The following is a 57,129-nucleotide window of genomic DNA, read 5'->3' as shown; positions in this document are numbered from 1 at the left end:
GCGCTTTCGCGCCTTTGATGAGGCTTACCAACAGAGGGAAAGGCGCGTAGTCGAATAGGCGAATGCGATCACGATAGAACGTGACGTTATCGACAGTCTCCATGTACCGGTTGGTCGCCTCCTTGATCATACGGAGCTCTTGCTCCGACTTCCAAGCCTGCGCGCCAACGATGACCAACGGTCCCTTTACCTTGCTCGCAAGGTACGCCTCGATGATGCGACCGATATTCTTCTTGGGCTCGATAGAACCGTAGAACAGGTAGTAGTCCTTGTAAGGAAGACCGAAAGCCCCCTCGACCTCGCGCTGCACGGCATCGTCAGACTTCAACGCGTATTTGTCGGGGATGTCGACAGACTGGAAGGTGTTCGTAATTTTGTCTTCGGGGCAACCTAGAAGATCGATGATGTCTCTTCTGGATGTCTCGGAGACGGTTACGATATGGTCGGCGGTGCGCACGATCTTTCGCATCAAATTGAAGTAATAGCGCTTCTTATCGAGGGTCGTGAACGGCAGCCTGAGTGGCACCAAGTCGTGGAGCGTATATATATTTTTTGCACCGGGAACGTAGATCGGCAGCGGGTAAGTCCAGTGCATGATGTCCGCATGCGAGATGCCGCGAACTTTCATCAACGCCTTATGAGCCTTGAAGTGGTTTTCCGCTGCAGTGAAGATCGAAGGGCCGTTCCAGATCTTATCGAAATAGGGCATCTTCGAGCGAAACTGCGTTGCGATGACCGCACCCGAGATGGGAACTTCCTTGGCGTAGATACCAAACGGCGCTCCAGTCACCGACTGGATTTCGCGCTTAAACTTCGTCCACCAAGTCGGATTTCCAACATTCGCGTCGAAGAAGGCAATTTCCTGGATCAAAGGATTTCGGCTGGGGGCACCGCGGGTGCCGTAGAGCACCTCGACGTTGTGGCCTAAGCTATGCACTTCGTAGCTAAGATTTCGGGCATAAGTTGCAATGCCTGTTCCCTTCTCGAGATCGAGATTAAAGCCATCGATGACAATAGTACGTGCCAATGCGCGCCTCATTTTTTTCAATACAATACGGACCAGAGCTCGTCGTTGACGGGCACAACTGCAGACTTTCAGACAAACTTCAGAACTAGTTGTTGAGCAACCTGTTCACACTCGATGCCTGCGCAATAGGCGATGCCGTGGTGCTGACCAGCGTTGCGAACTTTCGCACCTCAGCCAGAGACGAGTTCGCGATGTAGATAAGGTCATCCCTGTATATCTCAAATTCCTTGAGAAGGAAGAACCCACTAGGGTCTTGTAGATCAAACTGATAGATCACATTGACCTTGGTATCCGCAGGCACAGAAAGCGGCACGCCCGTCAGCCTTGCGACGAGCCCCGCGGGTTCCGTACGATAGACGAACACACCTTTGGCGTTCGCGCGCTGGTCGTCCAAGCCACCGACCTTCGCCAGAGCCTGATTCAAACGCAGCCGCGACTCGTCAAACTGGACAGAGGCATTCGCATTGGTCGCACCGAAAACCGTAAAGCTCCGCGGCTGACGAATGAGGGTGATCACGTCATTCGGTTGTACGTAGATATTCTCACGCGCGTCTGACACGAGCTGTTCCATCGCAATACTTTCGGTACGCGATCCGCGCGTAACCTGAACAGCAAGCTGATGAGCTTCCATTCTTGGGCCGCCCGATATGGAAATAATGTCAAGCAAACGCTCTCCGCGAGGAGAGAGCGGAACCCTACCGCTGGTCGCAACTTCACCCGTCACCGTTACGGTGTTCGATAGGTTTTTTGTGACACTCACGAGCACTTGTGGCTCAATGGCCTTACCTCGAAGTGCACCCTCAATTCTCAGACGGACTTGGTCAGGGGTCATTCCGACAACACGTACAGTTCCCGCGTAAGGTACAGTAATTGTGCCGGCCACCGAGACAGGCTGCTCAGGAATTTCAGCACTCGATCCGCCACCGCCGGAAAAAAGTCCGCCTTGAGCCGATTCCCATATGTGAATCACGACCGTATCACCAACCCCGATAGCGGACGAGTTGGCCTTGCGCGCCTGCCCGAAAATCGTCGAGAGGTTATCCAACGGACGGCTTTTCAAGATAGCCAACGTGCGGCTGGTTACATTCACGAGCGAATATGGGGCGTACTGCTCGGAGGCTTCACGCGAAATAGCACCGGCACTTGGTCCCGAACCTGGGATCATCGTGCATGCTGTAAGCGAGGAAGCGACAAGTAGGATACCGAAGGATCGAACCACTATCTTCGAAAGCATGCAACCTTCACTCACCGATTTACCTGCGAAAGCTATCAACCATTCATTGGCGTCAAACTCAAAGGCTTTATTACTCATTACACGCAGCCTAACTGTGGTTTGCATATGTCAGTTGACCCCACAATACAAATGAAAACGGTTTCCAATTCCCTACCGAAAACGGAAGCACACAGCTGAAGTGGCAGGAATGACACTTCGATGAAATGGGAACCCTGCGAGCTCGCAGCGAAGAACGCCACCACCAGTTGACGCATACGAAAGAGGAGGAGTATTCAGCGGGGCCCTGCCCTCCAGATCTGGAGACTAAGAGCTCGATGCGGCTTCTACTCGACGTTACCCGAACGATTGATCACATCTACAACTCCACTCCGACAGGTATCGACCGCGTCGAGCATGCATTTCTAGACTGGCTTCTCGGCGACGAGAAACCGGCGTCAATCGAGCCTCATTTCGTCATCACCGCCGCAAATATGCATTCGGCACTGAATGCCGACCAAATGCGCGATACACTTTCCACGGCTCGCCGCCTTACGATGTCGACAGAGCATCGTGAATCTCAATTCGAGGCGTTGCTGGACTTTCTAAGGCAGCCAGTTGCCATTAGTGATGAGAACTTCGGCGCAGCCCGGTTCCATGGGGGCACCGTGCGCCAGAAACCGACAAAGACCAGAATATATGCTACCTTCGCGAAAGCTCTGGCCAGGGGGCGGGCTAATTTCAAACGACTAGTTCGCGAAGCAAGCAACCACCAGACCGTTTATTTTCATACGTCGCATACTCAGCTCGAGCACGGCCACATGTATCGGTGGCTGGAAGCTCCGAACATCCGGTCAATGTTTTTCATTCACGACGTCATTCCTCTGGACTATCCCGAGTTCTGCAGCCCGCCGGCGCGCAAGAACCATATTGGCAGAATGCAAACTGTTGCCGACCGGGCGGACTGCATCATCGTCAATTCGGAATACACACGTCAGCGAGTGCTGCATTATCTGACACCCGATCGCTGGACTGCACAAAACATCTTCGTCTCCCAGTTGGGCGTCGATCTTCCTCAGATCGCATCGACGGAGGATGTTTTCACACCTGATACTCCCTACTTCGTCTGCCTTGGGACGATGGAAGGACGCAAGAACCTGGTTCATCTGCTCAATGTCTGGCGAAGGATTTTTGAAACAGCCGGGCCAGACCGAACGCCAAGACTGGTTTTCGTCGGAAAACGAGGCTGGGAGTGCGAAAATGTTTTCGACGTACTCGATCGTACCGCCGAACTTTCTCCGTATCTTGCAGAGGTTACCGGACTAAATGATGTCGAGCTGGTCAGACTGCTCAACGGTGCGTCAGGGATGGTGACGCCGTCATGGGTGGAAGGCTACAGCCTGCCGCCAGTCGAGGCGATCTGCCATGGGGTGCCGGTTATTGCATCCGACATTGATGCACACCGCGAGCTCATTGCGGGCTGCGCTCAGCTACTAGACCCGTCAGACGGCATCGCGTGGAAAGACGCAATTCTGGATGTCGCCTGGAGACCAGAAAAACGCGATGCCCTGAAGTTGAAAACAAAGGACTTCGTTCCTCGGTCATGGACAACATTCGTCGCGGACTGCGTACACTACGGAACCTGAGGAGGGCACTTCGATGCGTGAAACGAGCCAGTGGGTTCGGGTCACGCTTTTTGTCGTGTTAAGACCTTCCGCTACGGCAGCGGAAGGTCTGGTTTAAAGAACCCCGCATCAGATCCGGTGATCCCGAATTGACGCGAACACCATCCTTAGTATCCACCAACCAAGGATACTGAGAAGAATGATCTCAAACATCCTCATTGGCCGGTCAGGAAGCACAGGCTGCGGCGGCCTCTCCGGATTGACGACGTTGACGATGTAAAGCTTCTGATGCTCGGCCTGTAGCCGGGCATTCTGGAGCATTGAAACCGCGGCAGAATACTTCTGCTGCGCCAGCTGCTGATCAACCGACAACAGCTTGTACCTGTTGATCAAGGGCGCCAGCGCATTTGTCTTGCCGGTTAGGTTTCCCTGCTCGGCCTCGATCTGGCTTTTCAGAGCCTTGATGAGATTGATGCTTTCAGTAGCTCGCGGTCCATTTTTGATTGCGTCGTCGCCCAACGAGTTTCGCTTCGCCTGCTCGGAGGCCGCCTCACCGCGCAACTGCGTGATGATGCCACTCAAAGAAGCGACGTCGAGCGAGGGATCGATCGTCCCATTCTGCAACTGGAAATTCGTGATCGAGTCATTCGTACTGCGCATCTCAGCAGCCGCAGTCTGCACTTGCTCTTCAGCAAGTGTGATCATGTCTGTACGCGCACGGTTGTTGAACTCGTTCACCAGCTTTTCGCTGATCTCGGCGAGACCCTTGGCAATAATAATGACGGTATCGGCGTCATAGGCATAAGTCGTTAGGGTGATCTGACCCTGAATATCGTCGTAATAGACTTGAACGTGATCACGGTAATACTTGTATCGCTGTTCATAGGTCGCGTTCTTTGATAACCCGCCTAGAAAGTCTGCGCTACCCGACTGGAAACGAAAGCTGATATTTACATTCCGCTCGAGTTCGTCGAACGCGGCGCGAGAACGGATAAAGTTAACAACCGCGTAAGACTCGTCGATCGCGCGTTCAGCCGTTGTCGATGTCGAGGACCCCAAGCTCATCGCAGCAGAACCAGCCATTGCGGGCGTTGGATTGCGAATGGAGAAAATAGTGTCGACCTGATAGGAGTCCGCCGCAAATCCCCATAGGTAAATCGCACCGGCTATCACTGGCAGCGGAACAGCAATCAGATTTAAAATCTGAGATCTGCGTTTCCAGATCGTCGAAGGAAATTGCGGAAGCTGGTATACCCTAGCCTTTGGCTTGGGTTTCGGGAGGTCGGCAGGCCTCAAAAAAGGCCCATCCATGACTACTCTCTCAGCCCCCGCCATATTCAACTTCGACAACAATGCGTCGTCCCGTTGAACCGCGTCAACAGCCTCGTCGCTCTGGCCTTTTTTGATTTTCTTGTCCTCTCGGAACGATCCTTGCATCGGAATTCCTATTGGCTAACGACGGGAGTTAGTAGTCAGAGTTGGTTTCATTCGAGCGATCATCATCTTCGTCATCGTCAGCGGTCGCCTTCACCTTAAATGCCCTGATAGCATCGCCTCTATTCTTATAATCGACTAATGTGCCGTTGGACAGCACCATGCAGTCATCGCAAAGCTCCCGCACCACGCTGACATTTCGCGTTATTGCCACAAGTCCGCGCGATCCTCGCAAATCTTTCAGCCGCTGCATCGCCTTCAAACGAAAGGAAGCATTCCCGAGCATGATCGTATCATCCGCAACGAGAATGTCGAATGGCATGAAAAGGACCAGTGCCGTCGCCGCTCGATTCCCGATTTCGGAAGAAATTTCCGATAATGAACGATCAATCATCGTGGCCGGGATACTTGCGAAATCACGAGTCTCTTCCAACAGGTACCGAAAATCGCATTGATAAACCTGCGACAAAAACCGGATGTTTGCGCGTAGCGAAGCGGCATTGCTCAGGATCTGACGGGCGCCGATCGGCCAAGAGACGCGGAGCCCATGATGTATGTCGCCGACGTCGGGCCGCAAATTCCCGGTCAGCAGATTTGCGAAGGTCGTCTTCCCTGCTCCACGATCTGCGAGAATGCCGACATATCTGCCTTTTTCGAAAGTTGCGTTGATATCCTTGAGAACAAGCGTTTTCCGCGCACCCATACCAACATATTGAGAAACACCTGATAAAACGATCTGCGATCCGGATCGCGAGGCGTCGCTGTCATGGACGAGCCTAACGTTTCCGCGCCCCACCACGGCGGGAGTTGGGATCTCATCCTTGCGTGCAAACAGATTTTTAAAAAGCAAATCTGAATTCCAATCTAATATGGGTAACGACGCAAAAACAGGATTAGAGGTTCCTGTCCCTGTGAATTGCCGATCCATCGAAACCTGTCAGCCGCTGCACACCGTGTTTGCTCAGACATCCTCGCATGTGCGGAACATTTCAGCCTCTCTTCGCCAGCCAATCCGCCAGATCAATCCTGCCAGAATTCCCAGAATCGATCCGGCATATTCGCTACGTCGGGATAGTCGTCGCCATCAGCGTTCTGGGGCGGAACCACCTTGGTAATATCCTGGCACCCTGCCATGTACCACCGATGAGTTTCTCCGGTTTTAAGATCTGTCAGGACCTGACTGTACGCGCCATCAGTTTCAATATTTCCAAGCTTTATATTCGGCGTGGGCTGCGATGGCATAGAAAACGGTGCGTCGCAATATCCCATCTCGAAAGTGCGCTTGGCTAGTCCCGAGGCAGTGCCGCCGGTCTTCTTGTTCACGTAGTCGTCGCGCTTCCAGTTCTCCCATCGGGTCTGGCCAAACTCCCGAGTCCAGTAGGTGCGCTCCATCTGACGCCCCTTGCCTGGCGTTGTTCCGCTTTCGTCCGCTTGTGAATAGGGATGCGAGACGATCGTCTCAAGTGTCTGCCCCGAGCGATAACGGTATTCGCCCTTTGACCAAACGGCAAGCACGCGTGCTGGATAGCGATCTGGGCAAGGTGCCGACAGTGGAGGCAATCCATGGATATGGCTCGCTTTCTCAAGCAAGGTATAACCTGTTTGACCCAATGTACCGGAGGTGTTCCCGAAGAGCATCCAATTGTGGAAATAGCGTCGTGACGAATGCGGGTTTGCATCGCATTCAGGTGTTATACCACCCCGGACTGTGCCGCCGTTCTTGCCGCGGCTCCAGGCCCCCATGATAAATGTGTACTTGTCATCAAACCAGCGCACAGAGTAATAGGCCGGTATAGGATCCCGCTTCATATCTGGACATAGCGAATACGCCACCCGGACAGTTTTCATGATCCGCGTTACACCTGCATGGGTCAGGGGAATATTGTCGTTGACGACGAAGCGACCCGGACAACGCTTTATGTCCTGGTTCCAGGATGTTAGATGGTAGGGAATCCGATCCGATTGACGTATGTTTCTGTGACTGGTGCACTGCGGAGAGCCTGGCGCAACATTCGGCAGGGCCTTGTCTCCAGCATCGACACACACGTCCATTACCATGAAATCGTACATGTCGGAGTCGGCAGCAGGTTCGGCCTTGGCGGCGCTAATGGTCGACCCGCATAGCACGAAACACAATGCAGCAGCCGCCAGTCTGTTGCGCAACGAAATCAGTGCCCCGAAATCGGGTGGCACTTGATAATACCGCATTAGAACCCCCGTTCCTTTCATGACCATGTCGATCTTGCGGCTCTGCTCGCCCATCGCTAGGCCAACGACTGTTGAACGTCACAAGCGTCCAAAAGCGCGATTTCCTCAAATCTTTTCTCAGACATGCGAGGCGACTTGGACCTTTTGAAGACCGACGAAGTCTGGATCGGCATCAAACAGCACTTTTCCGGCGTGAGCGAGGCAGATACGTAACACATCCTCCTCCGGCAGTCGCGCATATCACGATTGAGATTCTCAAATGAGATACGGATGCTCAGCAGTTCACTGTGCAGACACGGAGCCGTTCCGGACCCAGAAAAAACGATACGATACTGCAAACGCACTGAGTATAAACTGGCTGGGGCGCCAGGATTCGAACCTGGGATGCCGGTACCAAAAACCGGAGCCTTACCGCTTGGCGACGCCCCAACAGGTCGGGGGCAAATCATTGCTGGCCCGGACCGGAAGTGGCCTTGCTCTAGCAAAGCTTTGCCGCCCTCTCAACGGCAAATTTCGGGATTGTCACGAATTAACGCGGGGTTTCGGGTTTACGCGCGTTGATCGGGTGTTAAACCTCGGGGAGATGACAACAAGCGCCCTTGGCGGCAGGACAGTTTTTGAGCATGCCGGAAGACCTTGATTTCGATCTGACCTTTTCGCCGTCCTACGGCGTGCCCGTGACGATCGCGGCAGGGGTGCAGCGGTTGACGGTGAACAATCCCTCGCCGTTTACCTTTCATGGCACCAACAGCTATATCGTCGGGACATCGTCGGTGGCCGTGATTGATCCGGGGCCGGAGGACGAGGCGCATTTTGAAGCCTTGATGGCGGCGCTTGAGGGGCGGCGTGTCAGCCATATCTTTGTCAGTCACACGCATCGCGACCACTCGCCGCTGGCACGGCGGCTGAAGGCGGCGACCGGCGCGTTGACGGTGGCGCAGGGGCCGCACCGGGCGTCCCGTTCCCTGCACGCGGGCGAGATCAATCCGCTCGCTGAAAGCGCTGATACCGATTTCGTGCCCGATATCGCGGCCGGTGATGGTGAGAGGATCGGCGGTGACGGGTGGGCGCTGACCGTCCTCCATACGCCCGGCCATACCGCCAACCACTGCGCCTTCGCGCTGGAAAATTCCGGCATCTTGTTTTCTGCCGACCACGTGATGGCCTGGGCGACGACGATCGTTGCGCCGCCGGATGGATCCATGGCGGATTTCATGGCGTCGGTCGAAAAGCTTCTGGCGCGCGGGGACGAAGACCGGATCTTCTTTCCAGGGCACGGCGGACCGGTGACGGAGCCCGCCTCTTTTCTGCGCGGCCTGCGGACGCACCGGCGGATGCGCGAGCGTGCGGTGCTGGAGCGGATCCGCGCCGGCGACCGGTTGATCCCGGATATGGTGACGGCGATCTATGCGCGGACGGATCCGCGGCTGCATGGTGCGGCCGCCCTTTCGGTGCTGGCGCATCTGGAAGACCTGATTGGCAAGGGACAGGTTGCAACCGACGGACCGCCATCGCTTTCAGGCATCTATACGCTGGCTTGACGGGCGCTTAGCCGCCGGTGATGCCGAGCAGTTCGGTATCGAGACGATCGAGGAAATCCTGGGCAATCTCAGCCCCGAGGCCGAGATCATGCGGGCCGAAGCGCGAGACGACGCGCAGATCGACGGAGGTCGTCTCGGCATCTTCACGCAACCGGATCACGATATCGAAGCGCAGGCCGAGCACCAGCGTGCGGGTCTCGCCCTGAAGCAGCACATCGCCGGCGGTGCCGATCGTCGGCTCGAGCGTGAGTTCAGGCCGGCGCAGCGGCACCGGCGCCACATCCGGCACCGGCGCCTGCTCGTCGCGGGGCGCGGCACGGGTGAGGATGTCGGGCTCCACCAGCTCCAGCCCCTCTGTCTTGACGATGCCGATCCGGGCGGACTGTAGCGCCTTCTGGACGCCTTCGTAGACGCGGTCGACGGCCCCTTCGTAACGTCGTCCGGTGAGGCGCGGATAGGCGGCAAACTGCGCGCGGCGCTCAGTGGGCGTGACCATCGGCGGGCGCTGCGGCAGGAAGCGCTGGTCGGCTGTCGGTTCGAAGACGAAGGCAGGCGGATCGGCAATATCGGTGGAGATGTCGTAAAGCGGCGGCAGCGTGAGATAGGACACGGTTCCCATCACCACGACGGCAAGCGGGACGGCTGCAAACACCAGCCCGTGTGCAGCAGCAACGCCTCCTCTTGCACCGACACTCCACAGCCGCGCGAGACCCAGCAGCGACAGCGGTACCGAGGCAGCCGCAATGGTTGCGGAACACAGAACAAGTGCCACGAAATCCGGCTCGTTCAGCGGCCCGAACCGATGCGCGACGGCTGAAACCACGAATAGAAGAAAAGCGCAGAAGCCGAGCCTGCGCCCGAAATAGGCGGCGCGGGAAACGGGCCGGACAAAGCGGACGGTCATTGTGTGAAAGCGGCTCCATGCAAAGTCTCGTTCCTTCTGTAGAACAGCGCGGCGGGGAATGGAATCCTTGCAGATTATTAGTCGCGGATCACCTGGCTTTCCGTCACCTTCCCAGATTGAGACAGGCGCACCACGAGCCATTCGGAGTCGATGGACAAGAAGCCGCGTTCATCGCCGAGGTGATAAACGAGATCATAGTCCGTAAACTTGGCTGTGGGTGGTGGCTGTCCGAGTTTCGCCAGGACCTCGCCACGGCTCAAGCCTTCCAATGCGCCTGTCACCACGAGCCAGTCGGCCATGCGGTGGCGTTTGGAGAAGAGGTCGTGCGGATCGTCATCTGCAGCGTGCCACCAAGCCTGCACAAAAGGAAATGGAACGCTGGTTATCATATAGAACGCGAATAGGGCGGCGATGATCGCCCATGCAACAATGCCTGCCTTCTTCATTCGGTCACACGAGTGCCGGACCAATCCAACCTCCACTGGTGACAGGCTTTGACATGTCTGGAGCATTGCGTCGTTATAGGTTTGGTGCCGAGTTGGGATCCGCGAAAGCGACATCTGGGTGCCGCAGCCATCATCTGGAGCCCGTCATGCGTTTTGCCCTTCTCGCCACACTGGCCGTCATCGGAACGGCACTCACTTCCTGCCAGACCATCACACCGGAGGAGCGGCGGGCGGCGGATCAGCAGACCTGCGCGCGCTTTGGGTTCCGTCCCGGGACCGATGCCATGGCGCGCTGCCTGCTCGATATCGAGCTCGACCGCCGCGCCGAGCGACGCGCATGGCGGGCGGAAAGCGATGCGATGATGGGACGCCCGCCGATCGTGGTGACGCGGCCGGTCTATCTCCACCGGCACTGATCAGTCAGCCCTTCGTCCGCTCGATCGCTGCCTGGGCGGCAGCCAACCTTGCGATGGGCACGCGGAAGGGGGAGCAGGAGACGTAGTCGAGATCGGCGTTTTCGCAGAAGCGGATCGAGGCCGGGTCGCCGCCGTGTTCCCCGCAAATGCCGAGTTTCAGGTCTGCCCTCGTCTTGCGGCCGCGCTCTGCTGCAAGCTGGATCAGTTCGCCGACGCCGTCGAAATCGAGCGAGATGAAGGGGTCGTGCTCGATAATGCCCTTGCGCTGATAGGTGGGAATGAAGGCCGCCGCGTCGTCGCGCGACATGCCGAAGGTGGTCTGGGTGAGGTCGTTGGTGCCGAAGGAGAAGAACTGCGCGGTTTCGGCGATCACATGGGCGCGCAGGGCGGCGCGCGGCAATTCGATCATCGTGCCCGCCAGATAGGCGATCGGCACGCCGGTTTCGCGGGCGACATCTTTCGCCACCGCATCGATGACGCCCTTCACGTAATCCAGTTCCTTGCGCAGGCTGACCAGCGGCACGAGGATTTCGAGTTCGACCGGCTCTCCGGTGGTCTTTCCGGCCTCTACAGCCGCCTCGAAGATTGCGCGTGCCTGCATTTCGGCGATTTCCGGGTAGGAGATGGCAAGCCGGCAGCCGCGGTGGCCGAGCATCGGGTTGAACTCGTGCAGCGCATCGATGCGTCTTGCGAGAAAGGCCGGCGGCATGCCCATGGCGCGGGCGACGTCGTCGATCTCGGCCTCGGTCTTGGGCAGGAATTCATGCAGCGGCGGATCGAGCAGGCGGATCGTGACCGGCAGGCCGTGCATGATTTCGAACAGTTCGGTGAAATCCGACCGCTGCATCGGCAGAAGTTTGTTAAGCGCTGCGCGACGGGCCTTCTCGGTTTCCGCCAGAATCATCTCGCGCATGATGTGGATGCGGTCGCCTTCGAAGAACATGTGCTCGGTGCGGCAGAGACCGATGCCCTCAGCGCCGAACGAGCGGGCGGCGCGGGCATCCTGCGGCGTATCGGCATTGGTGCGCACGGTCATGCGGCGGGTCTTGTCGGCCCAGGCCATCAGCTTGCCGAAATCGCCCGACAGCGCGGGCTGGGTCATGGGCACGGAGCCCTTCAGCACCTGGCCGGAGGATCCGTCGATGGTGATGACTTCGCCGCGCCGAAGGCTGACGCCGTTTGCGGCAAGAAGCACCTCGTTGCGCAGATCGACGCGCATGGAGCCGGCACCGACGACGCATGGAATGCCCATGCCGCGGGCAACGACGGCCGCATGGCTGGTCATGCCGCCGCGGGTGGTCAGGATCGCCTCGGCGGCGTTCATGCCGTGGATGTCTTCCGGACTGGTCTCGATGCGCACGAGGATGACCTTGCGGCCTTCCTTGTCGGCTTCGACAGCCTCCTCGGCTGTAAACACGATCTCGCCGGTGGCAGCACCCGGCGATGCGGGCAGGCCGGAGCCGATGACGTGGCGCTCGACGCGCGGATCGATGGTCGGGTGCAGCAGCTGGTCGAGCGAGGGCGGATCGATGCGGCAGACGGCCTGGCTTTCGGTGATGACGCCTTCCTCGACCATGTCGACGGCGACCTTCATGGCAGCACGGGTGGTGCGTTTGGCGTTGCGTGTCTGCAGCATCCATAATTTGCCGCGTTCGATGGTGAATTCCACATCCTGCATGTCGCAGTAATGGGCTTCGAGCCGGTCGCAGATGGTGCGGAACTCGGCGAATGCCTGGGGCATCAGCTTTTCCATCGACGGCTTGTCGGAACCGGAGGCAAGCCGGCCCTCCTCGGTGATCGATTGCGGCGTGCGGATGCCGGCGACCACATCCTCGCCCTGCGCATTGACCAGGAACTCGCCGTACAAGGCTTTCTCGCCGGTCGACGGATTGCGGGTGAAGGCAACGCCTGTGGCCGAGGTCGAGCCGAGATTGCCGAACACCATGGCCTGGACATTGACCGCGGTTCCCCATTCCTCGGGGATCCGGTGCAGCATGCGGAAGGTTTGCGCGCGCGGGTTCATCCAGCTTGCGAATACCGCGGCGATCGCCTTCCAGAGTTGCTCGTGCGGATCCTGCGGGAAGCCTGTTTCCAGTTCCTCGCTGATCAGCTGCTTGTAGAGCGAGACGATGTGCTGCCAGTCGGCGGCGCAAAGTTCGGTATCGTATTCGTGGCCCAGCCGCGCCTTCTCGTCTTCGAGGATTTCCTCGAAGATCTCGTGGTCGAGGCCCATCACCACGTCGGCATACATCTGGATAAAGCGGCGGTAACTGTCCCAGGCGAAGCGGGCATCGCCGGAATCTTCGGCCAGCGCCTGCACCGTATGGTCGTTAAGGCCGAGATTGAGGACGGTGTCCATCATGCCGGGCATGGAGGCCCTGGCGCCGGAGCGGACGGAAAGAAGCAGCGGCTGGATGCCTGCGCCGAAACGGCGGCCGGTGATTGCTTCCATGGCGGCGATGCCATCGAGGACTTCGGCCTTCAGACCGTCGGGCAGCATGCGGGCGTTTTCGAAATAATGGGTACAGGCATCGCAGACGATCGTCAGTCCGGGCGGCACCGGCAGGCCGAGGCTCGCCATTTCCGCGAGGTTTGCGCCCTTGCCTCCAAGACGGACGCTGTCACCAGCGCCTCCTTCCGCCTTGCCATCGCCGAAGCGATAGACCCATTTCGCCATTTCGCATCTCCACCCAGTCTTCTCAAGCATTTACAGCGTTTATGATCGTTTGGGAATTATGCGTCAGGATTATGTTGCAGCGCAGCAAAATCGGTGAGTTCTCATGCCTGACAGGAAAGTGACGTGCGCATGGGTTAGCGCGTCTCTATAACGCCGCCGGAACCTGCAGGGCCTTCGATGACCATCACGAGACGGAATGCTTTGAAACTGGCGGGTGTCGTGTCTGCGACGGCCGCCCTTAACGGCGCGCTGCTGGCGGAAGGAACGAGCGCGGCGATGGCTGCACCTGCCCTGCCCTTTGCCGTGACGACGCCTGTCCATGTGGATCAGGCGGCGCTTCGGGTGCGGGACCTCAAATCCATGACCGCGTACTACCAGGGCATGCTCGGGCTCGAGATCATCGAGCAGGATGATGTTTCCGGCGATCGCGTCGTGCTGGGTGCGGGGGGATCGCCGCTTCTGCATCTCGTCCGTTCGGCAGAGGCCGCCTTCGAGACGCCGGGTTCTGCCGGTCTGTTTCACATTGCCTACCTGATGCCGGACCGCGGCGATCTCGCCCGCTGGCTGGTGCATGTGGCGCAGCGGCAATTTCCGATCACAGGATTTGCCGATCACAGCGTCAGCGAGGCTGTCTATCTGACCGATCCCGAAGGAAACGGCGTCGAGGTGTACTGGGATCGGCCGCACGAAATGTGGACATGGGAGGGCGAGGTGGTGACGATGGGCACCAATGCGCTCGACGTGGACGATATCGTCGCCACTACCGACATCAACCGCGACACCTACACAAAAGCGCCCGCCAACCTCAGGATCGGTCATATCCATCTGCGGGTCGGCGAGATCGACAAGGCGCGGGCCTTCTATGGCGATCTGATCGGCCTGTCATCGACACGCGGCAACCGGGACGACTCGGGCTTCTTCTCGTCCGGCCATTACCATCACCACCTCGCCTTCAACACCTGGCAGAGCGCCGGTGCGGGAATGCGGGAAGAGACGCAAACCGGGCTCGACTGGTTCTCGCTGGAATTTGCAGAAAAGAGCGACCTGCTGGCGCTGAAGGACAAGCTGAAACAGGCGTCGGTCAGCTTCACGAGGGCTGTCGATCATATCGACATTCTCGACCCCTGGGGGACGAATGTGCGGCTGACGGGGCTGTAAAGACGCCTGCGGCGCGGATGTCGGAAAGAGATGAAAACGCTTTGCGGGGCCGGATCACATCGGCCCCGCAAAGCCTTCCGCACAGGACAGGAAAACCCGTGCGGGGGGTCTCTATATCGGCGGTACTTCGATGCTGAACTTGCGGCATCGAGGCACCACACGTCAATATGATTTTAGTTAAATTACACTACGCCGAGACGCTGATGTCCCATATGAGTAAATTGACGTAGGTAGAAATACGGAGGCCGCGACCGGTTGACCGGGAAAGCGCTGGCTCAGCTGGCTTCGCGCAGCAGTTCCGCCGTCTGCAGATCGACCGAGACCAGCTGCGATACACCCTGCTCCGCCATGGTCACACCGAACAGACGGTTCATGCGGGCCATGGTGATGGGGTTGTGGGTGATGATGATAAACCGCGTCTCGGTCGACGCCGCCATCTCGTCCATCAGGTTGCAGTAGCGCTCGACATTGTGGTCGTCGAGCGGTGCATCCACTTCGTCCAGCACGCAAATCGGTGCGGGATTGGTGAGGAAGACGGCAAAGATCAGCGCCATCGCCGTCAGTGCCTGCTCGCCACCGGACAGAAGCGTCATCGTCTGCGGCTTCTTGCCCGGCGGGCGGGCGAGGATTTCGAGGCCGGCTTCGAGCGGATCGTCGCTCTCGATCAGCTGCAGCTCTGCCGTGCCGCCATTGAAGAGATGCGTGAACAGCCGCTGGAACTGCTTGTTGACCACATCGAAGGCGGCCAGCATGCGTTCGCGGCCTTCGCGGTTGAGGCTCTGGATTGCGCCACGCAGTTTGCGGATGGCGTCGATGATGTCGTCGCGCTCGTGGATCAGCGCGGCGAGCTTGTCGGAAAGCTCCTTCTGCTCTTCCTCGGCGCGCAGGTTGACGGCACCGAGCCGCTCGCGCTCCATCTTGAGCCGGTCGACTTCCCGTTCGATCTCGCGGATGTCAGGCAGCGTGGCGCCGGGCGCGATGCCGGCAATGCGCATCACGTCATGCGGCTCCACATTGAGTGCCTCGCGGATGCGCAGCTCGCCCTCGTGGCGCTTTTCGGCGGCGGAGACCAGACGCTCTTCGGCACGGCCGCGCTTTTCGCGGGCTTCGGCGAGTTCCGACAAGGCCGTGGCGGCGATACGGTCGGTTTCGCGCTGGCGGGTTTCGGCCTCGACCAGCCGATCGGAGGCGGCCTTGCGGGCAGCTTCCGCCTTTTGCAATTCGTTGATCAGTGCCCGGCGGCGCTCGTCGAATTCTTCAGGCGCTGCTTCGAGATCGGCGATCTCGTCGCGCGCCTCTTCCTCACGCTGGCGCAGGCTGCCGATATGATCGGCGGCGCTGGCGATGCGGGAGACCCAGGCGGCGCGTTCCTGGGCGATCGCGGCAATGCGGCGCTTGCGCACCTCGATCTCGCGGCTCTGGCCCTCATACGCGGCGCGCGCTTCAGCAAGACGACCCCGATCGGTGGCGACGACGCTCTGCTGGTTCAACAGCTTGGCATCGATGGCGGAGAGATCCGGCGCATCCTCAAGCTCTATGCGGGCGTCTTCTTCCTGGACGCCGAGATCCTCGATCTGGCCGGTCAGCTGGTTGACCGCTTCCGCAACCACATCGCGGCGGCGCGTCAGATCGCCCGCAGCCCGTTCGGCGGCGGCAAGCGCATCGCGCGCATCGCTCAACTGCCGGGCGGCAAAGCGGCTGCGGTCTCGCGCTTCGGCGAGCCGCTTTTCCTCGATAGCGATGGCGCTGCCGGCCTGCGCCAGGGCATCCTCGGTTTCCGACAGGATATCGCGCGCCTCGTCGATCTCGCCTTCCAGTTCCGACAGACGGTTTTTCTGGGACAGGCGAAGGGCAGCCGCACCCGGCGCTTCGGACCCGGAAATATGACCATCCCAGCGGTAGACGGCGCCCTCTCGGGTCACAAGGCGCTGGCCGGGACGCAGCAGCGGCATCAGTCTTTCTGCGTCGCCTTGCGAGATCACGCCGATCTGCCCTAGCCGGCGCGCCAGTTCCGGCGGCGCCGTCACATAGGTCGACAAGGCTTGCGCACCCTCCGGCAGGCCGGGATCAGAGGCGCCGTCGCCATTGATCGACCAGTGGGCGGAGGCGGATGCATCGACAGGTGTTTCGAGATCATCGCCGAGGGCTGCACCGAGCGCTGCCTCATAGCCGCGATCGACGCGGATCATTTCGGCGACGGGCACGAAGCCGCCGGACAGGGCACCGGCGGCCAGCATGCGGGAAATCGTGCGCTTTTCGGTTTCGAGCGCGTTCAGCGCCGAGCGGGCAGATTCGACCGGGCCGCGGGCCATCAGTTCGTTCGAGCGGGCATGGGCGAGCCCGGATTCGACTTCTTCGGCCGCGATCGTCGCATCTTCGACGGCAATTTCGGCGGCTTCCACCGCATCCTGCCGCTCGGCCGGATCGTCAAGGCCATCAAGCTTTTGTCCGATCGCGTCGAGTTCGCCCGTCGCATCGGCCATCTGCCGGTCGAGGCGCTGGCGTCGTTCGGCGAGATCGCGGATCAGCCGGTCCAGCGCGTTGCGTCCGGCGGAAGCTTCGGCACGTTCGGCGGTCACCGCGGCAAACAGCTTTTCGCTGTCGGCAAGCGTTGCGGCAGCTGACTCGAAGTCCTCACGCAGGTCTTCGGCTTCCGCACCAGACTCCGCCAGCGTCTCAGTCAGCTCGGCTTCTTCGCCATCCAGCTTGTCGAGGAAAGCGGTGTTGTCGGCGGCAAGCTGTTCCTCGCGGCTTATGTCTTCGGCAAGCTGGGAGAGCCTTCGCGTCAGTTCGTCGCGACGGCGCAGCAGGCGGCCGGCTTCCTCCTCGAGCTGGCCGCGGGCGATCTGCAGGCGCTGCAGGGCGGCACCGGCCTTCGCCTCGTCCTCACGCAGTTCCGGCAATCGGAGGCTGGCAATGGCTTGTGCCTTTGCCGCTTCCATCTGCCCTTGCGCCTTTTCGGCGACGATATTGGTGGCCTGGTTGAGCGCGGTTTCGGCTTCCGCCTCCGCCTCGCGGGCCTGGACGAAGCGGATATGCAGAAGCATCGCCTCGCGGGCGCGGATATCGGCCGACAGCATGCGGAAACGGTTGGCCTGGCGGGCCTGGCGCTTCAGGCTTTCGATCTGGCTTTCCAGCTGGGCGACGACATCTTCGAGACGTTCGAGATTGGTTTCGGCGGCGCGCAGGCGAAGTTCGGCCTCATGGCGGCGCGAATGCAGGCCGGAAATGCCGGCGGCTTCTTCGAGAAGCTGGCGACGGGCCTGGGGCTTGGCATTGATCAGCTCGCCGATCCGCCCCTGCCCAACCATGGAGGGCGAGCGCGCGCCGGTCGAGGCATCCGCAAACAGCAGCTGCACATCCTTGGCGCGGGCTTCCTTGCCGTTGATGCGGTAGAGCGAGCCGTTCTCGCGCTCGATGCGGCGCGACACCTGGATCTCGTCGGCATCGTTGAAGGCAGCGGGCGCCGTATGATCGGAATTGTCGAGATAGAGGCCGACTTCGGCGCTGTTTCGGGCCGGACGGTTGCCCGAGCCCGAAAAGATCACGTCGTCCATGCCGGACGCGCGCATGTTCTTGTAGGAGTTTTCGCCCATCACCCAGCGCAGCGCTTCGACAAGGTTGGACTTGCCGCAGCCATTGGGGCCGACCACGCCGGTCAGCCCTCGCTCGATGATGAATTCCGTCGGCTCGACGAAGGACTTGAAGCCAACGACGCGCAGCTTGTTGAATTTCATGCTGCGCCCTTTCTCCCGCCGACGGGTCCCCTACCCGCCGGGGTGGCGATCTTACAGAAGGCTGTCGAAAAGCTTCGACATGGAGTCAACCGTCATATCTCCGGAGTATTTCTTGCCGTTGATCAGGAAGGTCGGCGTGGAATTGACGCCGAATTCCTCGTTGCCCCGCTTAACGACCGTATTAATGTCGTCGAGAAGCTTCTGGTTCGTCAAGCAGGCTTCGAAACTCTGCTGTGAGTAACCTGCAAGCTTGACCGACTGCAGGAGAGCGCCGCGCACATCCTTGTCGGCGGGTGCCGCCCAGGCGCGCTGCTGCTTGAACAGCATCGAAACCATCGGGTAATACTGCGCAGACGTTGCGAGTTCGGCCGGGTTCTGCGGGTTGCAGCGCGCCAGCATGAAGGCAGCGGTCGCGACCGGATCGAACGGGAATTCGCGGATGATGAAGCGAACCTTGCCAGTATCGATATAGTTCTTCTTGATCGTTTCGAACGTGGTGTTGTGGAAGTGTGCGCAATGCGGGCAGGTCATCGACATGTATTCGATGACCGTCACCTTGGCGTTTTCTTCGCCGAGCGCCATTTCCGGCAGGGTGCCAGGCTTCAGCGCCGCCGCCATATCCACATCGCCCTGCGATTCCGGAAGTGCCTGGGCAAAGGCGTCGGACATGCCGAGCGGCAGCGACAGGCAAAGCGCCGTGACCGCCACTCCGCCGAGAAGCGCGCGTCTGGTGATGGTCTTATCGTTCAACTGCATGGAACACCCGTGTTCGAGATTTGAAAAAGTTCGATATTCCGTATCGTGGCGACTTGGCCCCGACAAGCGGTGGAGTGTTAAATCCCTTCAAAGAATTGTGACGAAATGGGGTGAGAGGGGATAGTTCTGCTGATTGCTGCTGCTGATGTGAGTTTTCTCTACGACCAGTAGAGCAATTCTGGCGAAGCATATTCACCGCTGGAAAGAGTTATTTCAGCCCAAGGACTTGGGCTGGCTGGATTCCTGTGACGAGCACAGGAATGAGGGTGGCGAGATTGGGCCAGATCCCTTACTTGCGCTTCTGCTGGAGAACGGCGGTGCCGAGCCTGGCGACGGCTTTCTTGAGCGCTTCGCTTTCGATCCCTTCCATCATGCCCTCCAGCCGTTTCGCCGCATCGCCTTTGAGCGGCTGCAGTTTGCGCGGATGCTTGAACGTCTGCGATACCGCCTTCTGCACGATGCGGATCTGGCGCACGGCCGGAAAGCCGAAAAAGCCGTTGATGCGGGAAATCAATTCGCCCTGGGCATGGCCTAGAAACAGTGCGCGGGACCCTTCGCAGGCGATGGTGAGGACACCCGGCTGGTGGCCACCCTCGCTATAGCCGTCGTTATAGCGCGACCAGGCGATTTTTTCGGGGCGGGTACAGTCGGCGAAATCCTCGCCGGCGATCTCATCCCAGGAGCCGAGCAGCGCGGTGGATATGCCGGCGCGGCGGGCCAGCACCGGATCGATGATGCCGTTCGCCACTTCGGAGATCTGCAGCGCGCCTTTGCGGCGGAACGGAGGTTTCGGAGCATTCATCGCTGGATAACTGGCCGCCTGAGGTTGTGCCGTCCTTGATGCCGGCGCATTGACGCATACCTATAGGCCATTCCAGCGGCAAACGGCAAACGATGCTCCAGACGCTTCCCAAGACGACGAATTCGGCCGATGGCCCGACCCATGCGGAAAGGCTTCTCGCCTGGTACGACCGACACCACCGCGAGCTGCCCTGGCGGATCAGCCCGACGGCTGCCAAAGCCGGGATCCGGCCCGACCCCTATCGCATATGGCTGTCGGAAGTGATGTTGCAGCAGACGACAGTGCAGGCGGTCAAACCGTATTTCGCAAAGTTTCTCGAGCGCTGGCCGAAGGTGACCGATCTTGCCGCAGCCCCTTCCGACGACGTGATGGCGGCCTGGGCGGGGCTTGGCTACTATGCCCGCGCCCGCAACCTGAAGAAATGCGCCGAAGCGGTCGCAGCCGATCATGGCGGCGTGTTTCCCGATTCGGAAGATGGCCTGCGCGCCCTGCCCGGCATCGGCGATTATACATCGGCCGCCGTTGCCGCGATCGCCTTCAACCGGCAATCGGCTGTGATGGACGGCAATGTCGAGCGGGTGATCTCGCGTCTCTATGCGATCGATGCACCGCTGCCGGGTTCCAAGCCCACCATGAAGGCAAAGGTCGTGGAGCTGACGCCATCAGACCGGCCGGGCGATTTTGCCCAGGCGATGATGGATCTCGGCGCGACGATCTGCACCCCGAAACGTCCCGCCTGCGCGCTCTGTCCGTTCCGGGACGACTGTCTGGCCTTGGCCGGCGACGACCCTGAGCGGTTTCCGGTGAAGGCCGCAAAAAAGGAAAAGCCGGTTCGCCAAGGCGCTGCCTTCGTGGCGGTGACGCCCGATGGCGAGGTGCTGCTTCGAAAGCGCATCGAGACCGGGCTTTTAGGCGGCATGACGGAAGTGCCGACGACGGCCTGGACCGCGCGGCTCGACGGCGGCACGACGATCGATCACGCGCCGATCCCGTCTGCCGACTGGCAGGCCTGTGGTACGGTCATTCACGTCTTCACCCATTTCGAGCTGCGGCTTTCGATTTTTCGCGCGAAGGTGACCAAGGTGGCTGTGGACAATGGCTGGTGGGAACCGGTGGAGAGCCTGGAGAACCAGGCCTTGCCGACCGTCATGAAAAAAGCAATCGTCCAGGCTATACCACTCGCCTTCGCAAAAGCTCCAAACTGACAGCAGGAAACATCCTCTATGGCGGCCAAGATTGATCACATCGTTTTCGACATCGGCAAGGTTCTGATCCACTACGATCCCAACCTTCCCTTTAGCCGGATCATTCCCGACGAGACCGAACGCAAGTGGTTCTTCGACAACGTCTGCACCCACGAATGGAACCTGGAACAGGACCGCGGCCGCAACTGGCATGAGGCCGAAGCGCTGCTGCTTGAACAGCATCCGCAACAGGAAGCCAATATCCGGGCCTTTCGCCAGCACTGGCACGAAATGGTGCCGCATGCCTATGACGGCTCGGTTGCCATCTTCGAGAGCCTGATCGAGAACGGCCGCGACGTGACCATGCTCACCAACTTCGCCGCCGACACATTCGTCGAAGCCCGCCGGAAATTCCCGTTTCTCGACAAGCCGCGCGGCGTCACGGTGTCGGGCGAGATCGGCCTGATCAAGCCGGATGTGGCAATCTACGAAAAGCACGCCCGCGATTTCAGCCTCACCCCCGAAGCCTCGATCTTCATCGACGACAGCTATCCCAACGTCGAAGGCGCGCGGGCAGCGGGCTGGCACGCTGTGCATTTCACGGATCCGGAAACGCTGCGGAAGGCTTTGAGGGATCACGGTATCGAGGTGTGAGCGTTGGGGGTGGTAGCCGGTATGCTGACGATATAAGTTCCCGGCCCACCCACCTCGTTTTGCAATCGACCTCACGTTAACCCGGCACCCCTCATGGCAATTCCATTCGCTCCCGTCGGCATTGATCACATCGTTCTTCTGATCGACGACATGAAACGTGCGCTTACGTTCTACACGGATGTCCTGGGGTGCCGGCCTGGCTATTCCTATCCGGCACTGGGGATGGAGCAGGTCTGGTTCGGCTCGTCATTGATCGTCTTGTGGGATGTAACTCACCCGGGCGGAACGAAAGCAGCGCCTCCGGTGACCGGTGGGCGCAATGTCGATCATGTCTGTCTTGCGACCAGCCCTTTCGACCATGACGAACTGCGTACGCATCTCGATAAGCACGGGGTAGAGATCGTCCAGGAAGCGTTTCATGGCGGCGCCCGGGGCATGGGGCACTCGTTCTACATCCATGACCCGTTTGGCAATAAGATCGAGATCAAGGGGCCTGCAGAATACCCGGATGGACGGCAGGCAACCTAGCCGGGTGATCGGCGGACGGGCCGAAACATTCGAATTCGGAGGTGTTCAGGGTTACTCTGGTCAGAGCCTGCGTCGTTGCGGCCCCGAAATCAGTGCATTTGCCCCATAAAAAAGATGACGCCCGGAGCCTTCAAACTCCGGGCGTCACATGATCCTCTTCCGGGACTAGAGGTACAAAACCGGAAGAGGAAGCTCGCGAGCTGACATGGGATCTGGTCCCGGGACTGGTGGCTCAGTCCGCTTTTGGCAGGCCGTTGCGAATGATGGTGCGAAGGTCGTCGATCGGTTTCAGGACGCCGGCCTCCTCGTAGTGCCAGAAGGTCCAGCCGTTGCAGGCATCAAACCCCTGAACCTTGGCGCCGAGCCGGTGGATCGATCCGGCGTCTCCGTTCGAAGTCAGCGTGCCGTCGGCGCGGATGATGGCGCTGTGGCGGCGGCGGGCGTCGGTGAGGATCTGGCCAGGCTTGACGAGACCGCTTTCGACCAGTGAATTGAAGGCGACACGCGGTTCGGCGCGCTTGCCGGTCATGACCGTCAGTTCCGTCTTGCCGAGCGGTTCGACCGACGCGATGCGGGCGGATGCGGCGTCGATGTAATCCTGCTCGCGTTCGATGCCGACGAAATTGCGGCCGAGACGCTTGGCGACAGCACCCGTGGTGCCGGAACCGAAGAACGGGTCGAGCACGACATCGCCCGGCTTGGTGCAGGACATGATGATGCGGGCGAGCAGCGCTTCCGGCTTCTGGGTCGGATGAACCTTCTTGCCGTCGTCACCCTTCAGGCGTTCGCCGCCCGAGCAGATCGGAAACAGCCAGTCGGAGCGCATCTGCACGTCGTCGTTGGAGGCCTTCAAGGCTTCGTAGTTGAACGTGTAGCCCTTGGCCTTGGCATCGCGGCTCGCCCAGATCATCGTTTCGTGGGCGTTCTGGAACCGGCGGCCCTTGAAGTTCGGCATCGGGTTGGTCTTGCGCCAGACGATATCGTTGAGGAGCCAGAAATTGAGGTCCTGCATGATCGCGCCGACGCGGAAGATGTTGTGGTAGGAGCCGATCACCCAGATCGTGCCGTTCGGCTTCAGCACGCGGCGGCAGGCGAGCAGCCAGGCGCGGGTGAAGGCATCATAGACCTGGAAGGACGCGAACTGGTCCCAGTCGTCATCGACGGCATCGACCAGGCTCTGGTCGGGGCGATGCAGGGCGCCGCCGAGCTGCAGGTTGTATGGCGGATCGGCAAAGATCGCATCCACCGATTTATCCGGCAGCGCCTCGAGGGCTGCCACGCAATCGCCCTTGATGATGGAGTTCATCCAGGCGTGAGGACGGGCCTGTTTCTGGAGGTCGATCAAAGGAAGGACTGCGGCCATGAGACACTCGCTACGCTGTACTGGATACGAATTTACTGACTGTTATGGTTACTCATTTTGGTTACCAAAGACTGAAGCCGGTGGCCTGTTTCTGGAAAAAAGCAAAATGATGGAAGGAGGCGCGAAGATGCGCTAGGATACAACTCATGAGAAAAGCTGAGGCAATCGAGAAGTTGAAACGGCAGGCCGACGCGATCAGGGCGCTCGGCGCGACCTCGCTTTATCTGTTCGGCTCGGTTGCCCGCGACGAAGCGGGCCCAGACAGCGATCTGGACCTGTTTATCGACTATGATGAGAGCAAGAAGTTCTCTCTGCTCGATCTTGTCGGGATCAAGCTGTTTCTCGAGGATGAACTTGTCGCGCCTGTAGACGTCACGACGCGGGACAGCCTTCATCCGATCCTGAAAGATCGGATAGAACTTTCTGCAACACAGGTGTTCTGATGGACGAGGTCATCTGGGACGTCATTGCGCATGACCTGCCGCCGCTCAAAGCCGCGATGCGGGGGCTGCAGGAACGACTGAGCCGGTCGTAAAGGTCGCACCGCCCTTCCCGGCTCTTGCCTCATCCATTCCCATTTCCTATTCAGGCCGGAACCGGAACGGATAGGAGTGCCACCATGGAAAGCATCACCATTGCCCTGGTCCTGCTTCTCGCCGTGGTTCTGAGCGGCACGCTTGCAAGGCTTTCTCCGGTTGGCATTCCGCTGCCGCTGGTGCAGATCGCGCTCGGGGCCGCGATCGCCGGCGTGACGGGGTCTGCGGTGCAGCTCGATCCGGATTTTTTCTTCCTCTTGTTTCTGCCGCCGCTGCTGTTTCTCGATGGGTGGCGCATTCCCAAGGAAGGGTTGTTTCGCGACAAGGCGGTGATCCTGGAACTGGCGCTCGGGCTTGTCGTGTTCACGGTGATCCTGATCGGCTTTCTGGTCCACTGGATGATCCCGGCGATACCGCTTGCGGTCGCATTCGCGCTCGCCGCGATTCTCTCGCCAACCGATCCGATCGCGGTCTCGGCGATTGCCGCGCGGGTGCCGATCCCTGGGCGGCTGATGCATATTCTAGAAGGCGAATCGCTGCTCAACGATGCGTCCGGCCTTGTCTGCATGCAGTTTGCGGTGGCCGCCGTGCTGACCGGTGTGTTCTCGCTGGCCGATGCGGTCGGCACCTTCCTCTGGGTGGCGATCGGCGGCATCCTGATCGGTTTTGGCACCACATTCGTGGTCATGAAGGCGAAGTATTACGTGTCGCGCAAGCTGGGCGAGGAACCAGGCGCGCAGATCCTGATCAGCCTGCTCATTCCGTTCGGCGCCTATCTTCTGGCCGAGCACCTGCATTGCTCCGGCATTCTGGCAGCTGTTGCGGCGGGCATCACCATGAGCTTTGCCGAATTGCGCGGCCAGACGATGGCTGCCACACGCATGCGGCGCTACGCGGTGTGGGATACGGTGCAGTTTGCGCTGAACGGCATCATCTTCGTGCTGCTGGGCGAACAGATGCCGGGCATCGTCTCGGGCGCCGCCCGGATCGTCACCGAGACGGGTCACCTCCACCCGATCTGGCTGATCGCCTATGTGGCGGTGATTACCACCGCACTCGCGGCCCTGCGGTTCGCCTGGGTGTGGGTATCCTTGCGCTTTACCCTGTATCGCGCCGCGCGTCGCGGAGAGGCGATCCGCAAGCCGCACTGGCGGCTTCTGGCGGCCATGTCGCTTGCCGGCGTGCGCGGGGCGATCACGCTTGCGGGTATCCTCACCCTGCCGCTTGCCATGAACGACGGCACGTCGTTTCCGGCGCGCGATCTGGTGATATTTCTGGCAGCCGGCGTGATCATCCTGTCGCTGACGGCCGCCAGCATCGGCCTTCCCTATCTTCTCCAGAACCTCGAACTGCCGCCGGAGGATGATCACCTCCAGGAAGAGGATATTGCCCGGATTGCGGCGGCAGAGGCTGCGATCCGGATGATCGAGAAACTGCAGCACGCGATGAGCGAAGGCCGGACCGACGCCGATCTTTACGGCGAGGTCGGCACGCGGCTGATGGAACTCTACCGCCAGCGGATCGAGGGCCGTTCCAAGCTGGGGGACGAGGCAGAGCTGTTGCGCAAGATGGAGGAGGTCGACAAGCGGTTCAGGCTTGCGGCGCTGCGTGCCGAACGCGACGAGCTGTTTAGGCTCGGCCGCCGGCGCAAGATCTCCGAGGAAATCGCACGCAAGCTCGTTCGCGAGATCGATCTTGCCGAGGCGCGCTACGGTTTCTGAGGCGCGCCGTGTTGTCGCCGCTTTGCCGGTAGAGGAAATCGCCCTCCGCATTGTTTCCGGCGCTGCCCTCGTGTAGATCGCCCTCACCTTCTTTCATCAAAGAGTATCCATCATGAGCGGCTTCGACCTCATCATCTTCGATTGCGACGGCGTGCTCGTCGATTCCGAAATCATCGCGGCACAGGTCGAATCCCGGCTGCTGACGGAAGCGGGCTATCCGATCAGCGTCGAGGAAATGGGCGAGCGCTTCGCCGGCATGACCTGGAAGAACATTCTTCTGCAGGTCGAACAGGAAGCGGATATTCCGCTGTCGGCGTCGCTGCTCGACAAATCGGAAAAGCTGCTCGACCAGCGGCTGGAACGCAGCGTCAAGATCATCGACGGCGTCAAGTTCGCGCTGGCGCGGCTGACCACGCAGCGCTGCATCTGCTCGAATTCGTCGAGCCAGCGGCTGGACATGATGCTGACCAAGGTCGGCCTCAAGCCTTATTTCGAAAACCACATCTATTCCGCCAAGGACCTCGGTCCCGACCGCGTCAAGCCGAAGCCGGACATCTTTCTGCATGGGGCAAAGCAGTTCGGCGTTGAGCCTGACAGGTGCCTGGTGATCGAGGATTCCACCCATGGCGTCCATGGTGCACGCACGGCCGGCATGCGGGTGGTGGGCTTTACCGGCGCGTCGCATACCTATCCGAGCCATGCGGACCGGCTGACGGATGCCGGCGCCGAAACGGTGATTTCGCGGATGAGCGACCTGCCGGCGGTGATCGCCGCACTTGGTGAATGGGGCGGGATCTAATCTAGAACTGTACCGCGAGGCTGGCCTTGGCGGTATGGCTCGTCAGCGAATGGGCAAATTCGCCGGAATAGCTGAGCTTCAGCCGCGCGGATTTCGACACCTGCGCCGTGACGGAGGCTTCGACGACGGCCGTGTCGCGCGGCAGCGCCACGCCTTCCAGCATGAACGGACTGCCACCGCTTGCAAAGGCGAGCCGTGACGCGGGTGTCAGGCCGCCCACTGCGTGGCGCCAGCCGAGCATGCCTGAGACAGTGAGCGGCAGATCCTCGATCGGCATTTGCGCCGACCAGCGAAGGCCGAATGTGGAAAGGGCGATGTTGTCCGTTTCACCACTCCCCGTCAGAGCGGCCGCCCCGCCCTTCTCGCGAAAACCATCCGTGTCGAGATTGATATAGGCAAGGCTCGCGAAGGGCTGCAGTGTCACGGGACCTGCCGTCGTCTTCCAGGACAGGTCGGTAAACAGCTGGCGGGTGGCGCCTCTGTAATCGGCTTGAAGATCATCCGTGAACGTGCCGAAGTCGACGCTGCGCGACGTCGAGATGCGGTTTTCGGAATAGACGGCGCCGGATGTGAGGGCAACGTCTCCCCAGTTTGCGGCGGCGTAGACCCCGGCATGATAGCTTTCCCAGTCGGCCTCGCTGCCCGAGGAGGCATTGCTGTAGCCGAACAGACCGCCGAGCCGCCAGTGATCGGATGCCTGCCCGTCGAAGCCAGCTATCAATCCCGCCGCGTGGCTGTCGATGCCGGCCGCGTTGCCGTCGCTGCGCAGTTGACCCGTTGCGGCGACGCCGGTCGCCCAGAAGCTGGTCGCACCTTCGGCCGATGAGCGGATCGGGACTGCACCGTTCACCCGGTCGACGATTGCGTCCCGGACGAGCCGGCTGTCGCTCAAAAGCTGGGTTTTCAACGAGGCGTGGATCTCGCCGCCAAGCTGCGAGAAAGCATCGCGCGCGCCATCGGCGTTTTGCTGGAGAACGCCGAGGAAGACGTCGTTTGTCGTTCCGAGCGATTGGACTGCTGTCGCGGTTGCACGCGTATTGGCGGTGTTCGCCACGTCGGCGAAATCGACATCGTTGCGGTAAAGGCTCAGCGTCACGTCGTCGGCGCCATAGGCAAGGATGGGCGACAGGAAGGCGAGATCGGTGGTGACGTCGTCGAAGGCACCGGCGACGCTTTCGCCTGTGATGATCGTGTAGGTCGTAGCAGGTGAATAGGTGCCGCTACCTGCGAGGACCTCGACCGTGCCGCCTTCGATGCTGACCGAACCGGTGGCGGCCAAGCTGTCGGACGTGCCGTCCGCTTGCGTTTCCACCTGATAGGTCGAGCCGGCCTCGAAGGTGACGTCGCCGTTGACGGCGAGCGTTGCGATACCCGGGCCGGGCGACAGCGTGCCGCCTGACCTGACGGTAAGACCACCGATCTCCCCTGTGCCTGACAGCATGCCATCCGTGCCAATATCGATCGCGCCGCCGATCGTGCCGTCATTGACGAGCACTCCTCCTGTCACCGTCGCATCGCCGCTGATCTCGCCGGTGTTGGAAAAGCTGCCACCGGTGTTCGTAAGCGAGGCGATGGTGCCGTCGTTGGATGAGGTCCCGGCGTTTGTGACATCGCCGGCGGCCGCGCCTGAATTGTTGACGAAGCTGCCGGAAGCCGCGACATCCACGTCGGTGACGACGAAATTGTTGGTGACCGTGCCGCCTTTCACGGTGGTGCTTCCGGTGATTTCGCCGCCGTCGTTGTTGGTGAAGGTGCCGCCGGTATTGGTGAGCGAGGCGATCGTGCCGGTGTTCGAGGCGTTGCCGGCATTGGTGACGTCGCCGGCCGTGGCACCTGAATTGTTGACGAAGATCGCAGCCGCCGCGACATCGACCGTCGTCACCACGAAATTGTTGGTGAGCGTGCCGCCCTCGACTGCCGTTGCGCCTGAAATTGTGCCGTTGTTGGTGAAGCTGCCGCCGACATTCGCAAGCGACGCGACAGTGCCGGCATTGGAGGCCGTGCCCGCGTTGGTGACGGCTGCTGCCGACGCGCCGGAATTGTTGACGAAACTGGCTGACGCTGCGACATCGACGTCGGTGACGATGAAGTTGTTGGTGACGGTGCCGCCCGTGACGACTGTATCGCCGGTGACCGTGCCCCCATCGTTGTTGGTGAAGGATCCGCCGGTATTGGTGAGCGAGGCGATCGTGCCGGCGTTGGATGTGGTGCCCGCATTGGTGACGGCACCGGCCGTGGCGCCGGAATTGTTGACGAACCGGGCCGTCGCTTCGACATCGACATCGGTGACGACGAAATTATTGGTCATCTGCGCATCGCCGGACAGCGTCGTTTTGCCGTCGATTGTGCCGTCGTTGACGACTTCGCCACCCGAGGAGGCAAGGTCGCCCTTGAGCGTGCCCGAGTTTGAAAGAGAGCCTGATGACATCGTGACATCGGACGAGAGCGTGCCGCTTTGCGAGATCTCGATGCGGCCCATGTCGAACAGCGTCGTGCCGCCATCAGCTGTCAGATCCGCATCGACATGAAGCGTGCCGCCGGACACAGCGAGCGTATCGACGGCCGTGTCTGTTGCGACCGTCGGCGCGCCGGAGCCGATCGACGCTGCGTCCGATACGCCGGGGGCATCCGGTGCCGTCGTCCAGTTCGCGCCGTTTATGAAATTGTTGTCGGAGGCGCCGGTCCAGACCGATTGCGCCGATGCGCCACCGGGCGCAAGCGCTGCCAGCGTGACGATAGCGGTGCAAAGCCGCAGACGCCGCTTCGCGTCCGCCACGATAGCTGGAGCAATCATCCCAAACCCTGTCTCGAATGGTCGCGGGCGACGCGCCCTTGACGATCTTCACATACTGGGTACGGATTTATGGTTAACCGAAGATTAAACGGGCGCCGTCAGCGCCCGACCGGAGTGGCCGCAGGCTTAGCTGCGGCGTGCGGGCTTCTTGCCGGGTGCGCCATTGTCGAAACCGACGCGGACGCGGGTGAAGCGCGATGCGCCGCCCTGCGCGTTCGGGATCTGCACATCCGCCTTCTGGAAGATGAACTGCGTGCCGCCGGCCGGAAGATCGACCGGATAGGCGACCTTTTGCGAGTAGATCGTGTTGTCGCCATCGACGACCTCGACCAGGATTGGCAGGGTCACGCGGCCCGGCGCACCGACAGGTCCGTCGACGAGGCGGCCCTGGACGACGACATTGATGGTCATCGTCGTTTCGTTTGCCGTGCACTGACGCGTCGCGTCGGCCAGCGATGCCTGGTAGACGAGCTTCTGCGGATCATCCTGACCGCCGCGTGCGTATTCCTGGCGTATCGCCGTCTGTTCGCGCAGAACGACCTGCGGGCAATAGGCCTGCACCACCGCCGGGGTTTCAGCCTGTGCCGTCGGCGCAAGGCCACCCGCCGGAGAGGACGAGTTGCAGCCGGCGAGCGCCGTCAGGAGGGATACCGTTACGAGACCATGGGAAATCTTGCCAAACACAATACTCAACCTTGTTCCATCCCTTTTGACCGGCTTGCCGCGCCAAACATGCTCATGGCGTAACGCAGCGCCGTTTTCCAGTCTTTCACCGCAGATTTCAATCGTCTATACCAGCGGCGCGAATAAAAATCGATTGGGGATTATCGGTCGTGGACTACATTTCTACCCGGGGCGAAGCGCCCGCTCTCGGCTTTCGTGATGCACTGCTGGCCGGCCTTGCCCGCGACGGTGGTCTTTACCTGCCGCGCCACTGGCCGCAGCTGTCCAAGCGGGACATCCGCAATCTGCGCGGAAAGTCCTATGCGGAAGTGGCTTTCGAGATCCTCAAGCATTTTGTCGACGGGGAAATTCCGGACGACAAGCTGAAGACCATGATCAACGAGGCCTATGCGACCTTCCGTCATCCGGCGGTCGTACCGCTCGTGCAGACCGGCCCGAACGATTTCGTTCTCGAGCTTTTCCACGGCACGACGCTTGCCTTCAAGGATGTGGCGATGCAGCTGCTGGCGCGGCTGATGGATCATGTTCTGGCCGAGCGCGGCGAGCGCGCGACGATCGTCGGCGCGACATCGGGCGATACGGGCGGTGCGGCGATCGATGCCTTTGCCGGGCGCGACCGGACCGATATCTTCATCCTCTTTCCCGAAGGCAAGGTATCGCCGGTGCAGCAGCGCCAGATGACCTCGTCGACCGCATCCAACGTGCATGCGGTGGCGCTCAAGGGCAATTTCGACGACTGCCAGAACATCGTGAAAGAGATGTTCAACGATGTTGCCTTCCGCGACCGGGTGAAGCTTTCGGGCGTCAACTCGATCAACTGGGCCCGCATCATGGCGCAGGTGGTCTATTACTTTACAGCTGCTGTTTCGCTCGGCGGACCGGATCGCAAGGTATCGTTCACGGTGCCAACCGGCAATTTCGGCGATATTTTCGCGGGCTATGTGGCCAAGAAGATGGGCCTGCCGATCGACCGGCTGGTGATTGCCACCAATGACAACGACATTCTTGCCCGCACCCTGAAGACCGGGCGCTACGAGATGCAGGGCGTGATGGCGACCACGTCGCCGTCGATGGATATCCAGATCTCGTCGAATTTCGAGCGGCTTCTGTTTGAAGCCTATGGCCGCGATCCGAGCGCCGTGCGCTCATCCATGGAGAGCCTGAAGCAATCGGGTGCGTTCGAAATCAAGCCGGAAGCGCTGAAGGCGATCAAGCGCGAATTCCGCGCCGGCCGCGCCACGCAGGAGCAGGTTGCCGAGACAATCCGTGAGACGCTGGAAGCCACCGGATACCTGCTCGACCCGCATACGGCGACCGGTGTTTTCGTGGCTCAGAAGAACGCGCGACCCGGCAGCCCGATGGTGACATTGGCCACGGCGCACCCCGCCAAATTCCCGGCGGCGGTAAAATCCGCTTGCGGAATTGATCCGGCACTTCCATCATGGCTCGCTGATCTGATGCACAGGGAGGAGCGCTTCGATACGCTGGACGCCGAGCTGAAGGCCGTTGAAACATTCATCGGCGACCACGCACGGGCAAACTGAGCCAGTTATCGGCAGTGCCGGAAAGACGCGAAGACGTGAATATGAATGTTGAAATCACCCGGCTCCCCTCCGGGCTCACAGTCGTGACCGAGACCATGCCACACCTGGAGAGCGTCGCGCTCGGTGTGTGGATCAAGTCCGGAGCCCGCAACGAGACCGAGAACGAGCACGGCATCGCGCATCTTCTCGAGCACATGGCGTTCAAGGGCACAGCGAGGCGCAGTGCCCGCGATATCGCCGAGCAGATCGAGGATGTCGGCGGCGAACTCAATGCCGCGACTTCGACCGAAACCACATCCTATTACGCAAGGGTGCTCAAGGACCACGTGCCGCTCGCGGTCGATATCCTTGCCGATATCCTGACGGAATCGGAATTCGACGAGGAAGAGCTGCGCCGCGAAAAGCACGTCATCCTGCAGGAAATCGGCGCGGCCAACGACACGCCCGACGACGTGGTGTTCGACCGCTTTTCCGAAGTCGCCTATCGCGGCCAGACGATCGGGCGCGCCATTCTCGGCACGCCGGAGACGGTAAAAGGGTTCACGCCGCCGCAGATCCGCGGCTATCTCTCGCGCAATTATACGACCGACCGGATGTTCATCGTCGCGGCCGGCGCTGTCGACCACCAGGTGTTCTGCAAGCAGGTCGAGGAGCGGTTCGCCAGCCTGCCGACCATGCCGAGTGCGACGCCCGTTCTCGAGCCCGCCCATTATATCGGCGGCGACACCCGCGAAGACCGCGACCTGATGGATGCCCAGCTGCTGATCGGCTTCGAGGGCAAGGCCTATCACCAGCGGGACTTCTACTGCTCGCAGATTCTCGCCAACATCCTCGGCGGCGGCATGTCCTCGCGGCTGTTCCAGGAAGTGCGCGAGCGTCGGGGCCTTTGCTATTCGGTTTATGCATTCCATTGGGGCTTTTCCGATACGGGCATTTTCGGCGTCCATGCGGCGACCAACGGCGACGAGTTGCCGAACCTCGTGCCTGTCGTCGTCGAAGAGCTGCGCAAGGCGTCCGAGACGATCCATCAGGCGGAAATCGACCGGGCACGTGCGCAGATCCGTGCCCAGCTTCTGATGGGCCAGGAAAGCCCTGCCGCCCGCGCCGGCCAGATCGCCCGCCAGATGATGCTCTACGGCAAGCCGATCCCCAATGACGAGATGATGGAACGCCTGGAGGGGATCACCACCCAGCGGCTGACCGATCTTGCCGGACGTCTGTTCTTCGACACGGTGCCTACGCTTTCGGCGGTTGGGCCGATCGCACAACTGCCGTCGATGGAAGAGATCGCGGCGTCGCTTTCCTCACCAGGCGTGACAACCAAAAAGGCGGCCGGCTGATCAAGCCGCCTGCCCTGCCCGGAGCACACAAGCACCATGGCCAAGTCCGTGTTTCGGTTCCTATCGCGACATCCGGACACACCGGAGATCTCAGGCGAGCGCCACATCATGCGCCTGCCACTCTATGCCGACTACAAGGCCTGGATGACGCTGCGGTCGCAAAGCCGGGCGTTCCTGCAGCCGTGGGAGCCAACCTGGCGTCCTGACGAGCTGACGGAATCGGCGTTTCGCGCTCGCGTGGTGCGCGCCACCCAGGAACATGCGTCAGGCGTTGCCATGCCGATGCTGCTTTTCCGCCGCGACACGATGGAGCTTTTGGGGGGCCTGACGATCGGCCATATCCGCCGCGGCGCGTCGCAAAGCTGCATGGTCGGCTACTGGATGGGCGAGAAACATTCGGGCCAAGGCCATATGTTGGCCGCATTGGAGATGGCTATCCCCTACATCTACGGCGGACTTCAGTTGCACCGGATCGAGGCAGCCTGTATTCCGGACAATTGGAAAAGCATCCGGCTTCTCGAAAAGGCCGGATTCGAGCGGGAAGGTCTTTTGCGGAAATATCTCAAGATCAATGGTGAGTGGCGCGACCACGTGATTTTCTCCCGACTGCCAGAAGATGGTGAATTTGCGAAAATGCTGAACACATGATGCTGCGTCACATGAGTTTCTCGGCCATGCCGCGCCTGCCGTCGGTTCTTGGAATTGTTTCCGCTGTCTTGATGTTTCTTGCGGCGGCGACGTTTGCACAGGCGGCCGAGCCGGTGAAAATCTCGCGCGACGACACCGCGCTCGACCTGACCCGCACGACCGACATCTACGCCAACCAGGGCGAGGCCTTTCAGGTTTCCACGGCCGCTGCTGCCGACGGTATCCGTCGCCGCATCGAGGTGCGCGCATCTTCGCCGTCGCACCAGGGCGACTGGGCGGTGTTTGCGCTTTCCAACGTTTCCGAAGAGCAGCTGGAGCGGGTGATCGTCGCGCCGCATTTCCGGCTCGTAAATTCCAAGGTTTTCTGGCCGGATCTCGGCTCGCAGCGCATCATCTCGATCACGCCATCGGAAGGGTTTGCGCTCGACCGTATCGCCAGCCCCGATGCCGACGTGTTCCGCATCACGCTCAATCCGGGCGCCACGATCACCTTCGTCGCCGAGCTTTCGACGCCGGCGCTGCCGCAGATCTATCTCTGGCAACCGGATGCCTACAAGGATTCGGTCAACTCGTTCACGCTCTACAAGGGCATCGTGCTCGGCATTGCCGGTCTGCTTGCGGTGTTCCTGACCATTCTGTTCGTGGTCAAGGGAACATCCATGCTGCCGGCGGCGGCAGCCCTTGCCTGGGCGGTGCTTGCCTATATCTGCGTCGACTTCGGGTTTCTTGACAAGCTTATCAGCGTGACATCGTCCGACGAGCGAATATGGCGTGCCGCAGCCGAAGTGGCGCTTGCCTCGTCGCTCGTCATCTTTCTGTTCACCTATCTCAACCTCAACCGCTGGCACGTGCACCTTGGTTATGCGACGCTTGCCTGGGTGGCCGGCCTCGTGCTCCTCGGCGGTGTGGCAATCTACGATCCGTCTGTCGCATCGGGTATCGCGCGGCTTTCGTTTGCGCTGACCGGCACTGTTGGCATCCTCCTGATCGTCTATCTCGGCTTCAACCGCTATGACCGCGCCATCCTTCTGGTGCCGACATGGGCGCTGTTGCTGGTCTGGCTGTTCGGCGGATGTCTTACGGTGACGGGCCAGCTCGACAACGACATCGTGCAGCCGGCGCTTGGCGGCGGACTGGTTCTGATCGTGCTTCTGATCGGCTTTACCGTGATGCAGCACGCCTTTGCCGGCGGCGCCTACCAGCAGGGTCTCTTTTCCGATCTGGAGCGGCAGTCGCTGGCGCTGACCGGTTCGGGCGACACAGTTTGGGACTGGGATGTGGCGCGCGACCGCGTGGTGACCACGCCCGACATCTCGACGCGGCTCGGCCTCGAGCAAGGCTCCATGCACGGGCCGGTGCGCAACTGGCTGCCGCGGCTTCACCCCGATGACCGCGACCGGTTCCGCGCCACGCTGGACGTGCTTCTGGAACATCGCCGCGGCCGGTTGAACCACGAATTCCGGATTCGCGCAGAAGACGGGCATTTCCACTGGCTGCAGATCCGCGCACGGCCGGTGCTCGGCTCAAACGGCGAAATCATCCGCTGCGTCGGCACCGTCATCGATGTGACCGAGCAGAAGAACTCGATCGAGCGTCTGCTGCAGGACGCGATGCATGACAACCTGACCGGGTTGCCGAACCGCCAGGTGTTCCTCGACCGTCTGCAATCGGTACTGACGCTGGCACCCGGCGACGGGCATCTGCGCCCAACCGTCATGGCGATCGACATCGACCGCTACAAGCAGGTCAACGACTCGCTCGGAATTGCCGCGGGCGACAACATTCTGATCGCGCTGACGCGGCGCCTGCGTCGTCTCTTGAAGCCTCAAGACACGCTGGCACGGCTTGCCGGCGACCAGTTCGGCCTCATCCTTGTGTCCGAGCGGGACCCGGGCAAGGTCGCGGATTTTGCGGATGCGGTGTCCAAGGCAATCATGGTGCCGATCAACTTCGCCAACCGCGAGATCGTGCTCACCGCCTCGATCGGCCTAGCCTCCTGGGTAGATCAGCAGGAAAGCGCCCCGGGACTTCTCGCCGATGCGGAACTGGCGATGTACCGGGCCAAGCGAGCCGGCGGCAATCGCGTCGAACCGTTCCGTCCGGCATTCCGCTCGACCGGTACAGATCGTCTGCAGATCGAAACCGACCTTCGCCGCGCCATCGAGCGACGCGAACTGACACTCGCATACCAGCCGATCATCCGGCTTGTGGATGGCGAGATTGCCGGCTTCGAAGCGCTGATGCGTTGGGAACATCCCAAGCGCGGCAGCATTCCGCCCTCCGAATTCATTCCGATCGCCGAAATGTCGGACCTGATCGGACCTCTCGGCCTCTTTGCGATGGAACGGGCGGCCTCAGACCTCACGTCCTGGCAGGCACAAACCGGTTCGCTGCCGATCTTCGTATCCGTCAACGTCTCGAGTGCGCAGCTCCTGAACGCCGATCTCTACAATGACGTCCGGGCATTGCTGCAGAGGACGCAGGTGGCACCGGGGCAGCTCAAGCTGGAGCTGACGGAGTCGCTGATGATGGAGAACCCGGAGCAGGCGCGTCTTGTTCTGGCCAAGCTCAAAGAGACCGGCCTCAGCCTCGCGCTCGACGACTTCGGTACCGGATACTCTTCGCTCGGCTATCTCACGCAGTTCCCGTTCGACACGATCAAGCTCGACCAGTCGCTGGTGCGCGATGCAACCGACAAGCGCGCAGTGCTGCTGCGCTCGGTCATCGCCATGGCGCGGGCGCTCGAGATGGACGTGGTGGCTGAGGGCATCCAAACCGACGAAGACGCGGCAGAGCTTGCCAAGATGGGCTGCCATTTCGGACAGAGCTACCTGTTCGGCCCGCCGGCGACGACGGATGCGATTGGCCGACTCTTGAAAGAACGGTTTCCGCTGACGAAACGGGCTTGAGTTCCGACTTTCTCATCCTGCCCTTGTGGCGGGGATGAGGGAGACCGGCTATCGCTCTCGTCAACCAAGCCTCACCTGTGTTTCGAGCAGCCTGACAGGCCTGATGTCAGGCCCGTCCGCGTGCATAGAGCCTGATCACACAGCCGTTGCCATCGCAGCGCCGCTCATGGCTTCCCAAGTCGCGCCCGGATGCTGACGGCGGTTTTCCTGGATCATGTCGTGGATGAACTGCAGCTTGGTGGTGACCGCCGGGGCGAGGATGAACGGATAGAGATCCGGCACACCCATGGCCCTATGGATGCTGTTCAATGCCATGCTGAACGGAATCCACGCCCGAACGAGCTGCTCGGCGCTCGCTGCCTCGTAGGGCTGGAACGCAACTTCTGCCGCCAGTTCGCCGTGGCGTCTCGGATCGATCGACAGGCCGTAGGCGCGTGCCATTTCCAGCGTATCGACGATATGGATGTAGTGGGCGAAGGTCTCGGCGAAATCCTCCCACGGATGCGAGCTCGCATAGGTGCTGATGTACGACTGCTGCCAGCCAACCGGCGGGCCTTCTTCGTAGTTGCGGCGCAACGCGTCGGCATAATCCATCGTCTCGTCGCCGAACACGGCGCGGAATGCATCGGTCCTGCCGCCGTCGCGGATGAGCTTGTCCCAGATGTAGTGGCCGGTCTCGTGGCGGAAGTGGCCGAGCATCGTGCGATAGGGCTCGTTCATCGAGATGCGGATCTGCTCGCGCGTCGCGTCGTCGGCTTCGGCAGCGCGGATGGCGATCAGGCCGTCTTCGTGGCCGGTCATGGCGGGCTTCACCGTTCCATCCGGCTGGATCTCGTCGATCAGGAAATCGAAGACGAGGCCGCCCTGCGGATCTTCTTCGCGGTTGGTGCGCGGCAGGTTCCATTTCATCAGCGAATAGAACAGATGGCGCTGCGCCTGGCTGATGCGACGCCACTGGTCGAGCCCCTCCTCGGTCGAGGCGTCAGGCACCAGGCGGTTGTGCCGGCAAGCCGGGCAAAACGGGTTGGGGTCCTCGGCAACGACCGTCCAGTTGCAGATATCCAGGCTGCTGTTGGCACAGAGCCGCACCTTGCTGTCGAGGTCGCCGAACAGGTGCCAGGTCGGGTCCGCCACGGGAGCGTCGGGACCCGCAACCATTTCGTCCTGCTCCAGAGCCATGATGGCGAGCTTTTCCGGAACGAAAGCCAGTTTGTAACCGCAGTGGACGCAGTTGCGATTGTCGAAATAAACCGGTTGGCCGCAGTGATCGCAGTCGAAGAGGCGCATGGACAGATCCGCTAGACGAAGTGGAAGTTGGGGTGAACTGAATTCTGGATGATAAAAAACCTGCCCCGGTAGGACCGGAACAGGTTTCTGGATTTGGCGGATTCGGATCGCTTAGGCGCGATCAACGATGTCCTTGCCCGCTTCCTTGATCTTACCCTTGGCCTGCTGGGCTTCGCCCTTGGCTTCCTGGGCAGCGCCCTTGGCTTCCAGCTCGTGGTTGTCGGTCATGTCGCCGACAGCCTGCTTGACCTTACCGGAGACTTCATTGCCCATTCCGGAAATTTTATCGCTGGTGCTACCCATAGTGTTTCTCCTTGAGCTTAGCGGCATCGTTTTCGATGTCTTGCACTAAGAGAACTCCGAGCCTTGGCAGTTCGTTCCGGCATAGCTCAAGAATTTCAGAAATTCAGGCGTGGCCGGCGTCGGAGGACAGCATTGCGGGCGTCACGCCCATCGAGGCGAGCGCGCGCTCGTACTTGTCTTCCAGCGTCGTACCGAAGATCAGATCTTCGCTGGCCGGGCAGTTCAGCCAGCCGTTGCTGGAAATCTCCCGCTCCAACTGTCCTGCACCCCAGCCTGCGTAACCGAGCAGCATGGTGGCGCGTGATGGCCCCCTGCCGTCACAGATGGCGCGGATGATATCGAGCGTGGCGGTGAGCGAGATATCGTCGCTGACGGGAATGGAGGATTCGCTCGAGAAGTCGTCGGAATGCAGCACGAAGCCGCGACCGGTTTCCACCGGACCTCCAGACAGGATCGGGAACTCACGGCATTCGTGCGGGAGAGCGATGATCTCGTGCTCGTCCAAGAGCTTGAGGTGCCGCAACACTTCCGTGAAGGAAATTTCCTGGGCGCGGTTGATGATAAACCCCATGGCGCCGGCCGGAGAATGGGCGCAGACATAGATGACCGTGCGGGAGAAATTGGTATCCTGCATGCTCGGCATCGCAATCAGGAACTGTCCGTCAAGAAACCCGCGTTCGCGACCGCCCTTGCCGCCGTCGTCCTGAGCACCCGAGAGAAGCGAAAAAGCCATCATGCCTCCACCTGCAGCGCTTTGAAACCTATTCTAGCAAAACTGCGGCCGTTTGAAATGTCTGTACTGACTGTCTTTGAAGGCCGGGCTCGCCTGGTTGTGAGAGCGTGCCGTGGCTGCTGCTTCACAGCAGCGTTCCTGAAACATGGGGCACGAACCGCGGCGATCAACGGAAAATGATCCTGTTTTTCGAAAGCGCTGCTGGTTCGTTCAACATTTAACGGTTAATCCCTGAGCGATGAGGAGCCTGACCCCAATTCGAACCACAACCGCAAACCTGTTGCTTGGTGCTGCCATCTGCCTTGGATTGCAGACGGCGGCGGCCGATGCTCTGGCGGAAATGACGCCCTGGGCCACCAACGAGGGCGGCCGCATGCGGATCGTCACCATGCCTCCAGAGCCTGATGGAACCGTGCGCGGGGCTCTGCAGATCGAGCCGAAGGATGGCTGGATCACCTATTGGAAAGAGCCGGGTGAAGCGGGCATTCCGCCGCAACTGACATTTTCGCGCGAAAGCGGGATCACCTCCCAGACGATGTCCTATCCGGTTCCAAAGCTGATCACCAACGGTGACGTGACCGACATCGGCTATGATCGCGCCGTGGCATTTCCGTTTGCGCTGAAGCTCGACAAGCCGACCAAGGCGGGGCAAGCCTCACAGGTCTTGCCTTTGGGGGCAGCAAGCATCGACGTTTCCGCGTTTATCGGCATTTGCCGTAATATCTGCATACCCTTCCAGGCCGAATTCTCTCTGCCGATGAAAGCGGTCCGGGGCACGCCGGTGGAAGAGGCAATGATCCTCAACGCCGCCAGTGCCGCACTCCCCTCGCCTCCGGCCAACGATTTTGCCGTGACTGATTATGCGATGGTGAAGGGCGGAAAGGTTCTACGGCTGACGCTGCGGCTGCCGGACAGTGCGACCGCGCCGCCGCAGGTGGTGGTGACCGGTCCCGAGGGGCATGTGCTCTTCGAAAGCGTCGATGCGAAGCGGCAGGGTCATGCCTATACGCTGGATATGCCGGTGGGCAAATTGCCTGACAATTACGACATCAGCGGCAAACGGTGGGGCATTCTGGCGACCAGCGGCAGTCGGTCCATGGAGACGTCCATCGTTTTCGACTGAGACCCCTCCCGTCTTCGCTTGCCTCTTGCCGACCGCGACCTATAGTTCCGCCGAACGGCAAACTTCAAGCAAACAGGAGATCCCATGACCATCGCCATCGGTGAAAAACTACCCAGCGCCACCTTCAAGGAAAAGACTGCTGACGGCCCGGTCGAGATCTCGACGGACGCGCTGTTTGCCGGCAAGAAGGTCGTGCTGTTTGCGGTACCCGGCGCCTTCACGCCCACCTGCACGCTGAACCACCTGCCCGGCTATCTCGACAATCGCGACGCGCTGCTTGCCAAGGGCGTCGACGACATCGCCGTCGTTGCCGTCAACGACTGGCATGTAATGGGCGCCTGGGCACAGCAGACCGGCGGCATGGACAAGATCCATTTTCTGGCCGACTGGGACGGTGCCTTTACCAAGGCGATGGGCCTCGATGCCGATCTTTCCGCCGGCGGGCTTGGCGTGCGCTCCAAGCGCTACGCGATGCTGGTCGAGGACGGTGTGGTGAAGTCACTCGACATCGAGGAAAGCCCTGGCCAGGCGACCGTCTCGGGTGCCGACGCGATGCTGGAACGCCTCTAAGTCAATTAGTATTCCATGAGATCGTTTGAGGGGCTCATGCCCCTCATTCCCATTGCGAATGAGACGCTGCGAGGGGCTAGAGCCCGCCTCGAACCATTACACTGCCATATCGAAAACCATCAGGCCCGACACGCCGCCATCGGATGCGGCGACAATTCGTTCGGCGACGGTAATATGGTCGGGATGGACGAGATAGGCGTCACGGCTTTCCAGCGTGTCGAAGGTGACGATGAAGCCGTCGAGGAAGCCGCCGTTCAGGCCTTCCGATGAGGCGTTCGGGCCGGACTTCACATCAACAATGCCGGGAATGAGCGTTTTGAGGCCGTGAACGGCGTCGTAGATTTCCTGCTTCTCTGCCGGCTGCAATGCAGTCTTGAAACGCATGAAGACGCAATGAAGGATCATCGGTGGGTCCACCCTATGGCTGTTCTGTATGGCGCGAAATCGTCGTGGAGCCTGCTTCAACGCTATGCACGACGGGAAACCGCTTCGCACCTTTGCTGTAAACCACCCTCAAGAGCAACCGCTACTTTCTCTTGAAAGGCGCCATGCCGGTGCGGGCCAGTTCGTCGGCGCGTTCGTTTTCCGGATGGCCTGCATGGCCCTTGACCCAGTGCCATTTGACCTTGTGGCGCTGGTTGGCGACATCGAGCTGCTGCCACAACTCACCGTTCTTGACGGGCTTCTTATCGGCCGTCTTCCAGCCGTTTTTCTTCCAGCCGAAGATCCACTTGGAAATGCCGTCCATCACGTATTTGCTGTCGGTGTGGAGATCGACCTCGCACGTGTCCTTGAGCGCGTTGAGGGCGCTGATGGCCGCCATGAGTTCCATGCGGTTGTTGGTCGTTTCGGCCTCGCCGCCAGACAGTTCCTTGGTGGTTTCGCCGTAACGCAGGATGGCGCCCCAGCCACCCGGGCCGGGATTGCCGGAACAGGCGCCGTCGGTGAAAATGTCGACCTGTTTCATGATGTCAGTCCATAATCTGCAGCAGAGGAAATGCCGCGGTGGAACCGCAGCTTGCGGAGGTATTCGAGCGGATCCTTCTTGACCACCAGCGCGCCCTCGGGCGTCGTCAGCCAGTCATAGAGCCGGGTGAGGAAGAAGCGCAGGGCCGAGCCGCGGGCAAGCACCGGCAATGCGGCGATCTCCGCATCAGACAGTGGACGGACGCTGCGATATCCTTCCAGCATCGCCATACCCTTCTCAACGTTATAGCTGCCGTCCGCTTCGAAGCACCAGGCATTGAGGCAGATGGATACGTCGTAGGCGAGCAGGTCGTTGCAGGCGAAATAGAAGTCGATCAGCCCCGACAGTTCGTCGCCGAGGAAGAAGACGTTGTCCTGAAACAGATCCGCATGGATGACACCCGCCGGCAGATCCTTCGGCCAATGGGCGGCGAGAAATTCCAGTTCCGAGGTGATCTCGTCCTGCAGCCCCGTTTCGACCTCGTCGGCGCGGTCCGCGGATTTCTCCCACAGGACCTTCCAGCCATCGAGCGACAGCGCATTGGGGCGCTTGATCTTAAACCCCTCGCCGGCGAGATGCATCTGCGCCAGCGCCTTGCCGACCTCGCGGCAATGGCGGGCTTCCGGACGTCTCAACCACATCCCCTCGAGAAACGAGATGAGGGCGGCCGGCCGGGTGGAAAGTTCGCCTAGCAACTGCCCGTCGCGGCGTGGCAAAGGCAGCGGGCAGGACAGACCCCGATCGGCCAGGTGCTGCATCAGGCCCAGAAAGAACGGCAGGTCGGATTTCTCGACGCGTTTTTCATACAGCGTCAGGATCAGCGGATCACGTGTGGTGTGGAGCAGGAAATTCGAGTTCTCGACGCCCTCGGCAATGCCCTTGTAGGACGTGAGCTCCCCGACATCATATTCGGCCAGGAACCGGTTCAGGTCGATTTCGGTGATATCGGTATAGACGGCCAAGATTTCGTCCCGCTGATGATCGTTGCGCTGGATCTCTTCCTAGCGGCTTGGCCGGTGCTTCGCTAGAGCCGAAGGCGGTTCATCCAGCGGAGAGAGGGCGCTCGCCGTTGACCCAGGCCATGTCTTCGATGGTGAGGGGGACGGAGCGGAGTTCGCGGTTGACGAGGAAGTTTTCGGTTTCCTCGGCGGTGATCGCAAGCTCGATTTCGGCCGAAAACCGTTGCTTGAAGGCTTCGATGATTTCGTCGACGATGACTTCCGGGGCAGAGGCGCCGGCGGATAGGCCGAGCGTCTGGATCTGGCCGATCTCATCCCAGTTCAGCTCGGAGGCGCGCTGCACCAGGATCGAACGTCTGGCGCCGGCCCGCAGTGCGACTTCGACGAGACGCTTGGAGTTCGACGAGTTGGGTGCGCCCACCACGATGAAGAGATCGCAGCCGGGTGCTGCTTCCTTGACGGCTTCCTGGCGGTTGGTGGTGGCGTAGCAGATGCTGTCGGCTGCGGGTGCCGTCAGGTTCGGGAAGCGTTCCTGCAGCTTGGCGATGACACCGGCCGTATCATCCACTGACAGCGTCGTCTGGGTAACGTAACCGAGATTGTCAGGATCGGCGGGGATATAGGCTTCGGCATCGGCGATCGTGTCGACGAGCGAGACCGTGCCTTCCGGCAACTGGCCCATTGTGCCGATCACTTCCGGATGTCCAGCATGGCCGATCAGGACCACATGGCGGCCCAGCCGCTGGTGGCGCATCGCCTGCTTGTGGACTTTTGAGACGAGCGGGCATGTGGCATCGAGATAGAAAAGATTGCGGGCCTGGGCATCCTCGGGCACCGATTTCGGCACGCCATGAGCGGAAAATACCACCGGCTGTTGGCGATGCTCCGCCGGGATCTCATCCAGTTCCTCAACGAAGACGGCGCCCTTGGCTTCCAGTCCCTCGACGACATAGCGGTTGTGGACGATCTCGTGACGGACATAGACCGGCGCGCCATAGGCTTTCAGCGCCAGCACGACGATCTGGATTGCCCGATCGACGCCGGCGCAAAAGCCGCGCGGACCGCAGAGGCGGATCGTGAGAGCCGGTTTTGTGACCTGGATGTTCATGTCGCTTCCGTAAGCCGTTGCAGTCCCCATATAGGCGAGCCGGCTCCGCCACGCCAAGAAAAAAGTGACGGCTATGGCGTCGCAGGCTTGGCACGGCGCCACCATGCGCCGATGACGACCGCCACCAGTGCCGCTGCAAGCCCGTACCAGGTGAAGGCATATTGGAGGTGGCTGTTGGGGAGATCGAACTGGGTGACGCCGCCCTTCGGCCAGCCGCCGGGATTTTGAACCTGAGCATCCACATCGACAAAGAACGGCAGGGTTTTGGCCGGATCGAGACCTGATGACGACGCCATGACGTCGAGATCCTTCCAGAAGAAGATGTTCTTGGCGATATCGTTGTCGGGCACGATGGAGGATGGCTTTTGCGCCAGACGGCTGCGGGCATAACCGGTCAGCCGCTGCTCGCGCGTGACTTCGCCGGCCGTGCGCGTCGAGACCTCTTTCATCTCGTAGGGAATGAAGCCGCGATTGACGAGAAGGGCGCGACCATCGGAAAGGATCAGCGGGGTGTAGACGTAAAAACCGGTCTGGCCCTGAAACGTGGCGAAGAAATGCCGTTCTTTCGTGTGGTCGAACGTGCCTGAAAGCGCGACGCGGCGGTATTCGATATCGCCGCCATCCGCCGCGATCCGCTCGATGTCTGCCAGCGGTACGGGATCTGCGCTGCGCCGCTCGGCGATATCGGCGAGCAGGCCTTCCTTCCAGTGCAGCCGTTCCATCTGCCAGGTGCCGAGAGCAAGGAGGATGGCGAGCGAGGCCAGGATGAGGGTGATTGTGGCGATGGTGCGCACAAGACTGCGGGAGCGCCTTGAAGAGGCCGGCTGTCGCTCGGTCAACTGATGCATGCTAGACCAGCTCGATACGGAGATTGCGGCCGACAGCTGTCGCAGCACGGCGCAACGTCAGAAGGGTAACCGAGGGATTGTTCGGGTCGAGCAATCGATCAAGCTGCTGACGGCTGGAATTCATCCGCTCGGCCATGGCAGTCTTCGTGAGGCCTTCCTGTTGCATGGCCGCCCGTAACTGGTCGGCAATCACCTGTTTCAGGGCAATCGTCTCGGTTTCCTCCAGCAGGCCATCGGCTTCAAGGAAATCGTCGAAAGTCTGTGTCCTGTCGATATAGCCCTTTTGCTCCGTCATAGTTCCACATCCCGTTTTCGTGCCAGCGCGAGGTCAAGATCCTGAGCCGGTGTCTTCTGGGTCTTCTTTTCAAAGCCGTGGAGAAGGATCATCTCACCCTCGTGAATGAAAAAGATCACCCGTGCGATGCGCCCGCCGGAGAGGTTGGTCCGAACTTCCCACAGTCCATTTCCGAGAGAGCGGCAATAGGGCATGCCCAACGGCCAGCCAAACTCGACCCTTTGGATATCGATACCGATCTGCCGCCTGTCTTCTCTCGTGAGATCCATCAGCCAATCGCGCACCGGCCTGCGCCCGTGTGCGGTCGCGTAGAACCTTCCGACGATCTTTTTCGGCAAATCCGTCATCACGGCGCATTGTACCAATTTTGGTACACTTTCGCAACAAAAAAGGGCGGCATCGGCCGCCCTTCGAAGTGTCGTTTGTTCTCAATGCGCCAGCGGTGCGCCCCAGCCGCCCCAGATGTAGATGGAGAAGAACAGGAACAGCCAGACGACGTCGACGAAGTGCCAGTACCAGGCGGCTGCTTCGAAGCCGAAGTGTTTCTCCGAGGTGAAGCCGCCGTTCATGGCGCGTATGAGGCATACCAGCAGGAAGATGGTGCCGATCAGAACGTGGAAACCGTGGAAGCCGGTGGCCATGAAGAACGTGGCGCCATAGATCGAATTGGCGAATTCGAACGGGGCGTGGGCGTATTCGTAGACCTGCACTGCCGAAAAGAAGACGCCGAGTGCGACCGTCAGAGCCAGGCCCGTGACGAGACCCTTGCGGTCGTTGTGCAACAGCGCGTGGTGAGCCCAGGTGACGCAGGTGCCCGACAGCAGCAGGATGATCGTGTTATAGAGCGGCAGATGCCATGGATCGAGAACCTCGATGCCCTTTGGCGGCCATTGTCCGCCGAGAACCTGTGTTCTGGACGCCTGGATCGCCTCGTTGGCGTAAAGGCTGGCGTCAAAGAAGGCCCAGAACCAGGCGACGAAGAACATCACTTCCGACGCGATGAACATGATCATGCCATAGCGCAGATGCAGCGACACGACGCGCGTATGGGCGCCCGCATTACCTTCCTTGATCGTATCCGACCACCAGCCGATCATCACGTAGATGACGATCGCGAGGCCGATGAAGAAGACCCATGGCGTTGCCAGGTTCATGCCGAAAATGTGAAATTCCGAACCCTTCAGGTAGCGCATGTATCCGACGCCACCGAACGCCATGACGAAGGCGCCGATCGAGGCGAGAAGCGGCCAAGGGCTGGGGTCGATAATGTGATAATCGTGGTTCTTCTGGTGCGCTTCTGCCATGCCTGCCCCTCCCAAGGGTGCTTACCGCAAGTGTTCCACCCGCCAAGAACGGCGGGCCATTTTAAAGCTTACTGCCCTTATCCTGCACTTCATTCCGCAAGGCCGCAACCGGCTTCGGCGCCGGCTCCTTGCCCGGATAGAAGGTGTAGGACAGGGTAATGGTCTTGATGTTCTTCGTCTCGTTCGCCTTGACGATCTCGGGATCGACGAAGAAGACGACCGGCATATCGATCGTCTGGCCCGGCTGCAGGGTCTGCTCGGTGAAGCAGAAGCACTGGACCTTGTTGAAATAGACCGCCGCCTCCATGGGGGTGACGTTGAAGACCGCGGTTCCAGTCGTCGCCACCGGCGAACGGTTCTTCGCGGTAAACGACACCTGCCCGGTTTCGCCGATCTTAAGCTCCACAGGTTTCGAAGGCTTGAAATCCCAGTTCAGGCCGGGCGACACATTGGCGTCGAACGTGACCTTGATGGTCTTCTCGAGGATCGTATCGGAATATTGCTCGCTGCGCTGGGTGGTGCCGTTATAGCCGGTGACCTGACAGAAGAGGCGGTAGAGCGGAACGGACGCATAGGCGGCGCCCACCATGCAGGTGACGAACACAGCGCAGCCGGCAAAGATCGCGGCATTGCTGACCCGCTTTGCCTGACCATGGCCCGGCCGCTGGGCGTTGCCCTGACCATTCCCGTGAACCTCTCCTCCCATTTGCCTCCTCCTCAAGCGTTCTGGGTCAGTTGCCGACGCCGCCGACTTTGACCAGCGTCATCACGTAGAAAAGGACGACCAGTCCGGCGAGGACCAGTCCCAGCGCCACATTTCTGTTGCGGCGGGACTTTTTCTGGGCGTCGTTGAGCTTGACGGTGTCAATCATAGAAGGCTTCCGATCAGGGTCGCCACACCGGCTGCCGCGTGGTCGGCAAGCAGCGCGGAAAAGATGATGAAGAGATAAAAGATCGAGTAACCGAACATCTTGCGGGCCGGCACCATCCGCTCGTCGCCTTCAGGCATGCGCAGGACTGAGATGGAACAGGCAATGAAGATGAGCCCCAGCACGCCGGCAAATAGGCCGTAGCCGATGCTGGCAAGGCCGGTGAAGCTGGGTGCGACGCCGAGAACAGCCGTCAGAACCGCATAGGCGAACATCTGGATTTTGGTGGAACGCTCGCCGGCGACGTTCGGCATCATCGGCACGCCGACCGAGCCGTAATCGCGCATCTTGTAGAGCGCCAGCGCCCAGAAGTGGGCAGGCGTCCAGAGGAAGATGATGAGGAACAGGATGACGCTGTCGAGCGAAATGCCGCCGGTGACGCAGGCCCAGCCGATCATGGGCGGGAAGGCGCCGGAGGCACCGCCGATGACGATGTTCTGCGGCGTCGAGCGCTTCAGCCACATCGTATAGACGACGGCGTAAAAGAAGATGGTGAAGGCGAGCAGGCCGGCGGCCAGCCAGTTGACGGCAAGGCCGAGGATCGCCACCGAAAAGACCGACAGCGTCAGGCCGAAGGCAAGCGCTTCGCTCGGCCGCACGCGACCATCCGGGATGGGGCGCTTGGCGGTGCGGGTCATGACGGCATCGATATCGGCGTCGTACCACATGTTGAGCGCGCCGGACGCACCGGCGCCAACGGCGATACAGAGGACCGAGATTGCAGCGAGAACCGGATTGAGCGTGCCGGGCGCCAGAACGAGACCTGCGAACGCCGTGAAGACGACGAGCGACATGACCCGCGGCTTCAGAAGTTCGAAGAAATCGCGTGCGCCCGCTTCAGACAGGAACAGGCCTGCGTCATTGCCGAGAGCGTCGCGATCATCGATAACTGTCATGAGACCTAAAAACCTTGCATTTTCGGGGGACAGCGCGCTTCACACGCGATGTCCCTTGGTCGGAACGCTGCCTTTAGCGGATGCGCGGCAGCTGCTCCCACTGGTGGTAAGGCGGCGGCGAAGACAGCTGCCACTCGAGCGTCGTTGCACCTTCACCCCATGGATTGTCGCCGGCGACACGCTTCTTGGCGAAGGCTTCCCAGACGCCGAAGAGGAAGACCAGAACACCGGCGAAGGAGATGTAGGAACCGATCGAGGAGATGTAGTTCCAGCCCACGAAGGCATCCGGATAATCGATATAGCGACGCGGCATGCCGGCGAGACCGAGGAAATGCTGCGGGAAGAACACCAGGTTCACGCCCACGAACATCACCCAGAAATGCAGGTGTGCCACCTTCTCGCTATACATGTAGCCGAACATTTTCGGGAACCAGTAATACCAGCCGGCAAAGATTGCAAATACGGCGCCGAGCGACAGGACGTAGTGGAAGTGAGCCACCACGTAATAGGTGTCGTGCAGCGACCGGTCGAGGCCGGCATTGGCGAGCTGGACGCCGGTGACGCCGCCCACGGTAAACAGGAAGATGAAGCCGATCGCCCAGACCATCGGCGCCTTGAAGGTGATCGAGCCACCCCACATCGTCGCGATCCAGGAGAAGATCTTGATGCCGGTCGGCACCGCGATGACCATGGTTGCGAAGACGAAGTAGCGCTGCGCATCGAGCGACAGGCCGACCGTGTACATGTGGTGGGCCCAGACGATAAAGCCGACCGCGCCGATCGCCACCATCGCATAGGCCATGCCGAGATAGCCGAAGACCGGCTTTTTCGAGAAGGTCGAGATGATGTGGCTGACGATGCCGAAGCCGGGCAGGATCAGGATGTAGACTTCCGGGTGACCGAAGAACCAGAACAGGTGCTGGTAGAGGATCGGATCGCCGCCGCCTTCAGGCGAGAAGAACGTTGTTCCGAAGTTGCGGTCGGTCAGCGCCATGGTGATGGCACCGGCGAGAACCGGCAGAGACAGAAGCAGCAGGAAGGCAGTAACCAGAACGGCCCAGGCAAACAGGGGCATCTTGTGCAGTGTCATGCCCGGAGCGCGCATGTTGAGAATGGTGGTGATGAAGTTGATCGCACCGAGGATCGACGAGGCACCTGCAACGTGGAGTGCGAGGATCGCCAGATCGACGGCCGGACCCGGATGACCCGAGGTCGACAGCGGCGGATACATGGTCCAGCCGCCGCCCGCGCCGTATGCACCGGACGGGCCTTCGACGAACATCGACAGCATCAGAAGCAGGAAGGCCGGGATGATCAGCCAGAAGGAGATGTTGTTCAGGCGCGGGAAGGCCATGTCAGGCGCGCCGATCATGATCGGCACCATCCAGTTGGCAAAACCGCCGATCATCGCCGGCATGACCATGAAGAAGATCATGATCAGCGCGTGCGCGGTGGTGAACACATTGTACATGTGCTTGCCGCCATCGATCGCGGCATCGCCCTCAAAACCGTAGACCATGGCCGCCAGACCGTGGAAGATCTGGATGCCCGGTTCCTGCAGCTCCATGCGCATCGCAACCGACAGAAGGCCGCCGAGGACGCCCGCCATGATCGCGAAGATCAGATAGAGCGTACCGATATCCTTGTGGTTGGTCGAAAACAGCCAGCGGGCGGCAAAGCCCGGTGTGTGGGAATGATGATCGCCATGCGCATGCGCATCGTCGTGAGACGCGCGGGCATGGGCATCATGAGCATGGTCGTCATGGGCGTGAGCGCCATGGGGATCCGTATGAGTGGTATGTCCGGCCATTATCGTCAGCCTCCTGATTACTTCGCAGCGACGGCAATGCCGTCAGCGGGCTTGGCCGTGCCGGCATCGGCGACCAGTCCCTTATAGGCACCGGGAAGGTCGCTGGCGGCCTGGGCAAGCCAGGTGTTGTACTTTTCCTCGGAGACGACGTGGATGGCGATCGGCATATAGGCGTGATCCTTGCCGCAAAGCTCGGAACACTGGCCGTAATACATCCCCTCGCGATCGGCCTTGAACCAGGTCTCGTTGAGACGGCCGGGAACGGCATCGATCTTGACGCCGAAGGCCGGCATGGCGAAGGCGTGGATCACGTCGGACGGCGCTGCCGTCACCAGCATGCGTACCGTCTTGCCGACCGGAATGATCATTTCGTTGTCGACGGCGAGCAGCCGCGGATAGCGATCGATATCGGTCTTGCCGGCGGCAGCGCGATCCGGATCCTTCAGCATATAGCTGTCGAAGGCGACGGGCGTTTCGCCGGAACCCTCATATTCGTAGTTCCACTGCCACTGGGTGGCGGTGGCCTTGACCGTCATGTCCGCATCCGGAATTTCCAACTGTGCGTTCAGAAGGTTGAAGGACGGGATGGCGAGGAAGAACAGGATCAGCACCGGCGCCACGGTCCAGACGATCTCGATGACCGTGTTGTGGCTGGTGCGCGAAGCAACCGGATTGCGGCTGGCGCGGAACTTGACCGCAACCATGATCAGCAGCACCAGAACGAGCAATGTCACCGGCACGATGAACCAGAGCGTATAGTGCTCGAACCAGCGAATTTGGTGCATGATCGGTGACGCGGGCGCCTGCAAATCCATCTGCCATGGCCTCGGCTGGTCCGCATGGGCCAGCGAAGCCGTGAAAAGACAGATAAGCGACGCCATTGCGGCGTAAGCTCTCAACATAACGATAAACCCTCTCTCCCATGCGCCCGAGTCCCGCGATCGAACGGCATGCGGAATTCAAGCGCCTGGTTTGGTTCAATCACAGTTTGCGGGTCGTCGCAATATCTGCGCGGCATTGCTCATGCGGCATTTTGAACCTATCGGCATGCGGCGGAGTGCCTGCGCCGTCAGGAACATGCGGCATTGCTTGACCAGATGGCGCCGCACAGTCGCAAACCCCTCAAGTCCCATTTTCGCCGTACTCGGCTGAAAAGAGAGCGAGGCCTTTCATTTCGGCGTAGGACCGCCAAGAATAGTCACACTGATTCGTCCGTTTAGAGGTCTACATGGGTCGTCCCTACCGCCTTCGCGCCTGCCTTGCCTTGATGCTTGCGGGGGCCGTCGCATTACCCGCAGTCGCGCAGCAGCCGGGACCTCGGCCGACTCCCAATACCCCATCGGCACCGGCTCCTTCCGCGCCGGCTCCTGCCCCATCAGCCCCTGCCCCATCGACTGGTGCCGCACCGAAGACCGGGCAGAATGCACAGCAGGCGCCGCAAAGCCCTGCCCCCGGTTCTCCGGCACAGCCCGGCAACGTGAAGGAAAACCACGGCGCCTGGTCGATCATCTGCGACAAGCCGGCCGGTGCCTCCGTCGAGCAGTGCGCGATGATGCAGAACGTGATCGCCGAAGACCGCCCGGAAGTCGGCCTCTCGGTCGTCGTCCTCAAGACCGCCGACCGCAAGGCGCGCATCCTGCGCATCCTTGCCCCGCTCGGCGTTCTCCTGAAGGATGGCATGGAACTCTATGTCGACAGCAACAATATCGGCCGCGCCTATTTCACCCGCTGCTTCTCGGAAGGCTGCTATGTGGAAGTGGAAATCGACGACGAGCTGATGCGCATCCTTCGCGCCGGCAAGAATGCCGTGTTCGCGCTGCGTGAATCCGCTGACCAGGACCGCGTCGGCATTCCGATCGAGCTCAACGGTTTCGGCCCCGGCTACGACGCGCTTCCGTAAAGACGCTTGTTTCGGCGGATTGCCGGAACTACATCGGGCTCCAGATATCTCGACTTGGGCGCGCACGGATGCCGCCCCTCGGTCCCGAATGCACTGATGTGCGCAAGCGGAGCATAGAACAATGAACACCGACCTGATCTCCCTCTTCGATTGCGACGAGACGAAGCTGCGTTCTATCCTGAGCCAGGCGCTATCAGGCGCTGACGATGGCGAGCTCTATCTCGAGCATGCCCAGGCGGAATCGCTTTCCTTCGACAACGGTCGCCTGAAGGGTGGATCGTTCAACACCGATCAGGGTTTTGGCCTGCGTGCCGTTGCCGGCGAGGCTGTCGGGTATGCGCATGCGGGCGAGCTTTCGGCGTCCGCGCTTTCGCGTGCGTCGGATGCGGTTCGCGCCGTCACCGCCAACCATTCCGGCTCCTATGCCGCCGCACCCCAGCGCACAAATAAGAAATACTATGGCGACGAGAACCCGATCGGCTCTCCGAGCTTCGAGGCCAAGGCCAAGCTTCTGACCGAGATCGACGCCTATCTGCGCGCCAAGGATCCGAAGGTACGGCAGGTTTCGGCAAGCCTTGCTGCCAGCTGGCAGGTGGTCGACATTCTGCGCGCCGATGGACACCGGGTGCAGGACATCCGGCCGATGACGCGCATCAACATTTCGGTCGTCGTGGGTGACGGCGACCGCCAGGAATCGGGTTCGTTCGGCACCGGCGGCCGGATCGGCTTCGGCGATTTCGTCGCGACCGGCAACTGGCAGGCAGGCGCCGACGAGGCGCTTCGCCAGGCACTCGTCAATCTCGAGGCGATCGACGCACCGGCCGGCACGATGGATGTGGTGCTTGGCAATGGCTGGCCGGGCGTGATGCTGCACGAGGCTGTCGGCCACGGGCTGGAAGGCGATTTCAACCGCAAGAAGACATCCGCCTTTGCCGGCCTGATGGGCGAGATGGTGGCAGCCCCCGGCGTCACTGTCGTCGATGACGGCACGATCGACAACCGCCGCGGGTCGCTGACCGTCGACGACGAAGGCACGCCTTCGGCCTATAACGTCCTGATCGAGGACGGAAAGCTGGTTGGTTACATGCAGGACCGCCAGAATGCGCGGCTAATGGGTGTCGCACCAACCGGCAACGGCCGCCGCCAGGGCTATGCGCACATACCCATGCCCCGCATGACCAACACATTCATGTTGGGCGGCGACAAGTCCCCGCAAGAGATCATCGCATCGGTCAAGAAGGGCATCTATGCCGTCTCCTTCGGCGGCGGACAGGTAGATATCACCTCCGGCAAGTTCGTGTTCGGCTGCACCGAGGCCTACATGATCGAGAACGGCAAGATTGGCGCACCGGTCAAGGGTGCGATGCTGATCGGAAACGGTCCGGACGCGATGAAACGCATCTCGATGGTCGGCAACGACCTGAAGCTTGACACCGGCATCGGCAATTGCGGCAAGGGCGGCCAGTGGGTGCCAGTTGGCGTCGGCCAGCCGCATCTGCGGATGGATCAGGTCACGGTGGGCGGCACCAAGGCGTGACGCGGCACCGGTCCAACGCGCTGGTTCCCGAGCTCTCCGTCAGCGATTGGCGCAAAAGCTGCGATTTCTACTGCGAGCTGATCGGTTTCGATATCGTCTATGACCGTCCGGACGAAGGGTTTGCATTCCTGGCGCTTGGCCAGGCGCAACTGATGATCGACCAGATCGGTATCGGCCGAGATTTTGCTCTGCCCGACGGGGCGTCCCCCGCCTATCCGTTCGGTCGCGGCTTGAACCTGCAGATCGAGGTTCCATCCTCGGGAGCGATCCTGACGCGGCTGCAGGCAGCGGGCGTGCCCCTTCAGCTCGAACCGGAAGACAAGTGGTATCGCCGCGGCGATCATGAGGTCGGCAATCGGCAGTTCATTGTTGCCGACCCTGATGGATATCTGCTGCGGCTGTTCGAACATCTGGGAGAGCGGCCCCTGCCGCTCTGAACCCGTCGGCGTGACGGCTTGACACTTTCGGCCAAATCCCTGCAGTTGCCGGCTTTGTAACAGTGCAAGCCGATCCATGCCCTCCTCCACCCACATTGCCGACATGTTCAGCCTCTGGCTTCCCGGCCATTCGCCGGGTGAACTCGCCTTCGTGTTCTCAGCCGCCATGATCGCCGGCCTTGCCCGCGGGTTCTCGGGATTTGGTGGCGCCCTGATCTTCGTCCCGCTGGCAGGCACGGCGATCGGTCCGAAACTCGCGGCGGCGCTGCTGCTGGTTATCGATGGCGTGATGACGCTCGGGATGGTGCCGGACGGCTGGCGAAGGGCAAACCGGCGCGAGGTGTTCACGATGATGATGGGTGCCGTCGTCGGCGTGCCCGTCGGTGCGGCGGCGCTTGCACTGCTGCCCTCCGTCACCCTGCGCTGGATCATCTCGGTCGTCGTGTTGTGCCTTCTCGTGTTCCTGATCTCGGGCTGGCGCTACCACGGACGGCCTAAGGCGCCGCTGACCATCGGTGTCGGGGCGCTTGCCGGTCTTTTCGGCGGTGCGGCGCAGATGTCGGGACCGCCGATCGTTGCCTACTGGCTTGGCGGCGCGACGGCACCTGATGTCGTCAGGGCAAACCTCGTCCTCTATTTTGCGCTCGCCAGCGTCATCTCGTCCGTGTCGTATCTGATCGGCGGCATCCTGACGCTCGAGGTGCTGCTGATCGCGCTGATCGCCGGGCCGGGCTACGGGATCGGGCTCTATGCGGGATCGCGGCTGTTCGGACGCGCCAGCGAGGCGACGTTCCGGCGCATCTGCTTTTGCCTGATTGCATCCGCCGCGCTGATCGGCCTGCCGCTGTTTGACGGCATGATTCGCTAAAACAGGTCTTCAGCAACGCTTAACGGCTGACACGGTAGGTTGCATCTCGGGGTTGAACGGGCGTGGCGACGATGGTGAATTTGAAAGCAAAGTTGCCGGCGGCATGGATCCGTGGCCTGAAACGTCAGGTCACGACGACAGGTCTCGAGGCGTCGGCAGCACTCGCGCGGGCCGGCATGCTGGCAGGTGCGCGCGGTCGTGGTTCTATCTTCACGCTTCATCACGTGCGCCCCAAACAATCGCTCGCGTTCCAGCCGAGCGGTCATCTGGAGGTTACCCCGGAATTCCTGGCCGATGCGATCGAACGGCTCTCGGCGGATGGATATGCGTTCGTGCCGCTGGACGAAGTGCCGGAGCGGCTTGCCAATCCAACCGGCCAGCCGTTTGCAGCCTTCACGCTTGACGATGGCTATCGTAACAACGCCGAACATGCGCTGCCGGTGTTCGAGAGATACGGCGTGCCCTTCACCGTTTTCGTCGCCCGCGGCTTTGCGGAGCGGACCCATTCGATGTGGTGGGAGACAATGGCGGACCTGATAGGTCGCGAGCGGGAGCTGAGTTTCGATTTCGGCAATGGACCCGAGCGGATCGAGCTCGGCTGTGAAGAGCAGAAGTTCGACGCCTTCGACCGGTTTGCCGATCTCGTGTTTCGCGATGACGAGGCAAGTGCCGTCTCAAGGATGAATGCGCTTGTGCGGTGCCACGGTATCGACCCGTTGCAGATGACCGCCGACCTGACGATGGATCCGGCCGAGCTGCGCGAACTTTCGCGGCATAAGCTGGCAACGCTTGGCGCACACACAATCAGTCACCGCGCCGTCGGGCGGCTGTCGGAAGCGCAGGCGCGGGCCGAGATGGCGAGGTCTGCCGACTATGTGGAAGAACTGACCGGGATACGGCCGACCACGATCGCCTATCCCTACGGCACGCGGAAGGCGGTGGGCGAGCGCGACTACCGCATCGCCCGCGACCTCGGCTTTTCGGTCGCCGTCACGACCCAGCCGGGCACGATCTGCGAGAAATGGCTGACCCGGCTGACGGGTCTGCCGCGGATTTCGCTGAACGGCCATTACCAGCGGGCGCGCTATGTGTCGGCGCTCGCCTCGGGCATTCCCTTCAAGCTTGCGCGCTAGGCGCAAGCTCTGATCGGTCGCTCACGGATACATCCGCACCTTTTCCCAGGCACCGTCTGGCGTATCGCGGCGGAATTCGATCCGGTCATGCAGGCGGAACGGTCGATCGTGCCAGAACTCGATCGACACGGGACGGATGCGGAAACCGGACCAGTGCGGTGGCCGCGGTATCTCGCCGATCGCAAATTTCGCGGTGTATTCGGCCACGGATTTTTCCAGCGCGAAACGGCCTTCGAGCGGCCGTGACTGTTTCGAGGCCCAGGCGCCGATTCGGCTTCCGCGTGGCCGCGTTGCATAATAGGCATCCGCTTCGGCATCGCTGACGATCTCGACGGGGCCGCGCAGACGCACCTGACGTCTCTGCGACTTCCAGTGAAAGACCATCGCAGCCTTTTTCTGGCCGAGAATTTCCTCGCCCTTCTGGCTTTCGAAATTCGTATAGAATACAAACCCGTCCTCGTCGTAGCCCTTCAGCAGGACCATTCGCACATTGGGAAGCCCATGTTCATCGACGGTCGCAAGCGCGACGGCGTTCGGATCGTTGATCTCGCTGGATTCGGCATCCTTCAACCACGACCCAAATAAGGTGAAGGGTTCACTTTCCTGCGTGAAGTCACCGCTTGTTAACCCGTTTTCCGACATATTGACTAAAGTGCTCCCGATCTGATGAACATGCCCGAGACACTTGGCCGGACAGGATGCAAGGTGATTGTGATAGCAAATTCGATGTGCCGTACAAAGAGCCTGAATGGCGCCAGCCTGCGAATCATCGCGATCGTCGCACTGTGCGGTTCGCTTGGCAGCTGCACCAGCATGGATGTGTTCGGCGGCGCGGACAAGGTCGATCGTAGTATCTCGACGAGCAGCATTCCCAGCAAGCCAAAAGCGGGTGATCCGCAATCGGACGAAGCCACCGTGCGCAATGCCGTGACCTCGGCCGATCTCGCCAAGGTGGGTGCGAACCCCCTTCCCTGGGCAAATTCGGCGACCGGCAGTGCCGGTGTCGTCTCCTCGATCCACGAGGACCGGAGCGCCGGCCTACTCTGCCGCGCCTTCACCACCAGCCGCCATTCCTATGAAGGAATATCGCTGTTTTCCGGTCAGGCATGCAGGACCGAAACGGGCGACTGGTCGCTCACGGCATTTGACCGCCAGTAGTGTTAAGGACAGCACTGTGCTGTAAACGTTTTGTTTACCGTAACATGCATCGACCTTCTCTCCGTAACCTCTGATTCAGCAATTCCTCCATACGGTTACTGCCTGTGATCCGGCCAGCCTCGGGGCATGAGGAACCGAAGGCTGCCGCGAGAGTTGTTGAGTTACGGGGGGTCCGGAATTGGATACGCGACCCACCGCCCCAAGCTTTACGGGTGGTTTCAAAATGCGCGATCCCTACTCTATTCTCGGCGTCAATCGGAGCGCCAACGCTGACGAGATCAAATCGGCGTGGCGTTCGAAGGCAAAGACCATTCATCCC

At 60.8% G+C, this 57,129-nt stretch carries 54 protein-coding genes and 1 tRNA gene (2 of these 55 only partly in view); 23 read left to right on the top strand and 32 right to left on the bottom strand.

What is annotated here, in order from left to right; translation table 11 throughout:
* Together ASF70_RS10370 and ASF70_RS10365 are read right to left on the bottom strand one after the other, a co-directional pair.
* Positions 1-1,027, bottom strand: the 5' portion of a protein-coding gene (locus tag ASF70_RS10370) for a glycosyltransferase family 1 protein (protein WP_244474005.1). It extends 290 nt beyond the left edge of the window; 1,027 of the gene's 1,317 nt are visible here — the first part of the coding sequence; its start codon is at positions 1,025-1,027; its stop codon lies off the left edge, out of view.
* Positions 1,028-1,112: 85 nt separating this feature from the next.
* Complete coding sequence (locus tag ASF70_RS10365) at positions 1,113-2,339, bottom strand: polysaccharide biosynthesis/export family protein (RefSeq protein WP_162237967.1); 1,227 nt, start codon at positions 2,337-2,339, stop codon at positions 1,113-1,115.
* Between the two features lie 236 nt (positions 2,340-2,575).
* Here ASF70_RS10365 and ASF70_RS10360 point away from each other — a divergent pair, with 236 nt between their 5' ends.
* Complete coding sequence (locus ASF70_RS10360; protein WP_062579488.1) at positions 2,576-3,883, top strand: glycosyltransferase family 1 protein; 1,308 nt, start codon at positions 2,576-2,578, stop codon at positions 3,881-3,883.
* Positions 3,884-3,991: 108 nt separating this feature from the next.
* Here the strand turns inward: ASF70_RS10360 and ASF70_RS10355 are convergent, their stop codons facing one another.
* From ASF70_RS10355 to ASF70_RS10340, 4 genes are all read right to left on the bottom strand, one after another.
* Complete coding sequence (locus ASF70_RS10355) at positions 3,992-5,299, bottom strand: hypothetical protein (RefSeq protein WP_062579487.1); 1,308 nt, start codon at positions 5,297-5,299, stop codon at positions 3,992-3,994.
* Positions 5,300-5,327: 28 nt separating this feature from the next.
* Entirely contained in the window at positions 5,328-6,224 is an 897-nt protein-coding gene (locus ASF70_RS10350) for an ATP-binding cassette domain-containing protein (RefSeq protein WP_082471852.1), read from the bottom strand.
* A 92-nt stretch (positions 6,225-6,316) separates the two neighbouring features.
* Positions 6,317-7,558 carry a hypothetical protein gene (locus ASF70_RS10345; RefSeq protein ID WP_062579483.1) on the bottom strand — a complete coding sequence of 414 codons (1,242 nt, stop codon included), beginning with the start codon at positions 7,556-7,558 and terminating at the stop codon, positions 6,317-6,319.
* A 301-nt stretch (positions 7,559-7,859) separates the two neighbouring features.
* Positions 7,860-7,933: transfer RNA gene (locus ASF70_RS10340), tRNA-Gln, on the bottom strand.
* A gap of 194 nt (positions 7,934-8,127) precedes the next feature.
* On the opposite strand from ASF70_RS10340, the gene ASF70_RS10335 reads away from it, so the two are divergent.
* Positions 8,128-9,045 carry an MBL fold metallo-hydrolase gene (locus ASF70_RS10335; RefSeq protein ID WP_062579482.1) on the top strand — a complete coding sequence of 306 codons (918 nt, stop codon included), beginning with the start codon at positions 8,128-8,130 and terminating at the stop codon, positions 9,043-9,045.
* A gap of 7 nt (positions 9,046-9,052) precedes the next feature.
* On the opposite strand, the gene ASF70_RS10330 is transcribed toward ASF70_RS10335, so the two are convergent.
* Positions 9,053-9,949, bottom strand: a complete 897-nt coding sequence (locus tag ASF70_RS10330) for a DUF1499 domain-containing protein (RefSeq protein WP_062579480.1) — start codon at positions 9,947-9,949, stop codon at positions 9,053-9,055.
* 77 nt (positions 9,950-10,026) lie between these two features.
* A complete protein-coding gene (locus ASF70_RS10325) occupies positions 10,027-10,395 on the bottom strand; it encodes a hypothetical protein (RefSeq protein WP_062579477.1) in 369 nt (122 codons plus the stop codon).
* Between the two features lie 146 nt (positions 10,396-10,541).
* Here ASF70_RS10325 and ASF70_RS10320 point away from each other — a divergent pair, with 146 nt between their 5' ends.
* The gene (locus tag ASF70_RS10320; RefSeq protein ID WP_062579475.1) at positions 10,542-10,811 is read left to right on the top strand and encodes a hypothetical protein; all 270 of its coding nucleotides are present in this window, start codon (positions 10,542-10,544) and stop codon (positions 10,809-10,811) included.
* A gap of 4 nt (positions 10,812-10,815) precedes the next feature.
* Here the strand turns inward: ASF70_RS10320 and ppdK are convergent, their stop codons facing one another.
* Complete coding sequence (gene ppdK / locus ASF70_RS10315) at positions 10,816-13,488, bottom strand: pyruvate, phosphate dikinase (protein ID WP_062579473.1); 2,673 nt, start codon at positions 13,486-13,488, stop codon at positions 10,816-10,818.
* 177 nt (positions 13,489-13,665) lie between these two features.
* Here ppdK and ASF70_RS10310 point away from each other — a divergent pair, with 177 nt between their 5' ends.
* A complete protein-coding gene (locus ASF70_RS10310) occupies positions 13,666-14,646 on the top strand; it encodes a VOC family protein (RefSeq protein WP_062579471.1) in 981 nt (326 codons plus the stop codon).
* A 275-nt stretch (positions 14,647-14,921) separates the two neighbouring features.
* Here the strand turns inward: ASF70_RS10310 and smc are convergent, their stop codons facing one another.
* The 3 genes from smc to ASF70_RS10295 all read right to left on the bottom strand — a co-directional run bounded on the left by smc (position 14,922) and on the right by ASF70_RS10295 (position 19,941).
* Complete coding sequence (gene smc / locus ASF70_RS10305) at positions 14,922-18,383, bottom strand: chromosome segregation protein SMC (protein ID WP_062579469.1); 3,462 nt, start codon at positions 18,381-18,383, stop codon at positions 14,922-14,924.
* A 51-nt stretch (positions 18,384-18,434) separates the two neighbouring features.
* On the bottom strand, positions 18,435-19,139 hold the full coding sequence (locus tag ASF70_RS10300) for a DsbA family protein (protein WP_062453601.1): 705 nt from the start codon (positions 19,137-19,139) through the stop codon (positions 18,435-18,437).
* Positions 19,140-19,428: 289 nt separating this feature from the next.
* Entirely contained in the window at positions 19,429-19,941 is a 513-nt protein-coding gene (locus tag ASF70_RS10295; RefSeq protein ID WP_062579467.1) for a DUF721 domain-containing protein, read from the bottom strand.
* A gap of 92 nt (positions 19,942-20,033) precedes the next feature.
* Between ASF70_RS10295 and mutY the strand changes: the two genes are divergently transcribed.
* The 3 genes from mutY (at position 20,034) to ASF70_RS10280 (ending at position 22,307) form a co-directional block, all read left to right on the top strand.
* A complete protein-coding gene (gene mutY, locus ASF70_RS10290) occupies positions 20,034-21,146 on the top strand; it encodes an A/G-specific adenine glycosylase (protein WP_062579464.1) in 1,113 nt (370 codons plus the stop codon).
* A gap of 18 nt (positions 21,147-21,164) precedes the next feature.
* The gene (locus tag ASF70_RS10285; RefSeq protein ID WP_062579462.1) at positions 21,165-21,779 is read left to right on the top strand and encodes an HAD family phosphatase; all 615 of its coding nucleotides are present in this window, start codon (positions 21,165-21,167) and stop codon (positions 21,777-21,779) included.
* A gap of 93 nt (positions 21,780-21,872) precedes the next feature.
* On the top strand, positions 21,873-22,307 hold the full coding sequence (locus ASF70_RS10280; RefSeq protein WP_062579460.1) for a VOC family protein: 435 nt from the start codon (positions 21,873-21,875) through the stop codon (positions 22,305-22,307).
* A gap of 232 nt (positions 22,308-22,539) precedes the next feature.
* On the opposite strand, the gene ASF70_RS10275 is transcribed toward ASF70_RS10280, so the two are convergent.
* Positions 22,540-23,670 (bottom strand): site-specific DNA-methyltransferase, encoded by a 1,131-nt coding sequence (locus tag ASF70_RS10275; protein WP_062453606.1) that lies wholly within the window; start codon positions 23,668-23,670, stop codon positions 22,540-22,542.
* Positions 23,671-23,816: 146 nt separating this feature from the next.
* On the opposite strand from ASF70_RS10275, the gene ASF70_RS10270 reads away from it, so the two are divergent.
* From ASF70_RS10270 to ASF70_RS10260, 3 genes are all read left to right on the top strand, one after another.
* Positions 23,817-24,113: a nucleotidyltransferase family protein gene (locus ASF70_RS10270; RefSeq protein ID WP_062579459.1), complete on the top strand. Its 297-nt coding sequence runs from the start codon at positions 23,817-23,819 to the stop codon at positions 24,111-24,113.
* A 176-nt stretch (positions 24,114-24,289) separates the two neighbouring features.
* Positions 24,290-25,927, top strand: a complete 1,638-nt coding sequence (locus tag ASF70_RS10265) for a Na+/H+ antiporter (protein WP_062579457.1) — start codon at positions 24,290-24,292, stop codon at positions 25,925-25,927.
* A gap of 112 nt (positions 25,928-26,039) precedes the next feature.
* Positions 26,040-26,726, top strand: a complete 687-nt coding sequence (locus tag ASF70_RS10260; protein ID WP_062579455.1) for an HAD family hydrolase — start codon at positions 26,040-26,042, stop codon at positions 26,724-26,726.
* 1 nt (position 26,727) lies between these two features.
* Here ASF70_RS10260 and ASF70_RS10255 read toward each other — a convergent pair whose 3' ends face one another.
* Positions 26,728-29,520: an autotransporter domain-containing protein gene (locus ASF70_RS10255; protein ID WP_062579454.1), complete on the bottom strand. Its 2,793-nt coding sequence runs from the start codon at positions 29,518-29,520 to the stop codon at positions 26,728-26,730.
* 126 nt (positions 29,521-29,646) lie between these two features.
* Positions 29,647-30,204, bottom strand: coding sequence for a hypothetical protein (locus ASF70_RS10250; protein ID WP_062453611.1), 558 nt, complete (start codon positions 30,202-30,204; stop codon positions 29,647-29,649).
* A gap of 149 nt (positions 30,205-30,353) precedes the next feature.
* Here ASF70_RS10250 and thrC point away from each other — a divergent pair, with 149 nt between their 5' ends.
* The 4 genes from thrC to ASF70_RS10230 are packed head-to-tail and all read left to right on the top strand — an operon-like array spanning position 30,354 to position 36,645.
* The gene (gene thrC / locus ASF70_RS10245; protein WP_062579452.1) at positions 30,354-31,748 is read left to right on the top strand and encodes a threonine synthase; all 1,395 of its coding nucleotides are present in this window, start codon (positions 30,354-30,356) and stop codon (positions 31,746-31,748) included.
* Between the two features lie 41 nt (positions 31,749-31,789).
* Positions 31,790-33,088, top strand: a complete 1,299-nt coding sequence (locus ASF70_RS10240) for a pitrilysin family protein (protein ID WP_062453613.1) — start codon at positions 31,790-31,792, stop codon at positions 33,086-33,088.
* 36 nt (positions 33,089-33,124) lie between these two features.
* On the top strand, positions 33,125-33,736 hold the full coding sequence (locus ASF70_RS10235; protein ID WP_062453614.1) for a GNAT family protein: 612 nt from the start codon (positions 33,125-33,127) through the stop codon (positions 33,734-33,736).
* Positions 33,737-33,747: 11 nt separating this feature from the next.
* Entirely contained in the window at positions 33,748-36,645 is a 2,898-nt protein-coding gene (locus tag ASF70_RS10230; protein WP_062580190.1) for an EAL domain-containing protein, read from the top strand.
* 135 nt (positions 36,646-36,780) lie between these two features.
* Here the strand turns inward: ASF70_RS10230 and ASF70_RS10225 are convergent, their stop codons facing one another.
* From ASF70_RS10225 to ASF70_RS10215, 3 genes are all read right to left on the bottom strand, one after another.
* Positions 36,781-37,932, bottom strand: coding sequence for a putative zinc-binding metallopeptidase (locus ASF70_RS10225; RefSeq protein WP_082471851.1), 1,152 nt, complete (start codon positions 37,930-37,932; stop codon positions 36,781-36,783).
* A gap of 111 nt (positions 37,933-38,043) precedes the next feature.
* Positions 38,044-38,235 carry a CsbD family protein gene (locus tag ASF70_RS10220; RefSeq protein WP_062453615.1) on the bottom strand — a complete coding sequence of 64 codons (192 nt, stop codon included), beginning with the start codon at positions 38,233-38,235 and terminating at the stop codon, positions 38,044-38,046.
* Between the two features lie 103 nt (positions 38,236-38,338).
* The gene (locus ASF70_RS10215; RefSeq protein WP_062579450.1) at positions 38,339-38,968 is read right to left on the bottom strand and encodes a YqgE/AlgH family protein; all 630 of its coding nucleotides are present in this window, start codon (positions 38,966-38,968) and stop codon (positions 38,339-38,341) included.
* A 280-nt stretch (positions 38,969-39,248) separates the two neighbouring features.
* On the opposite strand from ASF70_RS10215, the gene ASF70_RS10210 reads away from it, so the two are divergent.
* On the top strand, positions 39,249-40,091 hold the full coding sequence (locus ASF70_RS10210) for a protein-disulfide reductase DsbD domain-containing protein (protein WP_244474004.1): 843 nt from the start codon (positions 39,249-39,251) through the stop codon (positions 40,089-40,091).
* Positions 40,092-40,175: 84 nt separating this feature from the next.
* The gene (locus ASF70_RS10205; RefSeq protein WP_062453618.1) at positions 40,176-40,661 is read left to right on the top strand and encodes a peroxiredoxin; all 486 of its coding nucleotides are present in this window, start codon (positions 40,176-40,178) and stop codon (positions 40,659-40,661) included.
* A gap of 96 nt (positions 40,662-40,757) precedes the next feature.
* Here the strand turns inward: ASF70_RS10205 and ASF70_RS10200 are convergent, their stop codons facing one another.
* The 13 genes from ASF70_RS10200 to coxB form a co-directional block, all read right to left on the bottom strand.
* Positions 40,758-41,066 (bottom strand): Dabb family protein, encoded by a 309-nt coding sequence (locus ASF70_RS10200; protein ID WP_062453619.1) that lies wholly within the window; start codon positions 41,064-41,066, stop codon positions 40,758-40,760.
* A gap of 121 nt (positions 41,067-41,187) precedes the next feature.
* Positions 41,188-41,631 carry a ribonuclease HI gene (gene rnhA, locus ASF70_RS10195; protein ID WP_244474026.1) on the bottom strand — a complete coding sequence of 148 codons (444 nt, stop codon included), beginning with the start codon at positions 41,629-41,631 and terminating at the stop codon, positions 41,188-41,190.
* Complete coding sequence (locus ASF70_RS10190) at positions 41,625-42,590, bottom strand: homoserine kinase (protein ID WP_062579444.1); 966 nt, start codon at positions 42,588-42,590, stop codon at positions 41,625-41,627. The genes rnhA and ASF70_RS10190 overlap by 7 nt, the downstream gene beginning before the upstream one ends.
* Positions 42,591-42,669: 79 nt before the next feature.
* On the bottom strand, positions 42,670-43,695 hold the full coding sequence (gene ispH / locus ASF70_RS10185) for a 4-hydroxy-3-methylbut-2-enyl diphosphate reductase (RefSeq protein ID WP_062453623.1): 1,026 nt from the start codon (positions 43,693-43,695) through the stop codon (positions 42,670-42,672).
* 71 nt (positions 43,696-43,766) lie between these two features.
* Complete coding sequence (locus ASF70_RS10180; protein ID WP_062580188.1) at positions 43,767-44,534, bottom strand: SURF1 family protein; 768 nt, start codon at positions 44,532-44,534, stop codon at positions 43,767-43,769.
* A 10-nt stretch (positions 44,535-44,544) separates the two neighbouring features.
* Positions 44,545-44,838 (bottom strand): helix-turn-helix domain-containing protein, encoded by a 294-nt coding sequence (locus tag ASF70_RS10175; RefSeq protein WP_062579442.1) that lies wholly within the window; start codon positions 44,836-44,838, stop codon positions 44,545-44,547.
* On the bottom strand, positions 44,835-45,185 hold the full coding sequence (locus tag ASF70_RS10170; protein WP_062453625.1) for a type II toxin-antitoxin system RelE/ParE family toxin: 351 nt from the start codon (positions 45,183-45,185) through the stop codon (positions 44,835-44,837). The genes ASF70_RS10175 and ASF70_RS10170 overlap by 4 nt, the downstream gene beginning before the upstream one ends.
* Before the next feature lie 81 nt (positions 45,186-45,266).
* The gene (locus ASF70_RS10165) at positions 45,267-46,142 is read right to left on the bottom strand and encodes a cytochrome c oxidase subunit 3 (RefSeq protein WP_062579441.1); all 876 of its coding nucleotides are present in this window, start codon (positions 46,140-46,142) and stop codon (positions 45,267-45,269) included.
* Positions 46,143-46,203: 61 nt separating this feature from the next.
* The gene (locus ASF70_RS10160; RefSeq protein ID WP_062579439.1) at positions 46,204-46,848 is read right to left on the bottom strand and encodes a cytochrome c oxidase assembly protein; all 645 of its coding nucleotides are present in this window, start codon (positions 46,846-46,848) and stop codon (positions 46,204-46,206) included.
* 25 nt (positions 46,849-46,873) lie between these two features.
* Complete coding sequence (locus ASF70_RS23945) at positions 46,874-47,014, bottom strand: hypothetical protein (RefSeq protein WP_062453628.1); 141 nt, start codon at positions 47,012-47,014, stop codon at positions 46,874-46,876.
* Positions 47,011-47,967: a heme o synthase gene (gene cyoE / locus ASF70_RS10150; protein ID WP_062579437.1), complete on the bottom strand. Its 957-nt coding sequence runs from the start codon at positions 47,965-47,967 to the stop codon at positions 47,011-47,013. Before cyoE ends, ASF70_RS23945 begins: the two co-directional genes overlap by 4 nt.
* 73 nt (positions 47,968-48,040) lie before the next feature.
* On the bottom strand, positions 48,041-49,777 hold the full coding sequence (gene ctaD, locus ASF70_RS10145) for a cytochrome c oxidase subunit I (protein WP_062579435.1): 1,737 nt from the start codon (positions 49,775-49,777) through the stop codon (positions 48,041-48,043).
* Positions 49,778-49,794: 17 nt separating this feature from the next.
* Positions 49,795-50,679, bottom strand: a complete 885-nt coding sequence (gene coxB, locus ASF70_RS10140; RefSeq protein WP_062579433.1) for a cytochrome c oxidase subunit II — start codon at positions 50,677-50,679, stop codon at positions 49,795-49,797.
* A 326-nt stretch (positions 50,680-51,005) separates the two neighbouring features.
* On the opposite strand from coxB, the gene ASF70_RS24605 reads away from it, so the two are divergent.
* From ASF70_RS24605 to ASF70_RS10115, 5 genes are all read left to right on the top strand, one after another.
* Positions 51,006-51,677, top strand: coding sequence for an invasion associated locus B family protein (locus ASF70_RS24605; protein ID WP_062453632.1), 672 nt, complete (start codon positions 51,006-51,008; stop codon positions 51,675-51,677).
* Positions 51,678-51,798: 121 nt separating this feature from the next.
* Positions 51,799-53,214, top strand: a complete 1,416-nt coding sequence (gene tldD / locus ASF70_RS10130; protein ID WP_062453633.1) for a metalloprotease TldD — start codon at positions 51,799-51,801, stop codon at positions 53,212-53,214.
* Positions 53,211-53,651 carry a VOC family protein gene (locus ASF70_RS10125; protein ID WP_062453634.1) on the top strand — a complete coding sequence of 147 codons (441 nt, stop codon included), beginning with the start codon at positions 53,211-53,213 and terminating at the stop codon, positions 53,649-53,651. Before tldD ends, ASF70_RS10125 begins: the two co-directional genes overlap by 4 nt.
* Before the next feature lie 76 nt (positions 53,652-53,727).
* Positions 53,728-54,519: a sulfite exporter TauE/SafE family protein gene (locus tag ASF70_RS10120; RefSeq protein WP_062579431.1), complete on the top strand. Its 792-nt coding sequence runs from the start codon at positions 53,728-53,730 to the stop codon at positions 54,517-54,519.
* A 71-nt stretch (positions 54,520-54,590) separates the two neighbouring features.
* A complete protein-coding gene (locus tag ASF70_RS10115; protein ID WP_082471849.1) occupies positions 54,591-55,652 on the top strand; it encodes a polysaccharide deacetylase family protein in 1,062 nt (353 codons plus the stop codon).
* Positions 55,653-55,673: 21 nt separating this feature from the next.
* Here the strand turns inward: ASF70_RS10115 and pdxH are convergent, their stop codons facing one another.
* Positions 55,674-56,294, bottom strand: coding sequence for a pyridoxamine 5'-phosphate oxidase (gene pdxH / locus ASF70_RS10110; RefSeq protein ID WP_062579430.1), 621 nt, complete (start codon positions 56,292-56,294; stop codon positions 55,674-55,676).
* Between the two features lie 63 nt (positions 56,295-56,357).
* On the opposite strand from pdxH, the gene ASF70_RS10105 reads away from it, so the two are divergent.
* Both ASF70_RS10105 and ASF70_RS10100 read left to right on the top strand, forming a co-directional pair.
* Positions 56,358-56,810: an RT0821/Lpp0805 family surface protein gene (locus tag ASF70_RS10105; RefSeq protein WP_244474003.1), complete on the top strand. Its 453-nt coding sequence runs from the start codon at positions 56,358-56,360 to the stop codon at positions 56,808-56,810.
* A 223-nt stretch (positions 56,811-57,033) separates the two neighbouring features.
* Positions 57,034-57,129: the 5' portion of a DnaJ C-terminal domain-containing protein gene (locus ASF70_RS10100; RefSeq protein ID WP_062579428.1), read on the top strand. The gene runs 1,074 nt beyond the window's last position; 96 of the gene's 1,170 nt are visible here — the first part of the coding sequence; it begins with the start codon at positions 57,034-57,036; the stop codon falls past the right edge of the window.

The sequence above is a fragment of the Rhizobium sp. Leaf321 genome (genome assembly GCF_001423215.1).
Classification (GTDB): Bacteria; Pseudomonadota; Alphaproteobacteria; order Rhizobiales; family Rhizobiaceae; genus Neorhizobium; species Neorhizobium soli.
The sequence above is the reverse complement of the archived record's forward strand: the minus strand, read 5'-3'. Positions and strand labels throughout refer to the sequence as shown.

Bases quoted from the DNA above. Each gene is read 5' to 3' on its own strand.
- ispH (WP_062453623.1), bottom strand. From the start codon at position 43,695: ATGAACATCCAGGTCACAAAACCGGCTCTCACGATCCGCCTCTGCGGT.
- ASF70_RS10165 (WP_062579441.1), bottom strand. From the start codon at position 46,142: ATGGCAGAAGCGCACCAGAAGAACCACGATTATCACATTATCGACCCC.
- ASF70_RS10115 (WP_082471849.1), top strand. From the start codon at position 54,591: ATGGTGAATTTGAAAGCAAAGTTGCCGGCGGCATGGATCCGTGGCCTG.
- ASF70_RS23945 (WP_062453628.1), bottom strand. From the start codon at position 47,014: ATGATTGACACCGTCAAGCTCAACGACGCCCAGAAAAAGTCCCGCCGC.
- tldD (WP_062453633.1), top strand. From the start codon at position 51,799: ATGAACACCGACCTGATCTCCCTCTTCGATTGCGACGAGACGAAGCTG.
- smc (WP_062579469.1), bottom strand. From the start codon at position 18,383: ATGAAATTCAACAAGCTGCGCGTCGTTGGCTTCAAGTCCTTCGTCGAG.
- ASF70_RS10240 (WP_062453613.1), top strand. From the start codon at position 31,790: ATGAATGTTGAAATCACCCGGCTCCCCTCCGGGCTCACAGTCGTGACC.
- ASF70_RS10310 (WP_062579471.1), top strand. From the start codon at position 13,666: ATGACCATCACGAGACGGAATGCTTTGAAACTGGCGGGTGTCGTGTCT.
- ASF70_RS10335 (WP_062579482.1), top strand. From the start codon at position 8,128: ATGCCGGAAGACCTTGATTTCGATCTGACCTTTTCGCCGTCCTACGGC.
- ASF70_RS10170 (WP_062453625.1), bottom strand. From the start codon at position 45,185: ATGACGGATTTGCCGAAAAAGATCGTCGGAAGGTTCTACGCGACCGCA.
- ASF70_RS10350 (WP_082471852.1), bottom strand. From the start codon at position 6,224: ATGGATCGGCAATTCACAGGGACAGGAACCTCTAATCCTGTTTTTGCG.
- ASF70_RS10275 (WP_062453606.1), bottom strand. From the start codon at position 23,670: ATGGCCGCAGTCCTTCCTTTGATCGACCTCCAGAAACAGGCCCGTCCT.
- ASF70_RS10330 (WP_062579480.1), bottom strand. From the start codon at position 9,949: ATGACCGTCCGCTTTGTCCGGCCCGTTTCCCGCGCCGCCTATTTCGGG.
- ASF70_RS10205 (WP_062453618.1), top strand. From the start codon at position 40,176: ATGACCATCGCCATCGGTGAAAAACTACCCAGCGCCACCTTCAAGGAA.
- ASF70_RS10120 (WP_062579431.1), top strand. From the start codon at position 53,728: ATGCCCTCCTCCACCCACATTGCCGACATGTTCAGCCTCTGGCTTCCC.
- mutY (WP_062579464.1), top strand. From the start codon at position 20,034: ATGCTCCAGACGCTTCCCAAGACGACGAATTCGGCCGATGGCCCGACC.
- ASF70_RS10225 (WP_082471851.1), bottom strand. From the start codon at position 37,932: ATGCGCCTCTTCGACTGCGATCACTGCGGCCAACCGGTTTATTTCGAC.
- ASF70_RS10325 (WP_062579477.1), bottom strand. From the start codon at position 10,395: ATGAAGAAGGCAGGCATTGTTGCATGGGCGATCATCGCCGCCCTATTC.
- pdxH (WP_062579430.1), bottom strand. From the start codon at position 56,294: ATGTCGGAAAACGGGTTAACAAGCGGTGACTTCACGCAGGAAAGTGAA.
- ASF70_RS10230 (WP_062580190.1), top strand. From the start codon at position 33,748: ATGAGTTTCTCGGCCATGCCGCGCCTGCCGTCGGTTCTTGGAATTGTT.
- ASF70_RS10280 (WP_062579460.1), top strand. From the start codon at position 21,873: ATGGCAATTCCATTCGCTCCCGTCGGCATTGATCACATCGTTCTTCTG.
- ASF70_RS10260 (WP_062579455.1), top strand. From the start codon at position 26,040: ATGAGCGGCTTCGACCTCATCATCTTCGATTGCGACGGCGTGCTCGTC.
- ASF70_RS10295 (WP_062579467.1), bottom strand. From the start codon at position 19,941: ATGAATGCTCCGAAACCTCCGTTCCGCCGCAAAGGCGCGCTGCAGATC.
- ASF70_RS10285 (WP_062579462.1), top strand. From the start codon at position 21,165: ATGGCGGCCAAGATTGATCACATCGTTTTCGACATCGGCAAGGTTCTG.
- ctaD (WP_062579435.1), bottom strand. From the start codon at position 49,777: ATGGCCGGACATACCACTCATACGGATCCCCATGGCGCTCACGCCCAT.
- cyoE (WP_062579437.1), bottom strand. From the start codon at position 47,967: ATGACAGTTATCGATGATCGCGACGCTCTCGGCAATGACGCAGGCCTG.
- ASF70_RS10365 (WP_162237967.1), bottom strand. From the start codon at position 2,339: ATGAGTAATAAAGCCTTTGAGTTTGACGCCAATGAATGGTTGATAGCT.
- ASF70_RS10345 (WP_062579483.1), bottom strand. From the start codon at position 7,558: ATGGGCGAGCAGAGCCGCAAGATCGACATGGTCATGAAAGGAACGGGG.
- ASF70_RS10220 (WP_062453615.1), bottom strand. From the start codon at position 38,235: ATGGGTAGCACCAGCGATAAAATTTCCGGAATGGGCAATGAAGTCTCC.
- ASF70_RS10355 (WP_062579487.1), bottom strand. From the start codon at position 5,299: ATGCAAGGATCGTTCCGAGAGGACAAGAAAATCAAAAAAGGCCAGAGC.
- ASF70_RS10215 (WP_062579450.1), bottom strand. From the start codon at position 38,968: ATGGCTTTTTCGCTTCTCTCGGGTGCTCAGGACGACGGCGGCAAGGGC.
- ASF70_RS10175 (WP_062579442.1), bottom strand. From the start codon at position 44,838: ATGACGGAGCAAAAGGGCTATATCGACAGGACACAGACTTTCGACGAT.
- ASF70_RS10360 (WP_062579488.1), top strand. From the start codon at position 2,576: ATGCGGCTTCTACTCGACGTTACCCGAACGATTGATCACATCTACAAC.
- coxB (WP_062579433.1), bottom strand. From the start codon at position 50,679: ATGTTGAGAGCTTACGCCGCAATGGCGTCGCTTATCTGTCTTTTCACG.
- ASF70_RS10270 (WP_062579459.1), top strand. From the start codon at position 23,817: ATGAGAAAAGCTGAGGCAATCGAGAAGTTGAAACGGCAGGCCGACGCG.
- ASF70_RS10300 (WP_062453601.1), bottom strand. From the start codon at position 19,139: ATGCAGTTGAACGATAAGACCATCACCAGACGCGCGCTTCTCGGCGGA.
- ASF70_RS10200 (WP_062453619.1), bottom strand. From the start codon at position 41,066: ATGATCCTTCATTGCGTCTTCATGCGTTTCAAGACTGCATTGCAGCCG.
- ppdK (WP_062579473.1), bottom strand. From the start codon at position 13,488: ATGGCGAAATGGGTCTATCGCTTCGGCGATGGCAAGGCGGAAGGAGGC.
- ASF70_RS10235 (WP_062453614.1), top strand. From the start codon at position 33,125: ATGGCCAAGTCCGTGTTTCGGTTCCTATCGCGACATCCGGACACACCG.
- ASF70_RS10255 (WP_062579454.1), bottom strand. From the start codon at position 29,520: ATGATTGCTCCAGCTATCGTGGCGGACGCGAAGCGGCGTCTGCGGCTT.
- ASF70_RS10265 (WP_062579457.1), top strand. From the start codon at position 24,290: ATGGAAAGCATCACCATTGCCCTGGTCCTGCTTCTCGCCGTGGTTCTG.
- ASF70_RS24605 (WP_062453632.1), top strand. From the start codon at position 51,006: ATGGGTCGTCCCTACCGCCTTCGCGCCTGCCTTGCCTTGATGCTTGCG.
- ASF70_RS10160 (WP_062579439.1), bottom strand. From the start codon at position 46,848: ATGGGAGGAGAGGTTCACGGGAATGGTCAGGGCAACGCCCAGCGGCCG.
- ASF70_RS10320 (WP_062579475.1), top strand. From the start codon at position 10,542: ATGCGTTTTGCCCTTCTCGCCACACTGGCCGTCATCGGAACGGCACTC.